This window comes from Hyphomonas sp. (assembly GCF_041398465.1).
Lineage (GTDB): Bacteria > Pseudomonadota > Alphaproteobacteria > Caulobacterales > Hyphomonadaceae > Hyphomonas.
Map to the genome: position 1 here is coordinate 225,691 of NZ_JAWKUS010000005.1, position 57,671 is coordinate 283,361.

At 58.0% G+C, this 57,671-nt stretch carries 45 protein-coding genes, 2 tRNA genes and 1 pseudogene (2 of these 48 only partly in view); 20 read left to right on the forward strand and 28 right to left on the reverse strand.

From position 1 onward, the window contains the following. The 4 genes from R3C98_RS16060 to R3C98_RS16075 all read right to left on the reverse strand — a co-directional run. Window positions 1-1,182 carry the 5' portion of an alkyl/aryl-sulfatase gene (locus R3C98_RS16060; protein WP_371315084.1) on the reverse strand. 822 nt of this gene lie to the left of the window's left edge, so only the first 1,182 of its 2,004 coding nucleotides appear in the window; the start codon lies at window positions 1,180-1,182; its stop codon lies off the left edge, out of view. 68 nt (window positions 1,183-1,250) lie between these two features. After that, on the reverse strand, window positions 1,251-2,045 hold the full coding sequence (locus tag R3C98_RS16065; protein WP_371315085.1) for an SDR family oxidoreductase: 795 nt from the start codon (window positions 2,043-2,045) through the stop codon (window positions 1,251-1,253). Between the two features lie 35 nt (window positions 2,046-2,080). After that, window positions 2,081-2,743 (reverse strand): 2-hydroxychromene-2-carboxylate isomerase, encoded by a 663-nt coding sequence (locus R3C98_RS16070; protein WP_371315086.1) that lies wholly within the window; start codon window positions 2,741-2,743, stop codon window positions 2,081-2,083. Between the two features lie 60 nt (window positions 2,744-2,803). Next, the gene (locus R3C98_RS16075) at window positions 2,804-4,285 is read right to left on the reverse strand and encodes a GMC family oxidoreductase (protein WP_371315087.1); all 1,482 of its coding nucleotides are present in this window, start codon (window positions 4,283-4,285) and stop codon (window positions 2,804-2,806) included. Between the two features lie 99 nt (window positions 4,286-4,384). Between R3C98_RS16075 and R3C98_RS16080 the strand changes: the two genes are divergently transcribed. Next, window positions 4,385-5,062: a TetR/AcrR family transcriptional regulator gene (locus R3C98_RS16080; protein WP_371315088.1), complete on the forward strand. Its 678-nt coding sequence runs from the start codon at window positions 4,385-4,387 to the stop codon at window positions 5,060-5,062. An 88-nt stretch (window positions 5,063-5,150) separates the two neighbouring features. Here R3C98_RS16080 and R3C98_RS16085 read toward each other — a convergent pair whose 3' ends face one another. From R3C98_RS16085 to R3C98_RS16130, 10 genes are all read right to left on the reverse strand, one after another. Beyond that, window positions 5,151-6,296, reverse strand: coding sequence for a serine hydrolase domain-containing protein (locus R3C98_RS16085; protein ID WP_371315089.1), 1,146 nt, complete (start codon window positions 6,294-6,296; stop codon window positions 5,151-5,153). Between the two features lie 5 nt (window positions 6,297-6,301). Then, window positions 6,302-6,943 carry a TetR/AcrR family transcriptional regulator gene (locus R3C98_RS16090; protein WP_371315090.1) on the reverse strand — a complete coding sequence of 214 codons (642 nt, stop codon included), beginning with the start codon at window positions 6,941-6,943 and terminating at the stop codon, window positions 6,302-6,304. 124 nt (window positions 6,944-7,067) lie between these two features. Further along, window positions 7,068-7,664, reverse strand: coding sequence for a hypothetical protein (locus R3C98_RS16095; protein ID WP_371315091.1), 597 nt, complete (start codon window positions 7,662-7,664; stop codon window positions 7,068-7,070). Between the two features lie 227 nt (window positions 7,665-7,891). After that, the gene (locus R3C98_RS16100; RefSeq protein ID WP_371315092.1) at window positions 7,892-9,028 is read right to left on the reverse strand and encodes a strictosidine synthase family protein; all 1,137 of its coding nucleotides are present in this window, start codon (window positions 9,026-9,028) and stop codon (window positions 7,892-7,894) included. Then, window positions 9,025-9,918, reverse strand: a complete 894-nt coding sequence (locus tag R3C98_RS16105) for a sterol desaturase family protein (protein WP_371315093.1) — start codon at window positions 9,916-9,918, stop codon at window positions 9,025-9,027. Before R3C98_RS16105 ends, R3C98_RS16100 begins: the two co-directional genes overlap by 4 nt. A 25-nt stretch (window positions 9,919-9,943) precedes the next feature. Beyond that, the gene (locus tag R3C98_RS16110; RefSeq protein WP_371315094.1) at window positions 9,944-12,322 is read right to left on the reverse strand and encodes a TonB-dependent receptor; all 2,379 of its coding nucleotides are present in this window, start codon (window positions 12,320-12,322) and stop codon (window positions 9,944-9,946) included. Between the two features lie 183 nt (window positions 12,323-12,505). Further along, window positions 12,506-13,546 (reverse strand): AraC family transcriptional regulator, encoded by a 1,041-nt coding sequence (locus R3C98_RS16115; RefSeq protein WP_371315095.1) that lies wholly within the window; start codon window positions 13,544-13,546, stop codon window positions 12,506-12,508. A gap of 313 nt (window positions 13,547-13,859) precedes the next feature. Then, on the reverse strand, window positions 13,860-14,198 hold the full coding sequence (locus R3C98_RS16120; protein ID WP_371315190.1) for a cytochrome P450: 339 nt from the start codon (window positions 14,196-14,198) through the stop codon (window positions 13,860-13,862). Window positions 14,199-15,280: 1,082 nt separating this feature from the next. Continuing rightward, entirely contained in the window at window positions 15,281-17,494 is a 2,214-nt protein-coding gene (locus R3C98_RS16125) for a TonB-dependent receptor (protein WP_371315096.1), read from the reverse strand. A gap of 584 nt (window positions 17,495-18,078) precedes the next feature. Further along, complete coding sequence (locus tag R3C98_RS16130; protein WP_371315097.1) at window positions 18,079-18,729, reverse strand: TetR/AcrR family transcriptional regulator; 651 nt, start codon at window positions 18,727-18,729, stop codon at window positions 18,079-18,081. A gap of 76 nt (window positions 18,730-18,805) precedes the next feature. Here R3C98_RS16130 and R3C98_RS16135 point away from each other — a divergent pair, with 76 nt between their 5' ends. From R3C98_RS16135 to R3C98_RS16145, 3 genes are read left to right on the forward strand one after another with little or no spacing between them, the layout of a single operon-like run. Further along, on the forward strand, window positions 18,806-19,741 hold the full coding sequence (locus R3C98_RS16135; RefSeq protein ID WP_371315098.1) for a VOC family protein: 936 nt from the start codon (window positions 18,806-18,808) through the stop codon (window positions 19,739-19,741). A 20-nt stretch (window positions 19,742-19,761) separates the two neighbouring features. Continuing rightward, window positions 19,762-20,607 carry a fumarylacetoacetate hydrolase family protein gene (locus R3C98_RS16140; protein ID WP_371315099.1) on the forward strand — a complete coding sequence of 282 codons (846 nt, stop codon included), beginning with the start codon at window positions 19,762-19,764 and terminating at the stop codon, window positions 20,605-20,607. A gap of 3 nt (window positions 20,608-20,610) precedes the next feature. Next, the gene (locus R3C98_RS16145; RefSeq protein WP_371315100.1) at window positions 20,611-22,131 is read left to right on the forward strand and encodes a bifunctional 3-(3-hydroxy-phenyl)propionate/3-hydroxycinnamic acid hydroxylase; all 1,521 of its coding nucleotides are present in this window, start codon (window positions 20,611-20,613) and stop codon (window positions 22,129-22,131) included. A gap of 41 nt (window positions 22,132-22,172) precedes the next feature. On the opposite strand, the gene R3C98_RS16150 is transcribed toward R3C98_RS16145, so the two are convergent. From R3C98_RS16150 to R3C98_RS16175, 6 genes and pseudogenes are all read right to left on the reverse strand, one after another. After that, window positions 22,173-23,747 (reverse strand): amidase, encoded by a 1,575-nt coding sequence (locus R3C98_RS16150; RefSeq protein WP_371315101.1) that lies wholly within the window; start codon window positions 23,745-23,747, stop codon window positions 22,173-22,175. Window positions 23,748-24,004: 257 nt separating this feature from the next. Next, complete coding sequence (locus R3C98_RS16155; RefSeq protein WP_371315102.1) at window positions 24,005-24,868, reverse strand: GGDEF domain-containing protein; 864 nt, start codon at window positions 24,866-24,868, stop codon at window positions 24,005-24,007. Window positions 24,869-24,950: 82 nt separating this feature from the next. After that, a protein-coding gene (locus R3C98_RS16160; RefSeq protein ID WP_371312552.1) for an IS3 family transposase occupies window positions 24,951-26,089 on the reverse strand; the annotation gives its coding sequence in 2 pieces (ribosomal slippage) (window positions 24,951-25,831 and window positions 25,831-26,089; 1,140 coding nt in all). 537 nt (window positions 26,090-26,626) lie between these two features. Then, window positions 26,627-26,965, reverse strand: a pseudogene (locus R3C98_RS16165) (hypothetical protein). 151 nt (window positions 26,966-27,116) lie between these two features. Beyond that, entirely contained in the window at window positions 27,117-32,198 is a 5,082-nt protein-coding gene (locus R3C98_RS16170; protein WP_371315191.1) for an ankyrin repeat domain-containing protein, read from the reverse strand. 484 nt (window positions 32,199-32,682) lie between these two features. Then, window positions 32,683-32,772: transfer RNA gene (locus tag R3C98_RS16175), tRNA-Ser, on the reverse strand. A gap of 182 nt (window positions 32,773-32,954) precedes the next feature. Here R3C98_RS16175 and R3C98_RS16180 point away from each other — a divergent pair. From R3C98_RS16180 to obgE, 4 genes are all read left to right on the forward strand, one after another. Continuing rightward, window positions 32,955-33,557, forward strand: a complete 603-nt coding sequence (locus tag R3C98_RS16180) for a 50S ribosomal protein L21 (RefSeq protein ID WP_371315103.1) — start codon at window positions 32,955-32,957, stop codon at window positions 33,555-33,557. A gap of 41 nt (window positions 33,558-33,598) precedes the next feature. Beyond that, on the forward strand, window positions 33,599-33,868 hold the full coding sequence (gene rpmA / locus R3C98_RS16185) for a 50S ribosomal protein L27 (RefSeq protein WP_034766490.1): 270 nt from the start codon (window positions 33,599-33,601) through the stop codon (window positions 33,866-33,868). 131 nt (window positions 33,869-33,999) lie between these two features. Next, window positions 34,000-34,515 carry a GNAT family N-acetyltransferase gene (locus tag R3C98_RS16190; RefSeq protein ID WP_371315104.1) on the forward strand — a complete coding sequence of 172 codons (516 nt, stop codon included), beginning with the start codon at window positions 34,000-34,002 and terminating at the stop codon, window positions 34,513-34,515. 18 nt (window positions 34,516-34,533) lie between these two features. Next, window positions 34,534-35,580 (forward strand): GTPase ObgE, encoded by a 1,047-nt coding sequence (obgE, locus tag R3C98_RS16195; RefSeq protein WP_371315105.1) that lies wholly within the window; start codon window positions 34,534-34,536, stop codon window positions 35,578-35,580. Between the two features lie 3 nt (window positions 35,581-35,583). Here obgE and R3C98_RS16200 read toward each other — a convergent pair whose 3' ends face one another. Beyond that, window positions 35,584-35,817 carry a hypothetical protein gene (locus R3C98_RS16200; protein ID WP_371315106.1) on the reverse strand — a complete coding sequence of 78 codons (234 nt, stop codon included), beginning with the start codon at window positions 35,815-35,817 and terminating at the stop codon, window positions 35,584-35,586. Window positions 35,818-35,909: 92 nt separating this feature from the next. On the opposite strand from R3C98_RS16200, the gene proB reads away from it, so the two are divergent. From proB to R3C98_RS16215, 3 genes are read left to right on the forward strand one after another with little or no spacing between them, the layout of a single operon-like run. Beyond that, window positions 35,910-37,034 carry a glutamate 5-kinase gene (proB, locus tag R3C98_RS16205; RefSeq protein WP_371315192.1) on the forward strand — a complete coding sequence of 375 codons (1,125 nt, stop codon included), beginning with the start codon at window positions 35,910-35,912 and terminating at the stop codon, window positions 37,032-37,034. After that, the gene (locus tag R3C98_RS16210; RefSeq protein WP_371315107.1) at window positions 37,031-37,483 is read left to right on the forward strand and encodes a GNAT family N-acetyltransferase; all 453 of its coding nucleotides are present in this window, start codon (window positions 37,031-37,033) and stop codon (window positions 37,481-37,483) included. Before proB ends, R3C98_RS16210 begins: the two co-directional genes overlap by 4 nt. A 14-nt stretch (window positions 37,484-37,497) precedes the next feature. Next, complete coding sequence (locus R3C98_RS16215) at window positions 37,498-38,970, forward strand: RimK family protein (RefSeq protein WP_371315108.1); 1,473 nt, start codon at window positions 37,498-37,500, stop codon at window positions 38,968-38,970. Here R3C98_RS16215 and R3C98_RS16220 read toward each other — a convergent pair. Next, a complete protein-coding gene (locus tag R3C98_RS16220; protein WP_371315109.1) occupies window positions 38,967-40,754 on the reverse strand; it encodes a long-chain-acyl-CoA synthetase in 1,788 nt (595 codons plus the stop codon). The genes R3C98_RS16215 and R3C98_RS16220 overlap by 4 nt on opposite strands. Window positions 40,755-40,942: 188 nt before the next feature. Here R3C98_RS16220 and R3C98_RS16225 point away from each other — a divergent pair, with 188 nt between their 5' ends. The 3 genes from R3C98_RS16225 to R3C98_RS16235 all read left to right on the forward strand — a co-directional run bounded on the left by R3C98_RS16225 (window position 40,943) and on the right by R3C98_RS16235 (window position 43,525). Further along, complete coding sequence (locus R3C98_RS16225) at window positions 40,943-41,815, forward strand: acyl-CoA thioesterase (RefSeq protein ID WP_371315110.1); 873 nt, start codon at window positions 40,943-40,945, stop codon at window positions 41,813-41,815. Between the two features lie 61 nt (window positions 41,816-41,876). Beyond that, window positions 41,877-41,953 (forward strand) — tRNA-Pro (locus tag R3C98_RS16230). A gap of 204 nt (window positions 41,954-42,157) precedes the next feature. After that, window positions 42,158-43,525, forward strand: a complete 1,368-nt coding sequence (locus R3C98_RS16235) for a tyrosine-type recombinase/integrase (RefSeq protein WP_371315111.1) — start codon at window positions 42,158-42,160, stop codon at window positions 43,523-43,525. 300 nt (window positions 43,526-43,825) lie between these two features. Here the strand turns inward: R3C98_RS16235 and R3C98_RS16240 are convergent, their stop codons facing one another. Beyond that, window positions 43,826-44,977 carry a nitrilase-related carbon-nitrogen hydrolase gene (locus tag R3C98_RS16240; protein WP_371315112.1) on the reverse strand — a complete coding sequence of 384 codons (1,152 nt, stop codon included), beginning with the start codon at window positions 44,975-44,977 and terminating at the stop codon, window positions 43,826-43,828. Window positions 44,978-45,267: 290 nt separating this feature from the next. Then, window positions 45,268-46,296, reverse strand: a complete 1,029-nt coding sequence (locus R3C98_RS16245) for a nitrilase-related carbon-nitrogen hydrolase (protein ID WP_371315113.1) — start codon at window positions 46,294-46,296, stop codon at window positions 45,268-45,270. Window positions 46,297-46,387: 91 nt separating this feature from the next. Here R3C98_RS16245 and R3C98_RS16250 point away from each other — a divergent pair, with 91 nt between their 5' ends. The 5 genes from R3C98_RS16250 to R3C98_RS16270 all read left to right on the forward strand — a co-directional run bounded on the left by R3C98_RS16250 (window position 46,388) and on the right by R3C98_RS16270 (window position 51,714). Beyond that, entirely contained in the window at window positions 46,388-47,179 is a 792-nt protein-coding gene (locus R3C98_RS16250; protein ID WP_371315114.1) for a GntR family transcriptional regulator, read from the forward strand. Between the two features lie 62 nt (window positions 47,180-47,241). Then, complete coding sequence (locus R3C98_RS16255) at window positions 47,242-47,904, forward strand: hypothetical protein (protein ID WP_371315115.1); 663 nt, start codon at window positions 47,242-47,244, stop codon at window positions 47,902-47,904. A 13-nt stretch (window positions 47,905-47,917) separates the two neighbouring features. Beyond that, window positions 47,918-49,510 carry an FAD-binding oxidoreductase gene (locus R3C98_RS16260; RefSeq protein ID WP_371315116.1) on the forward strand — a complete coding sequence of 531 codons (1,593 nt, stop codon included), beginning with the start codon at window positions 47,918-47,920 and terminating at the stop codon, window positions 49,508-49,510. Window positions 49,511-49,513: 3 nt separating this feature from the next. Then, a complete protein-coding gene (locus tag R3C98_RS16265) occupies window positions 49,514-50,938 on the forward strand; it encodes an aldehyde dehydrogenase family protein (RefSeq protein ID WP_371315117.1) in 1,425 nt (474 codons plus the stop codon). Then, window positions 50,935-51,714: an enoyl-CoA hydratase/isomerase family protein gene (locus tag R3C98_RS16270; protein ID WP_371315118.1), complete on the forward strand. Its 780-nt coding sequence runs from the start codon at window positions 50,935-50,937 to the stop codon at window positions 51,712-51,714. The genes R3C98_RS16265 and R3C98_RS16270 overlap by 4 nt, the downstream gene beginning before the upstream one ends. A gap of 33 nt (window positions 51,715-51,747) precedes the next feature. Here R3C98_RS16270 and R3C98_RS16275 read toward each other — a convergent pair whose 3' ends face one another. Genes R3C98_RS16275 through R3C98_RS16290 form a run of 4 tightly spaced genes read right to left on the reverse strand, consistent with a single transcriptional unit; the run spans window position 51,748 to window position 57,084 of the window. Continuing rightward, window positions 51,748-53,028 (reverse strand): amidase, encoded by a 1,281-nt coding sequence (locus tag R3C98_RS16275; protein WP_371315119.1) that lies wholly within the window; start codon window positions 53,026-53,028, stop codon window positions 51,748-51,750. Continuing rightward, window positions 53,025-54,419, reverse strand: coding sequence for a phenylacetate--CoA ligase family protein (locus R3C98_RS16280; protein ID WP_371315120.1), 1,395 nt, complete (start codon window positions 54,417-54,419; stop codon window positions 53,025-53,027). The genes R3C98_RS16275 and R3C98_RS16280 overlap by 4 nt, the downstream gene beginning before the upstream one ends. Beyond that, window positions 54,416-55,810 (reverse strand): MmgE/PrpD family protein, encoded by a 1,395-nt coding sequence (locus tag R3C98_RS16285; protein WP_371315121.1) that lies wholly within the window; start codon window positions 55,808-55,810, stop codon window positions 54,416-54,418. Before R3C98_RS16285 ends, R3C98_RS16280 begins: the two co-directional genes overlap by 4 nt. Beyond that, complete coding sequence (locus R3C98_RS16290; RefSeq protein ID WP_371315122.1) at window positions 55,807-57,084, reverse strand: MmgE/PrpD family protein; 1,278 nt, start codon at window positions 57,082-57,084, stop codon at window positions 55,807-55,809. The genes R3C98_RS16285 and R3C98_RS16290 overlap by 4 nt, the downstream gene beginning before the upstream one ends. Before the next feature lie 42 nt (window positions 57,085-57,126). Here R3C98_RS16290 and R3C98_RS16295 point away from each other — a divergent pair, with 42 nt between their 5' ends. Continuing rightward, window positions 57,127-57,671 carry the beginning of an acetyl-CoA hydrolase/transferase family protein gene (locus R3C98_RS16295; RefSeq protein ID WP_371315123.1) on the forward strand. The gene runs 745 nt beyond the window's last position, so the window shows 545 of its 1,290 coding nt (coding positions 1-545); the start codon lies at window positions 57,127-57,129; the stop codon falls past the right edge of the window.

Genomic DNA, 57,671 nt, shown 5'->3' on the forward strand with positions numbered 1-57,671 from the left:
TGAAATCTGGCGCATCGCTTGATCGTGAGTGTACCGGTATATATCGCGCTCGCCTCGGAGATACTCGCGCACTTCATCCCTCCCCCAAGTCGGCCAGTTGTGAGAGGCAAAGACCACATCAGCGCGATTGGCATATCGCACAAGCATGTCATCAATGACCTTGCTCCAATGTAGCGTGTCACGTGCCTTTGAGCCCCGAAGAGACAGGACATTATGAAATGTAGCCGTTGTAACTTCCGCTGAGCAAAGTGCGCTGAATTCCGGAAGAAAGAAAACAAACTCGGCCGGCGCTTCAGTTACCTGCGCATCCATGAACTCGAAGGTAACGCCATCGATGACACGACTCGCCCCGGGCGCAGCAATTTCTTCCGTCGGCAGGATCAGGCTAACCGTTCCCCTCGGGATCGCCTGACCGATACCGGTCCCGACCTGCCCCGTCGGCGAGCGCTCCAGATTGTTGCCGAACATGATCGCGGTTCGGCGCGCAGTGTAGTTTCCAGCAAGCAGGTTTTCCGAAATCGCAGCCTCAGAAAAGCCCTCTGGCGCGTAGATCGGAATGCCGTCGCCATCACCGATCACGCCCCGCACGCCGCCAAAATGATCGACATGGCTGTGGGTATAGATTACGGCGCTCACGGGCCGCTCGCCCAGCGTGTCATTGACGAGGGCAAGTGCCGCGGCAGCGGTTTCCGTCGTGAACAGCGGATCAACGATGATCCAGCCGGTTTCACCGCGGATGATACTCATGACTGAAACGTCGTATCCGCGAACCTGATATATTCCGTCCGTGACCTGAAACAATCCGTGCTGTGCATTCAGCCGAGATTGCCGCCAGAGAGACGGGTTGACTGTTTCCGGCACAGCTCCGTTCAGAAAATCGTACGCGTTTACACGCCAAACGATCTCTCCATCCTCGCTGAGGACGTCATGGTCCAGCTGAGCCAGCAAACCGCGCTGGCTATCCTGGAAATCACCCTCGTCATCCAGAGGAAGATGGTCAGAGACCGCGCCGTTGTAGGCGACGGTCGCAGGCGTTGCGCGCCCGGATGGAGGTGCTTCCTCCTCCCAATTCTGAACGGGAGGAGGAGTTGGCTCACCTTCGACGGTCTGGTCCGGTGTTCCCGCGGGTCCACAGGATACGACAAGGCTAATGCCAAGCGATACAAGCCAGGGTTTTCTCATCGTGCTTCCTCTCTTCGAGCATCATGCTGGTTGTGTTGGCCTTCTGTCAGGGCCAATCGCCAAGAGAGCTAGAAGATCGAGTAGTGCTGGCCGCCATCGATCACGATGTTCTGGCCCACGATGAAGCGTGCCAGCTCACTGCACAACAAGGCGGCCATCGGCGCCAGATCGTCCGAATCCCCCATAAAGCCGGCCGGAATCTTGTTGTGTGAAAGAAAGTGCGGGCGAACGACTTCCTGTTTGGGCTCAAGGCCAAAAGCATCAGCATAAGCCTGAAGACTTTCACTAAAGCCTTCCGTTGCAAAGATGCCTGGCAGAAGGTTGTTCATGATCACGCCATGAGGCGCAACTTCGCGCGAAACGCTGGCCGTGTAGTTGATGAGTGCGGACCGTGCGGGTCCGGACATGAGACGCCAGATCATCGGGTTCTTGGCCGAGAAAGTCGCAATGTTCAGGATTCGGCCCCAGCCCCGTTCTTTCATGCCGGGGATGTAGTGGCGCATGATTTCAATCGGGCCAATCAATGTGGTTTCGATCGATGACCGCCACATGTTCGGATCAACATTCAGGAAATTTCCATTGGGAGCCGGAGGCTTGATCGTGATCGCAAGAATGTCCGGATCGGGACAAGCGGCAAACAGTGCATTGCGGCCCTCATCGGTAGAGGAATCTGCGACAACCGGCGTGACACTGGTGCCGTATTTTTCAGATATTTCTGCAGCTGCCTTTCTCAAACGCTCTTCCCGGCGCGCGGTGATGTAGAGGTTCACGCCGGCCTCAGCCAGTCGCTCTGCCGTGGCACGGCCCATTCCCGCACTACCGCCTGCCATGATGGCTTTCTTGCCCTTGATTTTAAGATCCATGACGATCCTCCCTTCCCAATTTTGTGGCTTGTCTTCTATGCCTTGTAGGCAACTGATGTTTTCCTCAAACCGGTCCGATCGAGACGCCAGCGAAGCGTTTCGATCCTGTCCTGTCCAAAGAACGGCTCTCCCTCGAACACCATGGTCGGCACCCCCCAATGACCGGCGGCCTCCAACGCTTCATGGTTCCTCTCGACATCGTCCCTGACAGCGCCCGCGGAGATCGAAGCCTCAAGTTCAGCGAGATCCAGCCCGGCCTTCTCGGTTGCGATTGCCAGGTGTTCGCTCTTGTCCCAGTCTGTTATCCCGCTCCACAGCAACGCGGAGACTGAGCGGGCAAAATCGATTCCCTTACCGCGCCGCTCGGCCTCTATGCCAAGCCCCGTCAGGCGCCATATAAGAGGCTGCTCAGATGAAACTTCAAAGGTCTCCCGATCCTGGATCACCGGATCTGGGTTGGGCCATTTGAATGGCAAGCCCAGGAATTCAGCACGCCGGCGCGCATCCATGACGATGTAGCGCGGGCGCTTCTTGTCATTCGCATCGAAAACCGTTGCCCGAGCGCGCAGCGCAATAGGCAGAACCGGGCGTAACTTCACCGTTACGTCAAAGTCTTCACGAAGGCGTAGAAGGTCAGGCGTAATAAGATACGAGTACGGACTTCTGAAGGACCAGAATACATCGACATTCTTTGACATCTTTTGGGATCTCTCATCTCTGTGCGTCAATCAGGCTGTCCGACAACGTTTCCCCCGGGGTCAGCCCCGCACTTCCGCCATCATTTTCCGGGCGATCCGTTCGGCGACCATCACGCAGCCCAGGTACGTGTTGCCGGACGGTATGGTCGGCATCACGGACGCATCTGCGACACGCAATCCCTCGATACCGAGAACCCGGCAATCGGCGTCCAGGACTGTCCCCATCGGGCAGGTACCGGCCATGTGACCGTAACTGACCGTATATCGCTCGCGCGCATTGGCCGGCGCGTCGGGCGCATTGAGATCCAGAGGTTCTATTGGTGAGCAGCCGAGTTCATTCGCTGCTGCGGAGGTTTCCCAGGCTGCAATTCGCTTGAAAGCGTGGCGCAGTCGTTCGTTTGCGTCGTCGGGCAATGGCGGCGCGATGACAACCGGGCTTTCTCCGGGCTTTTCGGCGAGCCTTACGCTGCCCAGACCAGACGAACGAAGCAGGAAGACGGCCATAACAAACTCCGTCGGTCCTTCCCGGAGCGGCGGAGCGATCGGGAAAGCGTGATAGTCAATATCAACGCCGTTGGAAGCTCCAATCAGCAAGGATTGCGCGGGGCCCGCCCTTCCGCCCCGCGGTCCGTCATGGATGTATCTCAGCCCCGGACCGATATGATCGCTCATTGTCTCACCCACTGGCAGATCGACGTGCGCCGCAATGCCATGGTCAGCCAGATGGTCCGCCGGACCGATCCCAGAGCGCATCAGCAGGTTCGGTGTCCAGAGTGCCCCTGCGGACACAACTATTTCATCGCCTTCGATGACTTCACCGGTCGCTAGAACAACGCCTTTTACGCGTTTCTTGTCTACAAGAAGAGTAGCCACTTCCGACTGTGTCCGGATCGACAGATTGCCGCGCGCGCGGACTTCGGGCGTAAGGTAAGCGCGACTGGTGGTTACCCGCTTCGCATCATCATCAATCGTTACCGGGAAAATGCCAAGTCCCGGCAACTGGCTTGGATCGTTGATGTCCGTGACCGTCCGGGCACCGAGTTCCACCATGCCATCGTAGAAAGCAAGCTGAGCCCGCCCCATCTCTTCCCTGCGCCAGCGCCTGACAGGAAGAGGCCCGCTACCGCCGTGGATGGGTGACGATCCGAAATCCTTATCTGTTTCCGCAGCGATGAACGTGTCTTTGACATCGTCCCATCCCCAGCCCGAAAGCCCCATTGCGGCCCAGCCATCGTAATCTTCCGGCAGACCGCGAAGGGTCGCAAGGCCGTTCACGGCGGAGGTTCCGCCAAGCAGGCGGCCCTGGATCATCGGGATCACGCCGGCTCCATTCAACATCGGTGTCATGGCGACGGGCTGCATGCCGAGCCAGGCCTCGGGTGCGCGTGCGGGGTCCAGAATACCATCTCCATAGGAATCATCATCCGCGCCGATTTCAAGCAGTGTGATGTTCAGGCCCGGATCTTCGCTAAGGCGAGCGGCGAGAACAGACCCCGCTGTGCCTCCGCCAACGACAATTATGTGCTTCGAAGCCGAATTCATTTCACACCCTCCCGATGGCAACCAGATTCACTTTGATTAGGTTGTTTGACCTATTTTTAGGTTATATGACCTAAATGGTCAACATCGAAAACGGGTACAGTGAAACGGGTGATCAACATGGGCAGAGGAATATCGACTGCGGATCGCATCGCCGAAGCCGGACGACGGCTCTTTAACTCCAAGGGATATGCAGCGACATCCCTGAATGAAATCGCCGCCGAAGTCGGCATTTCCCAGGGCAACCTGACCTACCATTTCCCAGCGAAACGCGATCTTGCCCTGAGGATCGAGGCCGATGCGCGCCAGATTGCGCAGGCACGGCGAAAGAACCTCAAACCCAGCAGCAATATTGCGGAGGATTATGTTGAACACCTGCTGTTCGCCATGAGCCTGACCTGGGACCACCGCTTCTTGTTCCGGGACCGGACTCAGTTTGGCTCGGGCATTGATGTCCGCAATTCGGAGTCGGAACTCACTGCGGACTTTGACGAGTTGCACACCCTCCTGAAAAGGATCGCTGCCGCAGGTATGTTCAGACAGGACGCGGTGACGGATTTGCTCATCCTTACCCGGGCGATCTGGATCGTGAGCCGCTACTGGATGGACTATCTGAGTGAATTCGAAGGGCGCGAGGAAATTACCTGGAAGGACCAGGAACGCGGAATCGAGCATCACTATGCCGTACTGCTTCCCTGCCTCACAGCAGAAGCGAAGCGGGATTTCCGTGCGGCGCTCACCCGTGCGCCAAGACAACCTATTGGAAATGGAACATCGTGACAGACCCTGAAAGAGCGAAACGTCACAATAAAAGGGGCAACTCAGACCACTTTCCCAAACCTGTCACGCCTACCGTGTTATTGCTTTTTCAATTCATTGCCGCGCTTACGGCACGAAGAAATGCAATGTTCTCCATCTCCCGGTTCGTGCGTTCATCCATGCTGGTCCCATAGGCAGGATTAGCTGAAAGCTTCACAATCGTTACGTTCCGCGAGGGGTCGACATAAACCAGCTGATTATAGATGCCGATGGCGCTGAATTCCCCCCGATCGCCGTCCGGAAGCCACCATTGGTAGCCATAGCCGAGATCTAGCGTGTGATCGGCAAGAATCGGCTGACCGGCCCTGAGATGCGGCGCATCGGCCTGGACGGAAGCCCTGACCCATGCTTCTGGTACGACCGGCTCGCCGTTCCAGAGACCGTGACCACGATACAGCTCGCCAAACTTGGCGAAGTCGCGCGCCGTTACGTTGAGACCGGCAAACGCCATTTCCATCCCGGTTGAATCGATCAGCCAATAGCTGTCGAACTCAAACCCCAGAGGCTCAACAAGTTTTTCCTTCATATAGTCTGTCAGTGAACGTCCCGTCGCATGCACCAGCAACGCACCCAGTGCCTGCGTGTCGCCGGAATTATACCGGCAGACTGTTCCGGGCTCCGACTCAGGCACCATATTCGCGACGAAAGATTCAAGCGACGTCACACCTGCCATTGCAGCTGCGAGCCGGTGCACCTCAGAGTTTGGATCATTATAGTCCTCGTTCCAACGCGCGCCCGAGGACATCTGCAAAACATTCCGGATGCTGACGCCATCATAGGCCGACCCTGTCTCAACCGGTATATAGTCGCTGATCGGATCGGAAATATCCCGGATGAAGCCTTCGTCGACCGCAATACCGACCAGCGCGGAAACGAAACTCTTGGCAACAGACCACGAAATCCATTGCACATCGCGCCCACCGCTCCGCATGTAGCGCTCAAGCCGCACCTTGCCGTTCTGAAGAACCAGCAAGCCGCACGTGTGGGTCTCTTCCAGGAAACCCTCCGTGGAGCGTTCCGCGCCTTCGAAACTGTACCTCTCCGGCAGGGCGAGGGCCGCCCCTTCTGCGAACTGGCAAGGCACTGAAGATGCCGCCATGCGCGTCGTCGGCAGCAGCTCCTTGTAGCGGGCGAAATTCTCGAACTGCGGCTGGCCTGTAAACAGGTTCAGGTCAGGCGGGCTCTGGTCTGGCATTTCACTTACCCCTTTGAATTATTTGTATTTCTGCCGCCACCAGCAAGTATATTTGCCGCTACGCTGCGAACCGCTTCGATATTTGCGGGAAGGACGCCAAGGTGCTGGAAAAAGGCCGCGCCGAAAGCCATGGATACGACTGCGAAGGCATGCTCCCTACCCATCCCCGCTTTTTCATCAGCGCCGCCCAGGGCGGCAACCTCGAGAATCAGTCCCTCATAGAGTGCCGCAAGCCGCTTACGAAGCGGTTCGTCCCGCAGAGCGAGATACCAGAGCTCCATAATCAGAGCGTTGGTTGTAGGATTCGCAAAAGCAGCTTCGAGTATCAGATCGGCCGTATGCTGCGCATTGCTTCCGGCAGGTGACCGGCTCAGTTGAGCTTCAGCACGCTCAAGCAGGCGGTCAACGAGCGCACTCACCATATCCGCCCGGTTCCCGATGAAATGCCGCACCAGCGGCCGCGGCTGTCCGGCCTCCTCTGCGACATCCGCCAGTGTGGTCTTGGCAAATCCCTTCTTGACGATGCATCGTTCGAACGCGGCAAGAATTTCCTCGCGGCGCTCTTCGCCGACTGGTGGTCGCCCCAAACTAGCCTCCAAGAGTTTTTTGTCATTTGTGACAATATACTCTCGCGCCTCAGCAATCAACCCATTTCACAGGGTAACCACGCCTGCCATTCGAGCAGAGCGACGCCGTGCGTCATACTTGACCCAGCACGTCCGCCCGGAAACGCTGTCGCGCTCCGGCAAGTTTCCTGATTTTTGAGAAGGTTCAGCTCGTGTCGGGCTCGGGCCAGCGTTTCAGCGCTTCGAGCAGCTGAACGGTCAGCCCACCCGAAACGAGCGCCACGGCCGCCGGCATACGGTGCGTGTTCGGGATGGGCGGCACATGCGGCCTTGCTTCACCCGCGGCCTGCCAGCGCTGGATCGTGCGTGCCAGGCATTTCGCGCGGCGTTTGTGATGTTTCATCGTGTCCAGCATGGCCTGCCAGCGTGCGATCAGCGGCGCGGCGGGGACGGGTCCGGGTACGGGCAGCGTCACCGGCCCTTTCAGGAAATGCGGACACGGGCGTGACTGCGCAGGGACCATGGCGAAGATGTAGCGGTACTCGGCGTCGGGAGTCTTCGGCGCGTAATAATTGCTGCCCATGCGGGGCTTAAGCGGCGCCAGATCCATCTGCAGCGCCAGCAGGAAGATCAGACGGCGGAGCAGCACGGCCAGCCGCTTCAGCTCTGCGCGGACACGCCGGTTCACCGATTTCGCTATGGTCTCCGGCGTCTTGTAGAGATCCGCATACACGCCCGCCTTCGCGATGGCGTGGGCGAGCGTGATGAAGGCCTGGGGGAGGAAATCGGTGCGATCTGTCATGGCGTGGAGACTGCCATGCGGAACTATCCGGGTGGATAGAGGCGCCGGATTCTGCCGAAACCTGCGGGACAGGCAGGCACCGGGCCGGTAGACACAAGCAGATCTGTTCGCGGACACCCCGGGCAATCTGACGCTGGCGAAGCAGGTCTTCGATATTGCAAAAGGACATAGAGATTCAGACCTGGATCATCACCGCCAGCTGGATGATTTCAGGTGATGCTTTAACATTATTCTGCGAGCGCGCATCCCGACGGGTCTACAAGCAGAAATTCATGTCCACCGAGGCGGCCGAGCAGCAACTCTTCCCCAAGAACTGCACCATTTGCCGGAGGGAACCCCTGCGTGAGACGTCGTTCGCACTGCATGGTTCCCTGTTCGTCCAGCATAAGCAATGCCCCCCCGGATTCCGTTGGCGTCAGCATCGCATTCTGCCACCGCCAGGGCAGGATCGAAATCAGACGGGCAAGATACGGGTGCCTTCCGACGACATCTTCCATCATGCCGCTGCGGGGCGCGACAAGCGTCACCCAGACATGCCCCGAAGGCCCGACAAAGACATCATCCGGAATACCGGGCAAACCGTCGGCGAAGACGGACAGGCTCCCTTTCCCTGTACCTTCCAGTTCATACCGCACCACGCGGTTGCGGCTGACCTCGACGATCAACAAGGCGGTCCCATCGGGGCTCACCGTCACGCCGCTCGGAAATGCCAGCGCATCGATCGCCACGTCAGCGTGGTCGGTTGATGGATCGTAGGCGATCAACCGTCCGTTGGCGCGGCCTTCGATAAAGTCCCACAGGACATAAGGCGCATTCGGGGCCGTGGTGACCGGCGTGTACTTCGTGCTGGCTTCCGTCATGTAGATGATGCCGTCCGGTCCGATGGCGACATCGTCGGGAAATGTCACGGGTTCACTCAAGCCGAGATTTATGTCCTGAACGCTGCCATCCGACGAGATTCGCTGGAGTCCGACCGGGAAAGTTGCAGACCAGTACGCATCCGCGTCCGGATCATAGGCAATGCCGATACTCTGCCCACTGAGACGCGCAATCTCGCGAGGACGCTGCTCCTGGCTGGCCTCCGGTGACAGTGCGCCCACGGGTAGCTCGAAGATCAGGCCGGTCTCGGTGCCAAATACGACGCGTCCATCCGGCAGGACGTCGACCGCCTCGAGATAAGGGTGGTCCAATTCGAATTCCTGGAACGACGCGTCCGCCACATGCTTCTCCGGGGTGGCAGGCGTTTGCCGCACAGCGATGGGCGAAATGGGAGAGGCCCAATAGGGCGTCACGATGAGCGTTAGAAAAACGAGGACGGCGGCGGCAGTGGTTCGCCGCCGTCTCAATTTATTCCAGAGGCTCATTCAGCCATGCCCGGACTGGCTTTTGAAGACTGGCGCTCCCGGGTCGTCATGCCCTGCCCGTCCGGTGCCCAACCCGGCGGCATGAACATGTAGCCAATCTTGTTGCGCAGGCCCTTGGCGTGCCAGACATCGCGAAAGAGATCCTTCCATCCATGCAGGCTGGCTTCGACCGGATTGTGGGTGTCGAGCTGTTGCAGGATGCCGAACACCGGCTCTTCCTTTTCTTCCGCGAATGTGCCGAGCATCCGGTCCCAGATGATGAAGGTGCCGCCATAGTTCTTGTCGAGATACTGGACATTGTTGGCATGGTGCACGCGATGGTGGGACGGCGTGCTGAAGAAGTATTCGATGACCGGCGGCAGCTTTTTCACGCGGCGCATATGCACCCAGAACATGTAGATAAGGTTGGTCTCAAGCGCGAACAGCGTCATGATCGGATCGAACCCCATCAGTGCGGCCGGAACAAAAAACCACGGCTCGATGAACGGCTCGGCAAAGGACTGGCGGAACGCCGTAGCGCCCAGATTGAACTTCCGGCTCGAATGGTGGACCACATGCGCGGCCCAGCCGATCCGCACCTCATGGACGGAGCGATGGTACCAGTAGACAAGAAAGTCGACCACCACATAGCAGAGCACGAAGGTGAACCAGTTGGACTCTATCTTCAAAGGTGAGAAGTGATAAGCCAGCATCAGCAGGCCCAGCATGAACCCCCTCATCATTGTGCGGATCGTGACATACACCACACCTGTGCTCAGGCTGCACAGTGAATCGTTCAGGGCATATTCGTGCCGCTTTTCCGCGAACTCGAGCGTCAGTTCGATGGCGATGAGGACAACGTAAACCCCCAGCGACCAAAGCGGCACCTGCTCCAGAAGATTTTCCCACATTGTTGAAAGCTCCTCGTTGTTCCGGCTAGTACTTGACGTTCAGCTGCACACCCCAGGTCCGCCCCATGCCCGGGGTCCTGAACCAGTAGTCGTCTGCGATGTTGGAGCTGGTATAGTAGTATGTGTCAGACATGTTCCGTCCCCAGAGCAGGACTTCCCAGCTGTCGTTCTCTGCGCCGAAACCCATGTGAGCGTTCCAGACGAAATAATCGTCGACATAGAACAGGGGCGAAGTATCCACACTGGCCTGATAATCGCTGCTGTAGGCGAAGTCCGCACCGATCCGCCCGTAGAGCCCGTTCAGGATGGGCCGGCGGTATTCGGTCATGCCATTGAGCTGCCAGGTCGGCGTCTGCGGAAGGGAATGATCCTTGAAGTTCTGCAGCACGCCCACGCCGTCGAGCCCCATGAACTCTTTCACATTGGACTCCAGCCAGGATCCGCCAAACCGGAAATACAGCTCCGGCGTCGCCTGCCATTCGATGTCGGCTTCCGCACCTTTGATATTGGATTTGGGAACATTCAATATCTGGGTCAGTAGTCCGAACACGTCATCGGCTATGTTCCCGATGATCTGCTTGTCTTCATAGTCGTAGTAGAACAGGGCCCCGTTGATGCGGACCCGTCCGTCCGCAACCGTCGTCTTCACGCCAGTCTCGTAGGCGGTGAGCTGTTCTTCCTTGTATGGCGCCAGCTGAACCCAGCTTGATGCCGCCGCGCCGTTATAACCGCCGGACTTGAAGCCCCTGCTGACACTTCCGTAGACGAGGAGGTCATCGGACGGTTTCCAGTCGAGCCCGATTTTTCCGGACAAGTTGTCATAGCTCGAACTGTCCCGGAACACGCCGGAACTGCCACCATAGACCGTGACGGCTCCGGTGCCGGCGTCGACCTCATAGCTTGCATCGGCTGGGTTGATCGTCGCGCAATCACCCATCTGGAGCGGTGTCGATGACAGGAAGAAGCTGTCCGCAAAGCCGGGGATGGGACCGGAATCGAGCTGGTTGTAGAGATAGGAAAGGCCGCCATCGACATCATAGGAGCAGCCGGCCCAGTCACGGTCTTCCTGCGTGTAGCGCAGACCGAATGTCCAGCGCCAGTCAGGCGTCATCATCCATTCGGTGTGGGCGAACAGTGCCGCCGTTTCGGTGTCCTGCGTATAGCGGGTGTCCACCGCCCCAAACAGGCCGAGATAGATTGTCGACTCGCTGCCAAGCGCGAGCCAGCTCTCGTCCACTTCGTCTTTCGAGTAATACCCGCCGAGCACCCAGCTGAGACTGTCGGAAGCCTCGCCGGCAAGGCGCAGTTCCTGACTGTAGGCATCGATCGATGTATCGAAAATGACATCCAGGTTTTCTATGGACGTGCCATCCCAGTCATTGGACTCATGACGGTCGAAGGACTCATAGGCCGAAACCGATGTCAGGGTCATGTCGCCAATGTCCCATGACACATTGGCCGAGGCGCCCCAGCCCTCATTGTCCCGTTTCGGACGAAGCGTCGCGCTCCAGTCGGCGCTGCGGGGATCGGTCAGATCCGGCAAGTCGGCTTCGGCCGGCGGGGGGAAGTAGATCGCCAGATCCGGAACCAGCGGCACATAGGCGAAATATTGCGGCGCCGGATTGTCGGACTTGTCGCGGTATCCGTGTGCTTTCAGGAGGACGGAAACGGAGTCGCTCTCATCCCATTCGAGCATTGCGCGACCGGCCAGCTTGTCCTGTTTGCCAAGCGTATCGCCGGGGCGGGAAGAACTTTTCTGCCACCCTTTCTCTGACTGCGTCGTGGTACCCGCCAGGCGGAAACGGACACGATCAGACAACGGGCCGCTCACATAGCCTTCGGCGTCGAATGTCGAAAAGCGGCTGTAGCCGAGCTTTGCGCCAGCTTCCAGGTCGCGGGTCGGGCGCTTGCTGATCAGGTTGATCGCGCCGCCGGTCGTGTTGCGGCCATAGAGGGTACCCTGCGGTCCCTTCAGGATTTCGACACGCTGGATATCGAACTGCGGTTCCCGCGTCATGGTCGGATAAGGCAGGTTCACCTCATCCTGGTAGACCCCGACCGTCGACGTGCTGTTCGAGCTGTAATCGTCGAAGCCAACGCCACGGATTGTATAGACCGGCACACCGGTCACCCCCGTATCGGTCTGGCTGAAGCCCGGTGTAATCATGGCAAGGTCGCCGACGTCTTCGACACCCAGAGCTTCCAGCTGAGCGCCGTCAAACGCGCTGATGGCGACACCGATATCGTCGACGTTCTGCTCGCGGCGCTGGGCCGTGACGACAACTGTGTTCAGCCTGGCTTGCTCGTCGGCCGGGGCGGCCTCCTGTGCGATGGCTGGCATAGCGAAGCACAATGCCGACACGCCGACCGTTCCGGCCAGTAAAAGGCGGTTACCCGAATTCATCGTGATTTATCTCCCTGAGCGGCGGCGCTTTCTCTGACGAAGCACTCGCACGGCGTGCCCTACGTATTCATCGCAGGTCATCGCCCGGGAAGATCAGGAAAGGTCAAAAGTGGATCATTTCGCGCCAGTTGACGTTGCGCGATTCTTACCCCTCCGGGCGCCAAAACCGGACGCGCAACAGGGCTAGCGCCTGAGCGCCTGCCTGTATTCGGAGGGTGTCGCGCCAGTCCAGGCACGGAAGGCACGCCTGAAATTGCCGGGTTCGCTATACCCGACAGCGCTCGCGACTTCCTCAACGGTCAGCGCCGGATTGCTGAGGAGGTCTTGCGAGACCGAACTGCGGACATCCGCCAGCATCACCGAGAAAGACAGGCCGACCTTGGCAAGATGGCGCTGCAGCGTGCGCGGTGGAACGGCCAGCTTCGCCGCGAGCGCTGGCAGGCTGGAATAGCGCGCCGGTTCCCGCGTCAAGCATTGGCGCGCCTCCCGGACCAGCGGGGCTTCTTCCCGCATTCTCACGACCAATTGCATGCACAGTTCCCTGCACTGATCATATGCCAGTTCATTGGAGAGCACAGGCGGATCGTCCAGAATTTCCGCCGACAGCAACATCTCACTCTTCGGAGCGTCAAATTCCAGCGGGCACCGGAAGAAGTCGCGATATTCGTCGACATAGGCCGGTTCAGGATAAGCGAAGCGCACAAGGTTGGCATGCACCCGCGCGTTGGGTTTACCTGTGTCAGGCAGAGCTGTTCCCGTGAGGTCCGACAGGTAGGAGTAGATCGCCGCAAACATGTCCTCGGTCAGATAGGGACGCAGGAGCGGACCGGACGACGGCGGCATGAAGGCAATCGACGACGTGTTCCCGTCTTCCTGCATCACCAACCGACCGACCGCTCCGCCGATCGGCGCAAATTCTGCGCCGATCTCGATGGCCTTGCGGACGGTCGGGGCGCACAACATCATGAGGCCGAGCACGCCAATACCGGACAATCGTGACCGCCTGCCCGTCTGCAGGCCAAGCGCCTTGTCCGTCCGCAATGCAATCAGATTGTGAAGGAACCGGTTATTCTGGGCGCTGGTCAGGATGCAGTGCGGATCCCGCATATTCCGTTCCTGCAGGCCGGTTCCCTCAAGAACCTTCTCGATGTCGACACCGTTGTCTTCAATCCATTGCCAGGTAGGCAGATGAACGGCCGCGCTTATGAGATACTTGTCGATCATCCTGCCTCACGGAACCATCAAGGGGGATGAGACTTACTCGCTCCTTCCCGCTCCGTCACCCCAATTCAGCGCAAGCAGACGTGATACAACTGGCGCAGTCAGACGAATTCAAACCGATTTCCGCTTTCCGCAGACGAGCACAACGCAGGCCACGACCAATTCGCGCCAATCAAAAAGGGCTCCCTCGCGTGGCGACTTGGACCCGCCCGCCGCTCCAGACATTTCTTTGATGGATAGGCCGTGCACGAACGTATGTATTTACGCGAATTCCCGGAGCCGAAGCTCCAGTATACACTGTCTCAAAACCTCTTCGTTAGACCCGCAGTTCTATCGGCAGTCTCTTGATGGCACTCACGAAGTTCGACCTGATATATTCTGGCTCAGTGGAAACCTCATAATTCGGGAATCTGCGAAGAAGCGCCTCAAGCAGAACTTCGATTTGCATCGTGCCAAGCCGAAAGCCAAGGCAGTGATGAATGCCGTATCCGAAGGTGATATGTGCTTTTGAATTATCGCGTCGGATATTTAGGTCGTGGGGATCCACGAAGACTTCCGGATCACGATTGCCCGCGCCATAAAGCATGGCGACACGATCTCCTTTGGCGACCATCTTTCCGCCGATCTCAACATCTTGAGTAGCGGTCCGTGACATATGGTAGACGGGAGATACCCAGCGCAGGATTTCCTGCACAGCTCAGGAATGAGGGACGGGTCTTCAATGAGTGCTTCTCGCTGGTCGCGATAGAGCGACAAGGCCCAGACCGCACCGCTCAAAGAACTTCGGGTCGTCTCATTTCCAGCTGCGATCATGTTGGAAAAATAGCTGATCTGTTCGTCTCGTGTCAGCGGACTCCCGTCTTCCTTTTTGGCATGCGCAATCTGTGACAACAGGTCGTCTTGTGGCTCCTTACGTCGTGCCTCAAGCAGAGACCATCCGTAATCAAAGATCGCAAGGTAGCGTTCGTTCGCCTCTTCCAATGAAGGAGCATATTCCGGATCGTCGGTTCCGAAGACGGCGTTTGTAAATTCAAAGACCCGCCATTCGTCCTCGACTGGAACGCCCATTATTGAACAAACCGTTTGTATTGGGACTTTTGCCCCGACATCCGTAACGAAATCCAAATCACTATTTCCGCGAAGGCTCTCCATCAGGCCTTCTGCCCGTTCCTGCACGTTCGACTTCAATTTCGAGATATTGGCAGGCATGAAATTGCTACCAACCAGGTTTCGAAACACAAAGTGTTCCGGATCATCCATAGACAACATGAACCGGCGGAGCACCTGCCCGATCTCAGGCGCCATCGCGGCACGCGTAGCCGTGGGTATCCGGAATCCTAGCGTTGAAGTGAAATGAGCGCTGTCCCGTGACAAAGCCCGAATATCCTCATGGCGGGTCAGAAGCCAAACCGGCTCATTTTCAGGCGCACCTTCATCCAGCCAGATTGGATCGCGTCTGCGCATCTGATCATAAGTTGCGTGCGGATGCCCGTTTGCAAAGTGGTCAGGGTTAAGTAGCGAAAACAAATCCCTCTCCTCTTTTGTTCATTCCAATTACGGTTTCACGTGCCCTGCACCCAGACAGGTAAAGCGATATGCCCGCTTTGGTCTTGGCTGCCGGATCGGTCGCCAGCCTTCCCCTATCGCAGGACCCAGCCTGCCCCAACCTTGAGGTTGGGCTACAAGGCCTGAGGGGAAGCTCCTGATCAAGCCGAAGCTCAATCAGGAGCCTAACGTTTAATGGCGAAGCGATACCTGAATGGCGACTGTCCGTGGGCGGTCTGCCAGTTTCGTCACAGTGTAGTAGTCCGGTGTCGAACCTGGCGGAGCTGAAAACGGTGTCTCGAAGGCTTGGGATATCGTCTTTTCGTCAGTCAGATTCTTACCTACGAGCGCAACCTCCCAGTTCCCGGTACGGTTCCCTATCGCCAACCTCAGATCCACTTTCGCAAAGGCATCCTGACGAGAGTCCTCAAACAAGGTGGCATTGGTGAAGTAGTCGGATCTATAGGCGACCCCCAGGTTCCCTCTCCAGATGAGAGTCGAAGTCAGATCGCGTTCAATATCGAGGGTCAGATTGCCACTCCACTCAGGAGCATTCAGCAGGCGTGCCCCGGAAATATCGCCGACGCATCCTGGAATGATATTGTCAGGAGCAACGCATGGACCACTCGGATAGGAATCATACGAAGCATCGAGATAGGCTAGGGAGCCGGCCAGAGAAACGCCCTCTGCAATTTTAAACGCACCTTCCAGTTCCATCCCTTCCGTTTTGGCGCTGGCAGCATTTCCGAAATCGAAATTGACTCCGTTAAACTGGGAAACCTGCAGATCAGTATAGTCCGTTGAAAAGAAAGCCGCATTGAAGGTTGCCCTGCCATCAAACAGGGTGCTTTTTGCACCAAGCTCAATCGTCTCGGCTTCCTCGGGCTCGAACTCAAAGTTTGACGCAACCGCATTGGACGATGCGCCAGCAAACCCGCCACCTTTGGAGCCCTTTGCGTAAGTTGCATAGAGCATCACATTCTCGGTGGCGTCCCATTGCAAAGTAACTGCCGGATCCAGCTGGTCTTCACTTCGATCACCCGCAAGCGACGTCAGGAGCGACGATGGAGGCACGACACCAACCGAACTTCTGTCGAGGGTCGCAGACTTGTCTTCGGACGTGTAGCGAACGCTCCCGATCAACCGAACTGCATCGGACACATTCCATGTTCCCTGCCCGTACACAGAAAATACTTCCGACGACTGGGCGAACACACGCTCGTCATTTCCCGTAAATGGACCGAAGTTGAAGAATGTTTGTCTGCGTATGTCTACATCCTGATCAAGGTACATGGCACCGAGAATGTACTCGAATGTCTGGCCACTCGGAGACAACAATCTCAGTTCCTGCGAAAACTGGGAATATCCATCGTAAAACGTCGCAGCGAGCATTGGCACTCCGCTGAAATCGGCATCCACGAAGTTTTCGCTATCCAGATCGCCATAAGCAGTGGTCGACTGGAGCAAAAATTCTCCCAGGTGAATATCTGCGTTCACCTGCCCAACGAAGGATTCCGTATCGTCGTGTTCCGGTATGAGCACATCGTCCGACTCTTTTACGTAATCGGCTTCGGCGCCTATGGGGCCAGTTTCAAACGGAGTGCCTGAAATTTCAGCCTTGGCATAATCCAGTTTGGCACTGAGCGTCACATTGTCAGACGCATCATATACCGCCCAGAAGCGAGCTGCATTCATGTCATTTGAAGGCTCCATACGGCCTTTCGTCTGGTTGTAGGTATAACCATCATCCTGACTACTCTTGAGGGCCAGCCGCGCCTTGAGCCGATCACTGACAGGCCCGGAAAGAATTGCCGTCAAAGAGGTTGTATCAAACTCAAACTCATACTCACCAGTGACACTGGCTTCGAATTCATCCGTCGGCTGTTTTGACACAATCTTGATTGCGCCCGCGCTGGTGTTTTTGCCAACCAGAGCGCCTTGTGGACCGCGAAGGACCTCTATTCGTTCGACATCAAGAAACGGCACCTGGAACAGGCGCGCCCGACCGCCATATACACCATCCACAAACATACTGACGGACTGCTCAAACGCCAGATTCCCGGACTGGGTTCCGATTCCCCGAACGTAAATTTCATTGTTCCCGGGGGTGTCGTTAATCTCGAGGTTCGGGATCGAGGTATCCAGCTCTTCGAACGTCTGCACGTTAAACCGGTCAAGAGTTTCGCCATCCACCACTTGCACAGAAATTGGCACGTCCTGAAGTCCCTGCTCTCGCATGAGGGACGTCACCTCCACAGTGTCCAACCTGAGTCCCCGCTCGGCCGATGAGGCCTCATTCGGAGCGGCTGGATCTACCTCCTGGGCATGCCCAAGTCCTGCCCCAACGATGAATGCGGTGGATGCGCAAAGGAAGCTACGCAAATTACGACGATGTCTGATTGTCATTATTCTCTCCCTACCCGGCCTCTTTGAGCCGGCTCTATATTGTCAATAATCTTGACTTTTTCCATTGAGCCGTCAACAACTTCTCGTTGCGCAGTGAAGTTACGACTCAATACCCAATCGCACTTTTTTTGCGCAATCGCGGATCAACTCGCAATAAACCTCTCCGATATTCGAAAATGCACTGAAAGATGATTGCGTTTTCCCTTTGCTGCGCACGTTGCGTAGCAAGCGATCATCACGATAATTTTCGATACGAGATTTAATATGTCGGATTGTCCGTCTGTGGTGCACCGCAACAATCCGGAGCCGCCTGGACAATTCATAACGTGCTGAACGATATATTATTCAGCTTACTGAATTATTTCCCGCTCAGAACTTTTTACAAAGTTCAGATGGCTCAGCCGCCTTCATCAACCGGCTTGTTTGATACTCCAGAAAATGGAAAAAAACGTTCACGCGCTCGCCATTTTAATTTAATGGCTTCCGCATGCCTCGCCTGAGCCGATCGCATGGTCTGACACAATGGCTGCGTTCAAGACCAGACGCCCGGATTCGCGATCTCAAGCCGAACTGCTCCGACAATGTCAGACAGACGACGTCAGCATCTGCTCCATTGACTGTTTTGCCAATTGCCGGGACTTCGCCTGCTTTACGCCCAGACCGATCAGGGCCATGATCATTATGTCCTGCATGCGCTCGGCAGCTTTTGGGCGAGTCAGGCCGCGTTCAATGATATTGGCCATGACCGAATGACAGGCGCCGAGCCAAAGCAGCAGCCCCGCATCCTGAGCTTCCGGGCGAAGCAGTCCCTTTGCGCACGCGGCGTCCATGTCCTTTTTCAGCCCGGCGTTTAGTGGATCGTCCCGACCGGTCGCCATCCTGAAGCCCGCGGCCATCACGATCGCGCGATTCTTCTCGGTGAGGGCATATTCAGCGGCCGTCCGCATCCCGCCCGCCAAACGTTCCAGCGGATCGGAAAGGTCCTTGTTGGACTCGGTGACGCGGGCTTCAATGTCCAGCCGGATCTCGGTGGCAATGGCATTGGCGAAATGTTTCTTGTCTTCGAAGTGATTGAAGAAACTGCCTTTTGCAACTCCCGCGGCGGCAACGATGTCGTCGATCGGCACGGCATCCACAGGCCGCTCCGCAAACAGCTGCAATCCCGCATCCATCAGGGACTTGCGCGTTCGCGCACTCCGGAAATTTACGACCCGTGATGAAGCATCGGTTGGCATCAGAAACCTCACTTGACTAAATAGTCATGTAGCGTTAGTTGACCAAAAAGTCAATAAAACAAAATGGGAGGCAGGCATGATACCTATCATCAAAATAGAAGACATCGCGCATGTTCGGTTTGCAGCGCCAGATTTGGGCGAGATGCAGGCCTTCCTTGAAGATTTCGGCCTGTCTTGTTCCACACACAATGGGCGCCTTTATGGGCAGGGAAGCGGCGGCCATCCTTTCCTGCACGCCACAGAAACCGGTGAACCGGCCTTCAAGGCGCTGGGCCTGCGCGCGGAAAGCATGGAAGACCTCGAAGCTTTGGCAAAGGCTGAAGGCCTGGCCATTGAGGCTCTGGATGATCCGGGGGGTGGGCATGTCCTGCGTCTCACCGATCCGGACGGGTTCCGGGTAGAAGTTATCGCTGGACAGCAAATGGCGGCACCGGCAGACGCCCTCGCGGACGGTCCCCACAACAACGCCTCGGCCCGTCCGCGGATCCGCGAGGCTGTACGCCTGTCGCAAGGCCCCTCTCACGTCCTTCGCCTGGGTCATGCTGTACTGAATGTTTCGGACTTCCGGGTTTCCGAGAAGTGGTACAAGGAGCGTTTCGGCTTTCTGACCTCTGACGAAATAGAACTGGCTCCCGGAACGGCGATGGGGGCTTTCATGCGTTGCGACCGCGGGGACCAACCGACGGATCACCACACCCTGTTCCTCGCGCAATTGCCGCAACCCGTTGGCTTCCTCCACGCTGCCTTCGAAGTAGCGCACTTGGATGACCTCATGCTGGGCCACGCACATCTGAAATCGAAAGGGCGCGACCAGGCCTGGGGTGTCGGTCGCCACATCATGGGAAGCCAGGTCTTCGACTATTGGCGCGACCCCTGGGGGCACGAACTGGAACATTGGACCGATGGTGACCTTTTCACAGCCGCCGATCCACCGAACAAGATGCCTTTTACCAGCCTGCTTGCCGTCCAGTGGGGGACCCCACACCCCATGATGGCGGGCGAGTCCAAATAAGCGGCATCAGGAACAAGCTCATGAAACTCGCGACCTACTCAACAGCCAGTGACGGCAAACCCAGGCTCGGCATCGTGGTGAACGACACCATCATCGACACCGGCTTTGCTGGAACCATGACGGACTTGATTGCTCAATGGGACAATCAGAAAGACCGTCTGCAGAATTTGACGCAATCCGGAGAAAGCCAGCCACTCTCTTCGGTGATCCTCCACGCCCCCATTGAACGCCCCGGAAAGATCTGGGCGATCGGCCTGAACTATGCCGACCACATTGAAGAATCCAGAATGGAGACACCCACCCGTCAGATCTGGTTCACCAAAGCCCAGACTTCGATAAATGGCCCTTACGATCCAATCCTGATCGCAAAGGGTGGCGAATTTGTCGATTACGAAGTCGAACTGGTGGCTGTAATTGGAAAACGCGGGAAACATATCCCAGCCTGCGACGCGCATGAATATGTGTTCGGGTATTGCGTCGGAAATGATGTTACAGAGCGCATGTGGCAACATGCCGGACCGCAATGGTCACTGGGCAAGAGTTTCGATACGCATGCCCCCATCGGCCCATGGATCACGACGGCAGATGAAATAGCGGATCCACACGCCTTGAGCATATCCTGCTCCGTAAACGGAGTGATTCGGCAGAAATCCAGCACGCGGCATCTTGTTTTCGATATCTGGCAGCAGATCGAACACCTTTCAGGCGCGATGACCCTGGAACCGGGCGACCTGATCTTCACCGGCACGCCCGGCGGTGTCGGCGCAGCAATGGATCCGCGGCAGTTCCTCCAGGCGGGTGATACTGTCCGCTGCGACATCGAACAGCTTGGCTTCATCGAAGGCAAGATGGAAAAGGAGGTCTGAGTCATGTCCGGTCTTGATTGCGATGTCTTGATAGTCGGCGCAGGACCAACCGGAATAAGCCTTGCGCTCATCGCCGCGCAGTACGGTGCCTCCGTTATTATCTGCGAGAAGGAAGCTGACGTTTATCCACTGCCAAGGGCGGCACATATCGACCATGAGGTGATGCGTATCTTCCAATCCGTCGGGGCCGCAGAAGAGATTGCAGCCACGAGCCGCACAACAAGCCACTACGACTTTCTGACGGCTGACGGTGAGATCCTGTTACGATTTGACGGGTCCGACCAGATCGGTCCCGGTGGCTGGCCCGGCGCCAACATGATTCACCAGCCTTCACTGGAACGCGCCCTGCGCAAAAGACTTCCAGACACCGACCGCATCGAGTTGCGTACACTCTGGACATTTGTCGGCTATGAAGAGACAGGCGAAAGCGTATCAGCGAAGTTCGAAACGCCTGAAGGTTCTCGCACCGTCACCGCGCAGTTCCTCGCCGGCACGGACGGAACCCGCAGTCCAGTGCGCGCGGCGGCGGGCATCGAACTCGATGACCTCCAGTTCGATGAACCCTGGCTGGTGATCGATACGATCGTCCAAGACTTTGAACGCCTACCAAAGGTCAATCTGCAGATCTGTGATCCGGCGCGGCCAACCACGTGCGTCCTGATGGGTGAAGGGCGCCATCGCTGGGAGTTCATGATGCTGCCTGGTGAAACGCCGGAACAGGTTCTTGATGATGCGTTCATCGCAGGCTTGCTCGAACCATGGAAGGTCGATGGCGCTGTCATCCTGGAACGCAAGGCCGTCTATCGCTTCAATGCGCGCGTGGCGAAGTCGTGGAAGAAAGGGAGGGTCCTGCTCGCCGGCGATGCGGCGCACCAGACACCACCGTTTGCCGGACAGGGATTGTGCGCTGGCGCCAGGGACGCTGCGAATCTCGGGTGGAAGCTCGGAATGGTCGCTTCCGGAAAAGCCCCTGAGGAGACGCTTGATACCTATCAGATCGAACGCGAACCGCACGCGCGGGCGACAATCGAGATGGCCATGATGATGGGCCGGACCGTGTGCATTACCGATCCGGCGGCAGCGGCAGAGCGGGACCGTCAGATGCTCGCCGCGCGCGCTGCCGGGCAGTCGCCCGACGGTCGCACAAACTACCCCGAGATCATTTCAGGCCTGATCTTCGAGGGCGGCTCCGGCGCAGGCACTTACTTTCCGCAATTTGTTTCAGCAGACGGCAGGACGCGCCTGGACGACGTGTTAGGCGCGGGTGCCTGGCTCATCGGAAACTGCGGGTCTTCAGACTTTCCTGATCTAAAGACAGTAAACCTGAAGTCTGAAAAACTGGGTTCAGCAAAGAGCGATATTCAAAGGTGGCTCGCCCGCCATCATGTTGAGGCGGTCCTGATCCGTCCAGACAGATATGTGTTCGGAACCGGCTCACCAGTGGCGCTGGCGGAAGCATGGCAGAATTTACTGGCGTCAAAACCGGCGCCTAAACTCCAGAAAGCATCGTCTCGAGGTCCGTGAATCTGACAATGCCTCCACTGGCAATTCCTGTCGGGGAAAGCTCAATCACCGGCATCCGTCTGCGATTGGCAGCACGCGCTCGGCGGACGACGGTGTTGCGTCGTCTGCTCATATCCATATCCCAGTTCGTACAGGCCTGCTTCGCCGTTCGCGCGGCCGAGAAACTGAATCCCCGCGGGCAGGTTTTCATAGGTGAAGCCCATCGGCACAGTCAGCGCCGGCAGACCGCTCGGCGGTGCCAGGCGCTGGGAATTGTCGCCTTTGTAATCTTCTTCGACCCTATCGAGGCGCGCGGGCGGATAGCGCCATGACGGATAGACCAATGCATCCAACCGGCTGTCATCCAGGGCTGTCAGCAAATCGTTCTTGATCCTCTGGCGCACCTCATTCTGAGACGGGTCTCCGCATGGCGTTCCGTCTGCTCGCGTCGCAACATCCACTCCGGCTTGTCCAAACCATTCCCAGGCGCCTTGCGTATAGGGGGCGTAGGTGCCCGCTTCAAAGGCCTGCATGGGATCATCGATCTTTGCATTTATGCCAGGCTGGGTGAGGTACTCGTGTACATCCTTGCGAAAGGACCGGCACCCCCAGCTTGCTTCCAGGTCTTCCTTTATATTCGGGATTGGTGCTGGATCGACAATGATCGCTCCAGCATTCTTCATGTCTTCCAGCGCGGCGTTGAACAGCGCCATCACTTGCGGATCGGTATCTTCAACTGTGGCCAACTCCCGGACGACACCGATGCGTGCGCCTTTCAAACCTTCACTCTCCAACGCTGCCGAATAGTCGGCTCCGTCGCCAACGAGCACGGACAGCATTCGCGCATTGTCCTCCACAGTGCGCGTGATGGGCCCGACCACATCGGAGCTGAGGACCAGCGGGACAATGCCGTCGAGACTGACCAGGCCGTGCGTCGATCGCATCCCGACCAGCGACAGGTGCGAGGACGGACCGCGGATCGAGTTTCCCGTGTCGGTTCCCAGCCCGGCGAGCGCAAAGCTGGACGCCACGCCGGACGCCGTTCCGCCTGAAGACCCGGCAGGCGTGTAGTCCAGATTGTAGGCGTTGGCGGTGATGCCGGCGCTGGTGCTTTCCGTCCGTTTGGCGCTGAAGGCCCATTCGGCCATGTTGGTCTTGGCGAGCAAAATCGCCCCGGCCGCCTCAAGCCGATCGATGATCAAGGCGTTGTCCGGCGGAACATTGTCGCTCAGCATTTCCGAACCCGCCGTCGTCGGAATTCCTGCGACATCTATATTGTCTTTCACGAGTATCGGCGTGCAGAAAAGCGGCGGCCGTTCGTCAGAGGCATCGACGCGCCTGGCCTGTTCCCGCGCCCGGTCGTACAGCTTGAACGTGATCGCGTTCATATGGCTGGCCTGATCGAATGTCTCGATGCGTTCGATATAAGCTTCGACCACAGCTGCGCAGCTTGTCTTGCCCGCGTTGATCGCCGCCTGCACATCCGCGATGCGGCCTTCAACGATCAAGTCATCAGGGGCCACGCCGGCAATCATCGGCGTCTCGGCCTCCTGATTCTGTTCTTGCCCCTGCGGACCGAAGCAACCAGTTGCTGTGCAGCATGCCAGGGCCAAACCTGTGATTTTTTTTACGATCATGGCTTTCTCCTGGTCCACCTAATTCGATTGGCCGAGAAAAATGTCCGACCCTTGCGTCATGCGTAGCGGCGTTCACCACCCCGCACCAAACTTATGGCTGATGGGAACCGTCGACAACACTGGTGATGAACTCAGAATCCGGCGCCCCAAATTGGGGCTCTGTCAGACAAACGGCGGATCGAAATCTCATACTATCTTGACGCAAACACGCAGGTCGCCATCACGAGTTCAATGGCGGACACTCAATTCCACCAAGATCATGCGGCAAGAATTCGGTTGTGAGCATCAAACCCGACGACCCTGTTCCTGCCGGTATTTTTTGCTTCATAGAGAGCCCGGTCGGCTTCCCGGATCGCTTCGTCGATGCTTCCGTTTGACGAGATCAGACTGACGCCAAAACTTGCCGAAACAATCAGGTCGGCTGCCTCACCTTCAAACGTCAGCTCGCAAATGGCCAGACGCAACCGGTCAGCTACGCCGAGGGCCTGATCGTGAGATACATCGCCAAGAAAGATCGCAAACTCTTCGCCGCCCCATCGCGCCATATGGTCTGATGGCTTGCGCAATTCTCGGCGCGCCGAATTAGCAACTCGCTTCAACACCTGATCGCCGACAGCGTGACCCAAGCCGTCATTTATCTGCTTGAATCGATCCATATCGAATACGATCAGAGCCGACATGCTGCCAGATCTGTTCATGCGAGCCTGTTCAATCCTGACGGCTGAATAGAAAGCTCGGCGGTTCAGAGCGCCAGTCAACGAGTCCACGGAGGCGAGTTTTTTCAATCGTTCGTTTTGTACTTCGATGTAGCGTTCACGACGATAGTGAACATAACCAGCTGGGATGGTGATAAAGGCCGCAGCAAGCCCCGCAATGACAATGAACAGAATTCCATTCTCATTGAGCTTGAACAGCACCATCAAAGTAGAGAAGAGAAGCGCAGCGATCACGCCCAAACTGCTGACCAAAAAGGGCAGATGGGTCGGGTGGCGCCTGATATGGCCAACAATGATACTTTGTTTCAAATCCATCCAAACGAAATGCCAGAAAAAGACTATCATTCCGTTTCTGACCGCTGGTGATTTATTTTGAACCGGCGCGAATTCGGCCGTTTCCAACATTCAGACTATTGGGCCATCCTGCTCTGCCCCACAGGGGTGGTCCACCGGTTTTGTTAGTCCGGCGGTTTTCACGTAGCGGCGTTCATGCCGCTACCTCCTCACAGTAAGGCGGTATGAACGCCGCGGGCAAGATGGTTTGTGGAGCGGGTGGCCGGTAGCCCAGAGAAGAGTGCGGGCGCGCGGTGTTGTAGTGCCGCCGCCAGGTTTCGATCAGGATCTGGGCCTCCCTGAGATCGAAGAAGATTTCCCTCGCCAGCAACTCGTCCCGGAGCTTGGAGTTGAAACTTTCGCAGTATCCGTTTTCCCATGGGCTTCCCGGTTCGATATAGAGCGTCTTCACGCCGATACGTGCCAGCCAGTCACGGAGGGCTGTTGCAATGAACTCAGGGCCATTGTCAGAGCGTATGTGTTCCGGCGGCCCATGCCGAACGAACAGCTCACCCAGCGTGTCGAGGACATCCCGTGAGTTCAGCTTTCGCTCGACTCGGATGGCGAGGCACTCCCGTGTAAACTCGTCGACCACACACAGCATGCGGAACACACGTCCATCATGGGTGCGGTCCTGCACGAAGTCATAGGACCAGACATGGCCTTTGTGCGCCGGCCTCAGCCGCACACACGAGCCATCATTCAGCCAGAGACGACCGCGTTTTGGTTGTTTCATCGGCACTTTCAGCCCCTCCCGTCGCCAGATGCGGTAAACCCGCTTCTCGTTCACATGCCAGCCATCATTTCTGAGGAGCGCCGTGATCCGGCGATAGCCATACCGGCCGAACCGTTCGGCCAGGCGGATAATCGCCGATGTCAGGGCGTCCTCATCATCTCGCCGTATGGGCTGCTTGCGCTGGGTCGAACGGTGCTGGCCGATCACACGGCAAGCCCGGCGTTCGGAGACGCCAAGCTCTTCCACCACGTGATCGACTGCAGCACGACGACGCGAAGGGCTTAGAACTTTCCCCGCACGACTTCCTGAAGGATCTGGTTGTCCAGCGTGAGATCAGAGACTGCGCGCCGAAGCCGGGCGTTTTCCTTCTCCATATCTTTCATGCGCTTGGCTTGGTCGACCTGCAGGCCGCCATACTCTTTGCGCCAGCGGTAGTAGGTCTGTTCGGTCACACCGACGGCGCGCGCCGCCGAAGCTGCAGTTTCACCGCGAGCGAGGCGAACCTCCACCTCCCGCAGTTTCGCAATAATCTCTTCAGGCTTGGCTCTCTTGCCCATGTCTCAGCTCCATATCTGAAGCCGGAACTAACTCAAATAACGGACCACTTTTCGGGAGGCAGACCACAGGCTGGCTCAATTCACCTGAGCGTGTATTCCGACACGCGTCAAATACCCGAAAATAGTAAGTTGTACGGAACCTTACATCTGTGTCGGAATTCGCCGGCGTATTCCCCCGATCAACACTCAGCTCCGCTGGTACGCCAGCACACGCAGACAGCATGCACGATAGGGCGACCATCGCAATCCGCAGCCACCCCCCCACCATTTCGTGTGACGTCTCGGTCAAAGCGCAACCTCCCACACTTGCAGAAAAGCAGATTGCACGAAAAGGCGTGTAACTTGAAGTAGAATCTCTCAAAAGGAGAAATTCAATGGCGCAGAGTCGAAACTCCAAATGCGACTTGTTCGATTGCAACAACTGCAGCCCACCAACATCCCTGTATTGCGGTCAAGCTTGCTGAACTGTGGGTGTATTTAAAATCGTGCTGTCAGACGAATTTGAACCTGTCTCCGTTTTTAACGGACGGGCAGGTCTCAGGCTACTAGAAGCTCCTGCCGTTCGAGAAGTGCGGCGTCGCGTAGCGATTTGAACCTGGCCCTGCTCTCGATATTCCTTTGGTGATTGAAGTGGTTGTACACTGACGAATGGATTGAAGCGAAATTCTGAAGACTTCGCATGCGCCGAAAGCGGGACAGCGCCCCTCGCGTCAGAGGAATGGCCGGTGAAAGTTTTTGGCACGATTGCGCGGGTGCCGAAACGGTCTACCCAATGCTGGACCGGCTCATGGCATTCTCATGGCAGACATCGATCCCGTGCTCGTGGAGCAGGTCTTCGACATTGTCCAGCGACAGCGGAAAGCGAACGTTCATCATGACCGCGAGTTGGATACTCTCGGGAAGTATCTTGAAATAGCGGAAGGCGAATTCGTCATTCTCCGAGGCTAGACGCCAAATTTGGCTGCCTCCAGGCCCGGTTCCTCTGACAATACCCCTCAAGCCCGGTTCCGCTGAAAAAGCCCAGCCGTCAGGTTGATCCTACTAAGTACAATACGGCCATCCCCATCAGAAGTAAGAATAAATCGACCATTGAGAACAGCAGAGTCTTGGCGAACCGCGCGAGCCATCCGATACGCTCTCTGAACAAAAGCTCAGAGACGTCCAAGTCTGATGTGCGAAGCAACAGGTCCAACGCTGTATCTCCGTTCAAGTCCGGGCTGTCGAGGCGATAGCCGAACTTCAGCAGATAGCGGAGTATTCGACGCTTCCTTCGAGCAAGGTCAGGTTTGCCTGATGTGTGGACCCGCGAAACAGTGTGTAGCGGGGTCTGGCTAAGGGCATTGATTTGAGACTGACGATCGGAAGTAATTCTTATTAATAGTTGAACACAATCCTCATCTAACATCTGGGCAGCTAGCCCCAATGGTGCCCGCCCAAGTAGATCGACCCCATCAGGGGAGGCGCCGAGCTTGTGAAAATAGGAAATTGCCAGCGCTGATCTGTGCCGAACAGCAACATGATACACCGAACCACCATAGCCCAGATCTATCCGGTCAAGAATGTCCGGGAAATACAAACACAGCACATCCAAAATATCTGGGCGACAATCAGCAATTGCCATTTCGAGAATGGACGGACCGAATTCATTATCAAATACATCACCGCCTGCTTGTAATAGTTCGATGGCGCCTGACCAATCCCCTTGCCTCAGCCGATTCTCCAAAATCTGATGCGCCCTCAATCTGTTGTTGCGCGCAAGAGACCTGGCGGCATCAAGCTTTTCCTGTTCCTTTCGTGCTTCCTTTGCATCTTTCCATCTTGACAGCAGCCAATCCACCTCACGCTCAATATCTTCGAGCGTCTGCTCCGATGCGCTGGTGTGCTCGTACAGATAGGCGAATACATCTTCTTGCTTCTCCCTCAAAGCCAAGTGAATAGGCTTCCAGCCATGCATGTCCGAAATTTCCATATTCGCTCCGAGAGCATGAAGGCGTCTTATTCCTTCGAGCTGCCCTTTTCGGGCAACAATATGCACAGGAGCCCTTCCCAACACATCCCCCCGGTTTAAGTCCGCTCCGGCTCGTGCTGCCCAATGGAGAACATGGAACGCCTCCCCTGCGGCCGCTGACGCACACAGCGTTCCTTTTTCATCAGTTGACTGAAAGAGTTCTTGCCCAAACGCCTCGTGCATCAACTCCAGGACCGCGAGCTGGCCGTGATAGGCAGCCGCGTGGATTGGCGTTTCCGGCTGCCCGTCGGTTCTTTTTGCGAACGGATCGGAGTATGGCAGCAACGCCCCGACATTGTCTGTCTGCCCCTTTTCGGCGGCATAGTGCATCGCGGTCTGATGATACTCGTTCACCGGCTCTGAACAAAGCAATCGGCATTCCTCATCACTTAATCCCCTAAAAAGGGTCGAAACGGCTTTGGGGTGATTGCCGAACATCGCCGCGAACAATACCCGCAGCCAATCTGGGACCTCCAGTTCATGCCACGCAGGCCCCACAAGACGAAACGCTCGCGTCAGCCCCTTCGCAAGCATGTCTGCCAGTACGGGCCGGCCGGTGCGTGCCGAGTGCGAGAGCGCCCATTGACGCAAATCATCGCCGTAGCGCTGGAATAGACCAGCCTCATCCTGCATCTGGAGAAGGGTTTCAAATGGCGCGCCCCCCAGCACCGCGTCTCCATGTACCCCCTTCAACTCCAGTTCCGCAAACCCATTTCCACGATATGCCGCGTATTCGATGGGAAGCCGACCATACTCGTCGCCGAGATCCACTCGCGCACCGGCCTGCAACAACGTCCTGATGCACTCCAGCCGGCCAAAGAGGCACGCCAGATGCAGGGCCGTACGGCCTTGCATATCGGGCCTGTTGATTTCGTCCTCAATCGTTGGAGCTTTCACAAGTTCCGCCAGCGAAGCATTTCTTCCGTACTGCGCAGCGAGGTGGAGTGCGCTCCTGTCTTCGCTGTCCTTTGATGAGAAGGGGTTTTCGAGGCTGGGGAGCAATATCCTGACGCTACCGGAAAATCCTAGTCCAGCTGCAATTCGCAAGGCCTCGCTCATTTCTTCCGGATGCCCGGTCGAGTACTCAAGAAGAAGCTGTACCGCCTCAAGTCGGTTCGCCCGCACCGCTTTGATAAGTGCTGTGTCTGCAACAACTCCACGTTCAAGCGCAGCCCTCGCAGTTGCAACAACATTGGGGGCGATATCTGAATTGTTGAGGAGCCATCGCAGCGTCAGGTCGCATCCAACACTTGCGGCGCAATGAATGGGCAACTCGGACCTCTGGCTGAGATCCGTCAGCCGAGCCCCAGCCTTCTTCAGAAGAGACAGGCTCTGAACCCCAAGCTCACCGCCATGGCTGGCTGCGAAATGCACCGCCGTGCGCCCGGCAAAGTTCTCGCGAGTTGATGGTATCTCTATTGCTGGTTCCGCCTTGCTCTCCAGCAAGGCCTGCACGACATGCGGTTTGCCATTCCAGGCTGCCAGCATGAGCGGGGTCAGTCCGAGCTGGTTGGCACGGTCTATTGTTCGCACCTGGAAGTCCGACTTCCGGTCTATCCGGACGGCCTGCTTCAGTAGGCGAGGCAGATAGCGCACGTCTCCCCTCATCGAGACAGCATGGAGAAGACTGTTACCAGACGAGTCCGGCCGGAGGAGGAGCGTCGAGTACTTCTGGAAAAGGCCGAATGCACGGAAAAGCTTATTCTCGTATGCTAAGATGGCTAGCCCGGCACCTTCAGTCGACTTGGCATTGAAGACGGCAATAGGATCAGAAGCATCACGGAATCGATGCCTTGTATCCCTACGCCGTGGATTGTCCTTCAGTGCGTTAAACAGCAGGTCGGCAGCAAGGTCATCATCCTTTGCCTTGATGGCAGCCTCGACATATGCTGCGTAGGCTGCCGGATCTCCAGTTTCCAGTGCGTCTTCCAGCATCAGCTCACTAAGCCATTTCTGACGCTCACGGTAGGCATCGGTGTCAAGGACAGCGCCTTCGAGGCCACGCGCCCGATATAGCCGCGACCATTTCTGCACTGTCTCGCTGTCGGGGGACTCCGAATCTGTTTCGCGTCGCGCGAAATAATCCCGAAAGCGAAAATTGGCTTCTATATCGCTTGCGTGGCGTTCCAGTTCCTGACGCAAACGTGGCCATGAAGCGATCACGCTGCGATGAGTGAACTTGTGGGATCTGACGCCCGCCTTATGCATGAGCCGGTAGTCACAAAGGATTCTTACAGCTTCGATCTCATCTTCCTCCGCATGCGTACCCACGAGAGAAGCGGCCTTGAGAACAAATTCAGTTCGCTGAGTATCGCCGTCATTATACTCTACTGCCGTCACAAACCGCCTGATCAGGTGCCCAAGAACGGCGCGAGCACGCGACACGCTGTTAAGCTCAGCAGAGATTTCCTCGAATGCCTCTTCTCCCTTTATCTCGATTAGGTTCTGCGGATCCGCGATGTCATCCGGGTGCAGCTTTCGGTTAGTATTCTTTGCCGACTTGTTTCCGATACGCTCGGCATAGTTATTCAGCGTTTTCTCGACCAGCATTGAAACAAGCGGCATTGTCCCATTGGTGGACTGGTGGGTGTCGATCAGTACCGACAGGCTTGATCCGAACTGGTTTGCCGCTTCTGGAAGAACGCCGATTCCGATACTGTTTGCCGTGTTTAAAAGAATTCCGGAAAGAGCGTACTCGTCGGCGACCGATTCGAGCCGACGCTCCATTATGGCGACGCCGTTCAAGGAAAGCGCGGGAACAACCCGTGTGTCCCAGTATTCCTTGAGTGACTTGCTGGACGTCTCTTTATTGTCTGTCAGGCTGAACACGGCCCAGATACGTCGTTGCTGCGCCAACTGACACAAGAACGAAGCAAGATGAACGGCAAAAATAGACTGGCTCGGACTTCCGTCACCCAATAATTCTTCAAACTGGTCCAGAACAACGAGAGGTGTTTCCGTTCCTTTTTCGCAGCAGCTGTCCAGCCAGCGTGTAAAGTCCGGCAGGGCCTTTTCGGCATTCGTCCACGACAGTTGGGCCAGTTCATCCGGTAAGGGCCTAAGCACACCAAAGGCAATCGCCAGGGAAGCGAGAACAGATGCAAAGGAGGGTAGCCCCTCCTCATCCGGAACAATCAGGACTTCTGAAAACTTCAGGCCCAGTCGTGCGGCGGTGCGGTCCTCCACATCGAGGAGCCTGGCAGCGATCCCCGCATTCAGAACCGAGGACTTGCCAGAGCCCGAGCTGCCTGTGACGAGAAGGGCCGGTACCGGGCCATCCGGCTGGAGATGGGCTGCGGAAAGGGCGGACAAGGTGCTTTCGACAAAGTCATTCCGGCCGAAGAAGTAGGGCGCGTGCTTGCGGTCGAATCTCTCAAGACCACGACAGGCCAGATTGATATTATCGTGCATGAGTTGGGCATTTGACGACGCTTGCCCTAGTGAGTTCGATCTTCGTGTCCGGGCAGGCAACCGGACATCGAGAATGGACCGAACCTGCCCCTCGAAAGCGGCCAGGGAATCATACATTCGGACGGAGTGACCATGCAGCAGGGTCGAGAAGACACCGTCCACCGCCCGCACGTGTTTTTCCTTTTCAGTCTCCTTTCCATCCGCAACATCGGTCTCCCAAGACTCTTCCTGGGAATCGTTCGCCTGCGCGCGCCTCAGGACATAGAGATGCTGTGTTCGCAGACCCGACTGTTCTGCCTGAAGGACATCGATAAGTTCGAACAGCGTCCCGGTAAGGGGAATGCCCCCTATATCCGTTCCGTCCGTTATTATGGGCATTTCAGGGTGCTTTGAATTATGTGCCGCAATAAAGGATCGAATCTCTTCGGGTACCGGATAGTCTTTGGGGAGGGGCGTCCCGATACGCTCACCAAAAATGCAGAACACAATTGTAAAATTTTCCGCCGCGTCGCTCGGTCTGGCAATGTATTCCTGGATCTTCCGGGCGGAGCCAATATCGAATTCTATTTGCTCCCAGAGGAAAGAATTGACCTGCGCGAGAAGGCTGACGTCGTGAACTAGCCGCTCAACAATTTGCCGTTCGCGTTGCACATCCCCTGGCGAAGCGACAAATACCTGCTGCATCACCACGGCACTCAATGTCCCTCCACTCCACTATTGCTACGCGCACATTGTGCTACCGTATTGGTTTTCTATTTGAAGTCGACACGACATAGTGAAGAAATCTGGTCGCCTCTTTCCGCCTTCTCAATGCAATTTGAGGCGAATAGGGCCTATGCAATTACAGCGCAGTCACGGGCGACAAGAAAAAACCAATTCAAGTATCTTACAAAATCGATTTCCTCTGACAATACCTGGGAGATGCCTGGAAGTAGCGGAATTGGTTCTGGCTCATTTCCTGAGACTCGCCCCCGAAATCATCGCCTCACCCCCGGTTCCTTTGACAACGCCCGCCTGAGGGTCCTGTTGCATTTGGTGATCGGAGACGACGGCAGATTTCGGGCGCAAAAACTACCCTGTTCCGGAAACGGAGACGCAGCCCTGGCGCCAAAGCCCGCTGTGTGTGGGACTTTGCTCGCAAGCGAAGGTACTTTTCTCTGTTTGGGGGTGCGGCTGGCGGAGAGAGAGGGATTCGAACCCTCGGAACCCTTGCGAGTTCACTAGTTTTCGAGACTAGCCTATTCAACCACTCTAGCACCTCTCCGCGCCGGTGTTGAAGCGCCGTCACCTATAATGACTGCGCCCGGATTTCAACCACCTGAAAACGCCTGAAGATGATATTTGACAGCGGTGCCGCTTTAGTGTTTACCCCCCGCTTCAGGCGCGGGGCCGGTGACGGCTCCCGTGCGTATCCCGTTTATTTCCATGCCGGAAGGATGAGACCACATGTTCGCGGTCATCAAGACAGGTGGCAAACAATACAAAGTCGCTGAAGGCGATACGATTGTTGTCGAAAAGCTTAATGCCGAAGCTGGCAAGGATGTGGTCTTCGATACCGTCCTGATGCTGGGCGAAGGCGCAAATGTTACGGTTGGCGCGCCCGTCGTGGCCGGCGCAGCCGTAACCGGCGAAGTCGCTGAGCAGACCCGCGGTGATAAAGTCATCACCCGCAAGAAGCGCCAGCGCCAGACCTACCGCCGCACGATTGGCCACAAACAGCACCTGACCGTGGTGAAAATCACCGGTATCAGCGCTGATGGCGCCAAGAAGCCGGCGAAAAAAGCCGCCGCCAAGACGGAAGAGGCCCCGAAGGCTGAAGCCGCCGCCCCGGCAGCTGACGCAGGCGCAGCCGACAACCTCAAGAAGCTGACCGGCATTGGCCCGGCCCTCGAGAAAAAGCTGAACGGCGCTGGCATCACCACCTTTGCTCAGATCGCTGCCCTGACTGACGCCCAGATCGCGGAGCTGGAAGAGCAGCTCAGCCTCGCTGGCCGCTTCGCCAAGGACGGCTGGGTCGAGCAGGCAAAAGAACTCGCAAAAGACGCATAAGGCCTGTATAAGGCCCTCCGCTAAAGGATCAGGAGCAACTCATGGCTCATAAGAAATCAGGTGGTTCGTCCCGTAACGGCCGCGATTCAAATCCGAAGTACCTCGGTGTGAAGAAGTTCGGTGGCGAGCACGTCATCCCGGGCAACATCCTCGTGCGTCAGCGCGGCACCCAGAAGTGGCCGGGCAAAGGCGTCGGCATGGGCCGCGACCACACCCTCTTCGCGCTTACCGAGGGCAAGGTCGAGTTTGCGAAGAAGGCCAAAGGCCGCGTCTACGTAAACATTGTACCGGTGGCGGAAGCAGCAGAATAGCGGCTGACAGCGCGGCCGCGGGAACGTGGCCGGATCGCACCAGACGATCAGTTTCCGGGGGGAGGCAGGCCACTGTCTCCCCCTTTTCAATGCCTCCCCTGCCCGCTTACGACTCAGGAAGGAGTCACAGCATGAGTGCAGTCATTACGACAGACAGGCTCACTTTGCGCCGCATCTGGCTGGAGGACGCCCCCACCATCACGGATCTGGTAAACCAGCCCCAGATCTACAGAATGGTTGTCAGCATTCCGGCCCACCAGACCGTGTCACAAACGGAAGACTGGATTGCGAAGCAGCCGGCGGGGCGGGCAACCAACACCAAGCACGTATTGGGAATCGAGAAGGACAAGCGCCTGATCGGAATCGTGAGCGGAGAGCGCAAGCAAGCAAACATGCCATTCAATCTAGGGTACTGGCTGGCTCCCTCGGCCTGGGGTAACGGTGTCATGACCGAAGCTGCAGGCGCACTGATCGACTGGCTGCGTGAGCGGGGCGAACAGGGCTTTGTCTCCGGCTATCTCGTCGATAATCCGGCGTCGGGCCGCGTGCTGGAAAAGTTGAAATTCATGAAGGCCGATCGGCGCCCCATCTTCTGCATGGGCCGCGGCGAGCGCGTCGATCATTTCAACATGGCGCGTGTCGGCTGATACACTTAAGAGAGCATCATGAAGTTCCTCGATCAGGCCAAGGTGTATATTCAATCCGGAACGGGCGGCTCAGGCTGTGTGTCGTTCCGGCGTGAGAAGTATATCGAATATGGCGGCCCGGATGGCGGCGATGGCGGCCGTGGCGGCGACGTCTGGGCCGAAGCGGTCGAGGGCCTCAACACGCTGATCGATTACCGCTACCAGCAGCACTTCAAGGCAAAGCGCGGCGGCCACGGCATGGGCAAGCAGCGCACCGGCGCGAAGGGCGACGACGTCGTTCTCAAACTGCCCGTAGGCACGCAGATTTTCGAGGAAGACCAGGAAACCCTCATTGCGGACCTGACCGAAGTCGGCCAACGCGTCCTGCTCGCGCAGGGGGGCAATGGCGGCTGGGGCAATATGCGCTTCAAGTCTTCGACCAACCAGGCCCCGCGCCGCGCCAATCCGGGCGAGGAAGGCGAAGAGGCGTGGATATGGCTGCGCCTGAAGCTGATCGCCGATGCCGGCCTGATCGGCCTGCCGAATGCCGGCAAGTCGACCTTCCTGTCGGCGGTAACGGCCGCCCATCCCAAGATCGCGGACTATCCGTTCACGACGCTTCACCCTGGCCTCGGCGTGGTCGACCTCGGCCCCGGCACGCGCTTTGTGTTGGCCGACATTCCGGGCCTGATCGAAGGCGCGGCTGACGGCGCAGGCCTCGGTCACCGCTTCCTCGGCCATGTGGAGCGCTGCAAGGTGCTGCTGCACCTGATCGACTGCACACAGGACGATGTTGCGGGCGCCTACCGCACGATCCGCGGCGAACTCGAGGCCTATGACGAAGAACTCGCCCAGCGGCCGGAGATCGTCTGCCTGAACAAGATCGATGCGCTGACGCCGGAACTCGTCGAGGAGCAGGCGAAACAGCTGGCCACCGAATACAAAGGCAAGCCCTTGCTCATCTCGGGCGTCACCGGCCAGGGCGTGAAGCAGGCACTCTACGAGATCGCCCGGCACCTCGGCATCCAGGCTGAACTGGAAGCCGAAGAGAATCCGGACACGGACGACAGCTGGACGCCGCTTTAAAGCTTAGTGATGATGGTGGTGCGGTTCAGTATTCAAAGCGCCGCACTTACCGCACTTAACGATCACACCATGCGCATCATGATGAGCCACATCCACCAGCAGTGTCGTCTTGCAGCGTCCACAGCGATAGGTCTCGTCGCCGCCGCCTTCGCGCAGCGGCGTGCCCGCCGTATGCTCCAGCACGTCGTGGCCGGCGGCCTGTTCGGGCGAAATCAGGATCATGTTGAACTGCGGCATGGGCACCTCTCTTTTCGTCCCACTGAGGGGCAACGACCCGCCTTGTCAACGCTCGACTTTTTTCTTCCGGGAAGGCCCGCACTCATGTATCGCTGCGCGCCATGACCGCTGACGCCCTCGCACACGCCAAACGCATCGTCGTAAAGACCGGATCGGCCCTGATCGCCGAGGATGGACACCCCCGGCATGCCTGGCTGGAGAAGCTGGCTGCCGACATCGCCGCCTGCCGGGCACGGGGCCAGGACGTGATCCTTGTGTCCTCCGGCGCGGTAGCGCTCGGCCGGGCAGAAGTCGGCTCTGCGGGCACCGCCCGGCTTGACCAGAAGCAGGCCGCTGCCGCAATCGGCCAGCCGCGCCTGATGGCCGCCCTCGCCTCGGCCTTCGCCCCTTACGGCCTGACTGTCGGCCAGGCGCTGCTGACGCCGACAGACACGGAAATCCGCCGCCGCTGGCTGAACGCCCGCGCGACGCTGGAAACCCTGTTGGAGGCAGGCGTCGTCCCCGTGATCAACGAAAACGACACGGTCGCCACCGAAGAGATCCGCTATGGCGACAATGACCGGCTCGCCGCCCGCGTCGCCCAGATGATGGGAGCGGACCTCCTGGTTCTCCTGTCCGACATTGACGGCCTCTACACAGCCGACCCGCGCAGCAACCCGGACGCCACCCATATCGACGTGCTGGACGCGTTGACGCCTGAGCATGACGCCATGGCGACCGGGGCCAACGCCTCGGCCGGCGTCGGCTCCGGCGGGATGGTCACCAAGCTCGCCGCAGCGCGCATTGCGCATGCGGCCGGCTGTTCCACCGTCATCACCATCGGCAATCGCGAACACCCGCTGCTGGCCCTCTCCGAAGGTGCCCGCGCGACGCTGATCCGCGCCAACACGACCCCGGCCCGCGCCCGCGAGGCCTGGCTCGCCGGACACCTGCAGCCGGAAGGCTTCATCAAGGTGGACAAGGGCGCCGCCCGCGCCCTGAAAGATGGCGCCAGCCTGCTGGCCGTCGGCGTCACCGGCGTGGATGGTAATTTCGACAAGGGCGCCGCCGTTGCCGTCAAGGGACCTGACGGGAAGATCATCGCTCGGGGCGTCACAGCCTACTCCGCCGCTGATATCCAGCGCATCGCCGGACGCCAGAGCGAGGAAACCGAGACGATTCTCGGCTATCGTGGCCGCCCTGCCATCGTCCACCGTGACGACATGGTCCGTACGTGACCGCCGCCCGGATACGGCCCGCCACCGAAACCGACATTCCCGCCCTTGTGGCGCTTGAGCAAAGCTTTCCCGAGGAAGACCGGTTCCCTGTCCGCACGTGGCGGCGCCTGCTGCGCGGCCAGTCCATGGCTTATGTCGCTGTTTCAGAAGACGAAATCTGCGGCGCGGCGGTGTACCTCTACCGCACAGGGACAAAAGTGGCCCGGCTCTACTCCCTGACCGTCGCGCCGAGCCATCGCGGACAAGGCATCGCTTCGGCGCTGATGGCCGCCGGGGAGGCGGATGCCGCCGCGCGGGGCTGCGACCGGGTAAGGCTCGAAGTGCGCGTGTCCAACGCCACTGCAATCCGGCTTTACGAACGCCACGGATTCCGCGTAATGGCGCAAATACCGTCCTATTATCCGGACGGGGAAACAGCAGCCCGGATGGAACACCCCATCCAACTCTGAGGCAAAGCAGATTCATGACCGACTGGGTCATTCTCGTTGAAAACGCGAACGATATTTCCCAAGCCGAGACGCCGCACAAAGTGCTCCGCGTCGCCGACTACATCACCCGGCCAGCCCTGTTTGCCGGACGGCGCCCTTATATCCTGAACCTCTGCCGGTCCTATGGCTATCAGTCCGAAGGGTATTACGCCTCTCTGCTGGCCGAGGCGCGCGGCCACCGGGTCAGCCCAAGCGTTCAGACCATGGTCGAGCTGTCGGCCAAGGGCCTCTACAATCACGCCCTGCCAGACCTTGGTGAGCGCCTGCGTGAAGCCCGCGCCAAAGGCGCGCCGGAGATCGAAAGCCTCTTCGTCGCCTTCTCCAAGCCGGAAACAGCTGGCTATGAACGGCTCGCCCGTGAAGTCTCCGACTGGTTCCGTGTGCCGGCCCTGGAAGTCGAGTTCGATGCCGACGCTCCGCATGGCATTGGCCGGGTGCGGATGGTCCCGCCACAAAAGCTGAAAGGCGACCGGCGCGACTTTTTCCTTCGCGCCATGGAGACTTACACCAGCGGCCGCATCAGCGAACCGAAGACCAAGGCACCGGCCAAATGGGCCCTCGCCGTTCTCGTAGACCCGAACGAGAAACACACCGCCCCATCCAAGCCTGCCTCGATCAAACGCCTCGCCGACGTCGCTGCCAAGATGGGCGTCGAGGTCGAGATCATTGAGCCGTCGGATCTGACCAGCCTTGCCGAGTTCGACGCACTGTTCATCCGCGCAACAACGCAGATCAACAACTACACCTACAAGTTTGCCCGCCGGGCCGAGCAGGAAGGCATGCCTGTCATCGACGACACGCATTCCATGATCCGCTGCACGAACAAGGTGTATCTCAAGGAAATCCTGGAGAAGGCCGGCCTTCCCATTCCGCAAACGGAGATCCTTGACGAGAAGTCAGACCTGGAAGCCGTGTTCAACAAGCTCGGCTCCCCCGTCGTCCTGAAGACGCCGGACGGCTCTTTCGGTTCGAACATGGTGAAGGCGAAGACGCTGGAAGAGCTGAAGGATGGCGTGAAGGCCATGTTCGAGACGACGGCGCTCGTCATCGCGCAGGAATTCGTGCCCACCAAGTTCGACTGGCGCATCGGCGTGCTGAACGATGAGCCGCTTTATGCCTGTCAGTACAAGATGGCGCGGGGCCACTGGCAGATCGTGAAGCATGGCCCGGACGGCAAGACGACCGAAGGCGGCTTCAAGACCGTCGCGGTCGAGGATGCCCCGCCGGACATCGTGGATGCCGCCGTACGCTCCGCCCGTCTCATCGGCGAAGGCCTCTATGGCGTGGACCTGAAAGAGACCGACCGCGGCGTGATGATCATCGAGATCAACGACAACCCGTCGATCGACCATGATGTCGAAGGAGCCATCCTGAAGGACGAGCTCTGGCGCCGCCTGATTTCCTGGTTCTCCACACGCCTGGAGCAGCGCATGGGCCGGATCGCCTAGAACCGGCGGCCGCCGTTCACGACTTTCCTGTAGACCTCTTCGGTCATCGGCTCGTAGCGGTCTTCTTCGGCATTGTAGACATAGAGCGGGTCTCGCACCTGCGCCGGGTCGAACCCGTCCTTGACCAGTTCGATCTTGCGGTACTTGAACGTGCCGGTGGTTTCCGGCTCCTTCTGTACGCGAAGGAAGACGGGAATGGCATATCCCGGCAGGCGTTCTGCCAGAAGCTGGTGAAGACCAGCTATATCGAGTTCATCCGACGCCGTGATTGCCGCCATGCCCGCCTTGCCATCGGCACCGGGCACAGCAATTCCATAAACATTGGCCGTCTCCACACCCCGGATGTGTGAGAACGCTTCACCAACCTCATTGGTCGCCACGTTCTCGCCCTTCCAGCGGAACGTGTCGCCGATCCGGTCAACGAAATAGACGTAACCGTCCTTGTCCTTCCGCATCAGGTCACCCGTGCGAAACCACATGTCACCTTTCTCGAAGACATCGTGCAGCACTTTGCCTTCGGTATCGCGCTTATCGGTATAGCCTTCGAAACGGGTGCGGTTATCGTCGCCGATACGGCCGAGCACTTCGCCAACTTCATCGACGCCCGCGCGCACACAATACCCGTCTTCGCCGCGCAGCGGCTGTTCCGTTTCCATGTCAGGCTTCACGAAAGCCACATGGGCAAAAGGCTTTTTCATCCAAGGCGGGATGCGGCCACAGGCCCCAACTCTGCCGTCAATATTCAGGAGACTGACATTGCCTTCGGTCGAACCGTAGAATTCCTTGAAGTCAGACACGCCGAAACGGTCCGCAAAGCGTGCCCAGACGTCCTCGCGCAGACCATTGCCGAATCCGCCGCGGATCTGGTGCGCCTTGTCGGCCGGCCGCACGGGCTGGTTCAGCAGGTAGCGGCAGATTTCGCCGATATAGACGAACAGAGTCGCGCCATTCAGTGCGGCTTCATCCCAGAAACGGCTGGCGGAGAATTTGCGCTCCAGGATCAGGCTCGCGCCGCTCATCAGCGCGGCGCCCACAGCGCAAACGCCGCCTGTCGCGTGATAGAGCGGCAGCGCTTCGAAGATCCGGTCTTTTGGGGTGATCTCGCACGGGCCGATAAAGTTCCGCATGAGCGTGCGCACGCGCGCGTGGGTCAGCTTCGCCGCCTTCGGCATGCCGGTCGTGCCGGATGTGTAAACGAAAAGGCAGGTGTCCTTGCCCTTCAGGCCCGCCCGGCGCAGGCGCGTCGGCCGGTAGGTCGGCATGTCTTTCAGGTCGGCCCGGATATCGCGGAAGACCGGGCTGTTGAACGACCAGATGTCCAGCGGCTGTTCCAGGAATGGCTGGGCGCTTCTGACAGCGGCCTCAAACCCTGTTCCCGTGATCAGCTTCTGCGCGCCCACAATGTTAAGGCTGTAAGCCAGCGCCTCACCATCGAGGTTGGTGTTGATCAGCGCCGTCACCACGCCGACCTTCGACAGGCCAACCCACGCGGCAACATAGTCCGGCCGGTTCTCCATCAGAAGTGCGACGACATCGCCTTTCTTCAGGCCCCGCTGCAGCGCCCAGTGGGCATAGCGGTTCGCGCGGGCGTCAAACTCGGCATAGGTGGTCAGCTTGCCTTCAAAGCGGAAGGCAATGCGGATCTCGTGCTCGTCCACGGCTCGCTCGAAATCATCCGGTGCCAGAAAATCGCTGTCAGGCGATATGCCCTTCGTCCATTTCAGGAGGCTGAGCGCCCCCGTCAGGAATTTCGCATCACGCTGCAGATTTGACAGGGCCTTCATCGACAACCGCCTCACACACCACCAGAATGTCGTCTGCACGCACTCTAGCGAAACAGGGTGAATGTCCCGGTTCGGGAATCGTTGAAATTTCATCGATTTGCCCGCAAACAGGCCCAACAAACTGGCAGGGATTGCATCTGCGGCGGGGTCCTGTATCTGCTGCAGTGCACAATGGGAGGCAAACACGAATGACTGATCCGGTAGGCGATCTGCTGGCCCTGCTCGATATCGAGCGGCTCGAAACTGACCTTTTCCGCGGCCAGAGCCCGGATGAAGAGGAAAGTCAGCGCGTTTTTGGCGGTCAGGTCATCGCTCAAAGCCTCGTTGCAGCCTACCGCACCGTGCCGGAAGACCGGCCATGCCACTCGCTGCACTGCTATTTCATCCGCCCGGGCGACCCGAATGTGCCGATCATCTACCAGGTCGACCATTCCCGCGATGGCGGCAGTTTCACCACCCGGCGGGTGGTAGCGATCCAGCACGGCAAACAGATCTTCAACTTCGCTGCCAGCTTCCAGGTCGTTGAGGAAGGCTGGCACCACCAGCATGACATGCCAGAGGTGGAAGGCCCGGATGCGCTGGGCGACCGCGTCGAATGGCGCCGCAAGTTCGCTGAGAAAGTGCCGGAACGTCATCGCGGCCATTTCCTGCGTCCACGCCCGATCGAGATGCGCGAAATCGATCCGCTGGACCCGCTGAAGCCGGAAAAGGCCAGCGACCAGCAGAATCTCTGGTTCCGCGTCGCTCGCGAGATCGACGAAGCGCCGTGGCTGCACCACTGCCTGATGGCCTATGCCAGCGACATGGCACTGCTCGGCACCGGGAATCGTCCCCACGGCGTCTCCTGGATGACCGGGGAGCTGATGTCCGCAAGCCTCGACCACGCCATGTGGTTCCATGCGCCGACCAAATTCGACGAATGGCACCTTTATTCCATGGACAGCCCCTATGCCGGCGGTGCGCGCAGCTTCAACCGCGGCTCGATCTACTCACAGGACGGCCGGCTCGTCGCCAGCGTCGCCCAGGAAGGCCTGATGCGTCCGGTCCGAAAAAAGCGCTGATCACTGTTTGCAACCGCGAAAAGGGCTTGCACCAGCGGGCGCGATCATTACACCGGGAGTCCGGAGCGTAGCGCAGTCTGGTAGCGCATCTGGTTTGGGACCAGAGGGTCGTAGGTTCGAATCCTATCGCTCCGACCATTTTCTCAGCGGGCAAAACGCCCGTACTTGTTGAGATTTCCCTGTAAATACCAGCCCCTCCACGCGCAAGTCGCACCTTTCTGCTTTGCGGCCAAATAAGACAAAGTCGGACAAATTCCGACTTCTTGAGGTGGCTCAGAGGTGGCTTGGGTGGCACATGGCTTGAAAGCCACCGTCTTCAGACTCGAAAGAGAGCAGGAAGACATGGCCAATAACAGACTCAAACTCACCCAAACCAATGTTCAGCGCCTTATCAGGGCGCATGGCGGGGCGAAAAAGGTGCGCCACTGGGACACTGAGGTCCCGAAACTGTTCCTGGCCATCACGCCGAATGGCAGCGCAGCCTACAAGCTCCAAATCGTGAAACCCGACGGCAGCAAGACAGACGCGAAACTGATCGCGGCAAATGACGGCTCGCCCGAAATCGCCCGCGCCATGGCCATGAAAGAACTGGGTCGGATGGCGCTCGGAGAAGCGGACCTGATCACCCGCAAACGAAACACAAAAGAAAAGGCCGAGAAAGAAAAGGCCTCCACGTTTGCCGCCCTTTCCTCCCGTTTCATGGCGACACCCGAGAAATTCCCACCCCGGATCAAGCAACGCACCTTTGATGAACGCGAACGGCTCCTCCGGGTCCACATCCTGCCGATACTGGGCGAGAAACAATTCCGACAGATTACCAGGGCGCAGGTCCGTGAATTGGTGAGGTCGATCCAGGCTGAAGCTGCAAAACACCCGCGTGCCAAGGAAGGCAGCAATCCCGGCGCAAAACTCGCCAATGAGTGCCAGGGCGTTATTCGCACAGTGTTCAACTGGGCCATCGAAGAAGAACTGGTAGAGATGAACCCGGCCACCTTCCGGAAACTGTTCAAGGACACACCCGACAAACGCTCACAGATGCCAGACGGAGCGCTGAAGCTCATGTGGGATGCATTGAGCGAAGAACTGCGACGCGACGAGGGACGCCACGGCTGGGGCTCTGCGCTGGCCATCATGCTGCATGCCCTAACCTTGCAAAGGCCAGCCGAGATCGTCGCTGCAAGACGGGAGCAATTCGACTGGACGCAAGGAATGGAAATGTGGCGCATCCCGGCCGGGCAGACAAAAACAAACGAGGTTTACGAGGTGCCGCTGTCACCTCAGGCCGGCGCGCTGTTCCGCGATGCCCTTTCGAAGCACAATCTGCCATGGGTGTTTCCGAACAAAGCGGGCGATGGTCACATTCGTCACGATGGCCCAAAGCAGCGCTGGATGCGGATCCGGAAAAAATTGGTGAGGGAGGCCAGGAAAATCGACCAGACTTGTCCGCTCGACGGTGTCCAACTCTACGACTGCCGGCGCCTCGGTCGGACACTTTTGGTACGAGAGCTCGGCGTGTCACCCGTGATTGCCGAGGCGTGTATCAACCACGCGCCCGACCGCTCGATGCGCACGCGCTACGATGTGGGAGAGAATATAGGCGATGTCCGTCAGGCGATGGAGTTGTGGGGTGACGAAGTGGAACGGCTTGTGGGTAATCTTTCGCCGTATGTCGCTATCGAGCATTCCGAGGAACGCCTGACGGCAGGCTAAAAGGGACATTGGTACGGCCGGAGCAAAATCGACAAGCTGGCGACCAAAGTTCGATTCTCCTCACCCAATCCATATTATTTCTTTGTATATCCATGTAGTGCCTCCACGCCCGGCAGTTGGCACGGCGGACGAGCTAGAAAAACATCGTCAAGTATCGCGCTCGATCAGAACGCCCGCAGGTTCCATTGGGAATGATTAGACGTCCATAATTCGGCGACTGGTCTGCCCACCGAATCGTCGATAGCGTCAAAGCTGCGAACCAGACCCGCAAGAAATGGGCTGTGTCTCTGCGCGTTCCCTCTACTTCCAGCGCCGCTTACCGCGTACAAAAGCTGCGGCGTCCTTCAAGTCGGTAGGCTGGTAGTCCTGAAACAGGTTCGGCGCGTACGGCGGAACGTACTGCTCGTATTCGGTCATATAGAGCTCCTTATGGAGCGTTGGCTGTTGATGGCGCTGACGGAACTGCGCAATCGGAATCCGGGTCATGACAAGGGTCTCGTTCTGACCTTTCGCTTCGCCCAGCGTTTCACCTTGCGGGCCGTAAATGGCAGAACCGCCTGCCCCGGTATCTTCGAAGAATGGACTGCCCGGAGAGACAGCATTGTTACAGACGGCCGTATAGACACCATTATAGAGCGCGGTCGCCTGCATATCGACAGGCGCAAACCCGCCGGACGCTGTCCGAAGAATAACTTCCGCCCCTTTGAGAGAGGCTGCCCGAAACAACTCAGGTTCGCGCTGGGTTGAGCTTGTGAAAATGTTGCCGATCGGCGTACGAACGACCGGAACAACTGCATCCATTCCATACATCTCAATATACCGGTCAAGCACGTCGTAGATCGTCGTCGTGAACAGCTCAACGCCACCACCGAATAGGCCTTTGACATTGCGCGCCTTCCAATCGCGCGCGAGTATTTTTCCATCTGGACCAATCATGGTCGTGATTGACAGGGCGTGGCCCGGCCAATCCGGATCACGCGCATAGGAGCCAAACACGACATACATGCCGTACTCCTTTGCCTTGCGACCGATGGCCTCTGTCTCATCGCCAGGAATGTCGATTGCCAGTCGCAGCACCTCTGACCGGTTCCACATATCCCAGCCGGTAATTGGAAATTCGTGGAAAAATAAGAGGTCGGGCTGACCAAATGCGCGCGCCGATGCATCGATCAAACCGAGCATATGATCGAGGTTGGCCTTGCGTGATTGTTTCAGATTTTTCAGGTCGACGGGCAGCACGCGACTCTGCGCGACACCGAGCATGAAGGCGTCCTTAGCCAGAGGGACAGTGTCATAAGTACCGTCACCACGAACGGTCATGGGCGATTTTTCCTGTTCGGATGCTGCGGCTGTCTGCTGCGCCAGAGTCGCTGCCAAGCCTACGCCTGCCGCTGCCCCCAGCACGCCGCGTCTCGAGAAACCGACTAGTGATTCCGCTGATTTCTTGCTCATGATCTGGCCTTCTATTTTGTCCGGACATTTGGCGACTGAAGCGATCCCCTGCTGATCTGTCAAGACTCAGATGAACGCGTCGCCTGGTCGCCGACTGAAAAATTTGGACTTCTTGCGTCATGATGGCTCGTACTTGCCCGGTTACGCGCGGTTCAGATTTTGCTGGCTACGCAAACCAGAACCGAATCGGGGCTGACAATACTCATTTTTTGAGTTTGCTTACCGCAGCCGCATCGAACCTGCGCCCCACCGGCGAAAGCGGTGCCCGATCCTTCGGATGCAGATCCTCGTCAGATCAGTCCAGCCTTGTCCAGCTTCGCAATGACGCGGGCCTGGCGGTCGACATAGTGCGAACGTGATGGTGCCGTGGTGCCATCACCAAGTCCGCTTTGTTCAGCCGCTGAGCAATCGGCATACGCGCTGGCCCACAGCTCCATCGGATGACGCGACAGTAGATTGCCCATGCCAGGGCGACGACGATAGGCCCGCACCGAGCCGAGATTGATTTCCGCAATCGCGTTGATGCTGTCACCCTGGCCCGCTTTGGCGAGAATATTGCCCTTGTAGTCAATGATCTCCGAGCCGCCATCAGTCGAGTTCTGCGGGATGTCGATTCCGGTCAAGCCGCCGGAGTTAGCCGAGACGATGTAGGCCATGTTCTCGACGGCGCGGGCGCGCCGCGTGATCGCCTTTGGCGTCGGGTTGGGACTGGTTACCTCACTGGACGAATGAACCAGAACTTCAGCGCCGCGGCTTGTTACCGCGCGCGCTATTTCTGGATAAAGGATTTCCTCAGATGCAATCGCTCCTATACGGCCAATTGCAGTGTCGGCGACAGGAAACACCGCCGCCGCTCCGTACGCGTCGAGATACGCCTCCCAAACGTCAAAAGGGGATGGTGCGAACATTGAGATCAGGCGACGATAGCGCAGCACAGTCTCGCCTGAAGGCGATATCAGCGTCGAGGCCTGAAAATAGAGCGCAGGAAAGTGCGGGTCTTGTTCGTAATGGTTGCCAGCAATGAAGACGTCTGCTTCCGCAGCGATCCTTGCAAACGCCTCGTATTCGGGTCCATCAAACGCAAAGGCAGCTTTGGCCCGCCAGGTCTCGGCGTCCTCGCCCCACGGAAACCCCGTCACGCTGTATTCCGGCAGGACAACCAGGCTCAGATCCTGGCCAAGAAAACGCTTACCATTGACAATCTGGCGACCAATCTGAGCAATGTTATCAAGCGTCGCGGAGCGCGCTGCCTCCGGTCCGAGACGGTTGATCGCGTGGCATGCGGTTTGCAGCGCGAGCGCCGTGTAATGGTTAGCCATGGTTGGTCCTTTCAAGTTGGCGGTTGCCTCTCGCAGATACCGCGCGTCCCTGATATAGCAAAGATATACTCAATAAAGGCCACTACTCAAAATGCACCCAGACGCAAAAATAAAATTGACCGCAAAGCAACTAAACGAGTCCAGCGACACGCCGCTCTACCAGCAGGTTTACGACTTAATTCGCGAAAAGATTATCTCCGGTGCGGTCGGCCTCAACTCCCGGCTGCCAGCCGAGCAGGACATTGCCGCAGATTTGGGCGTTTCGCGAATAACCGTAAAACGAGCGCTGAACGAACTGGCCACTGCAGGTTTGGTACGCCGCCAACGCGGCCTTGGTACAGTCATCACCTATGATTCCAATGCGCCGACTGTGCGTGGCAGTTTTGAGAATCTTATAGATGGCCTGACACGGATGGGGCTCGAGACCGAGGTTCAATTGCTCGATTGTTCGACCAGCCCTGCAAGCCCTGCCATCGCCGAAACCCTGAAACTGCCAAAGGGCAGCCGCGTGCAACGCATTGTACGCTTGCGGAAGCTGGAGGACGCTCCGTTTTCCTACTTGGTCACCTATATTCCAGACGATATAGCGGAAGGTTATGACGAGTCCGAACTCGCCAGCGAAACATTAATCGCTTTGCTTGAAAAAGCCGGGCACCGCCCTTGTGGCGCAGAGCAGACGATCTCAGCCACCGCCGCCGAACCCGCCGTCGCGACCATGCTGGGCGTAGCGCCCGGTAGCCCCTTGATGCGAATACACCGAATCATGACCGACAAAACAGGGCGGCCAATACAGGACATCACGGTTCACTACCGCGCCGACCGATTTCAGTATCACATGTACCTGACCCGGCAGACTGATGCTGACTGGACGACTGAGAATTAGTCGCTTTCGCCTCTCGCTTTTCTCCTCACAAATGATATATCTTTTGTGAGGAGGAATGTTTCTTGAGCTTCGATATTACAATTTTTGCTTTGTTGCATGTGCTCGTCTTCGTCTACTGGTTAGGTGGAGACCTTGGCGCGTTCTATACGAGTCGCTTTCTCACTGAACCGGGCGTCAGCCCCGAACGGCGGTTACTCGCCGCGAAGATCGTTGGCGATGTCGACATGGCACCGCGCACAGCATTGATTCTGGCTCTGCCGACAGGACTTGTGCTGGCGCTGTCAAAAGGCTGGATCGATGGTCCATTGTGGTGGGGCTGGCTCGCGTTAGGAATCGGCCTCGTTTGGCTGACGATTGCATGGAAGCTGCATTTTGCGCACGGCTCCAACAGTCTCATCAACCGGGTTGATCTCGCTATCCGCTGGGTGCTGGCGCTCGCCCTGCTCGGCGCGGGGGTCGCCAGCTTGCAGGGTGCACTCATCCTGCCCGTTTTTATCTCGCTGAAGCTGATACTGCTAGCCGCAGCAATCCTGATGGGACTGTACATCCGGATCACTCTGAAGCCGCTCGGCCCTGCCCTTGCCGGTCTTTCAGGAACAAACGCCGCCGGCGCCGAGGCCAGCCTTGCTCACACCCTGAACCGCGCTCGTCCTCTGGTAATCGCAATCTGGGTTTTTCTTCTCTCCGCAGCCCTTCTTGGGCTTTGGACCCCATCTACCCTTTAGGAGCCTGACCAACATGTCTGACCAGATTTCCCCTTCAGCGACTGCTGAACTCGCCGACTTGCTGATCAAAAAAATGGGCAAGCAGGCGGTCGCGCAAGACGATGCGACATGCGACCTGATGAGTCAGGACATCTGGGCAAAGGGAGACCGCCCCGATCTGGTTGTCCGCCCTGTAACGGTTGAACAATTGATCGACGCCGTGAAGGCAGCGCACGCGCATGGCGTTGCGCTGAACCCCCGCGGCGCAGGCATGTCTTACACAAAAGCATTTGCTCCTGATCGTCCGCATGTCGGCATACTCGACCTGTCCGGCCTTAACCGGATCATCGAACTCAATACCGAAGACATGTACGTGACCGTCGAGGCGGGATGCACCTGGATCGACTTACATACGGCGCTCAAGGCCAAAGGCGTGCGCACGCCATTTTGGGGCCCCCTGTCCGGTCTGACATCGACAATCGGCGGCGGCTTGTCACAAAATAATGCTTTTTTTGGCGCAGGCAAATACGGCTCAACCGGCGACAGTGTGTTGTCCGTTGCGGTCGTCCTCGCGGACGGCACGCTCGTGCGCACAGGTTCGGCGGGTACCAGGGGCGGAAAACCGTTCTGGCGTCATTACGGACCGGACCTGACAGGCTTGTTCGTCGGCGATGGCGGCACACTTGGATACAAGGCTGAAATCACACTGCGCCTTATTCCATCTCCCGAGCATGAAGCCTGGTCGTCGTTTGAGTTCGAGACGCGCGACGCCTGCGCGCGGGCAATGGCGGCGATGGCAAAAGAAGACCTTGCCTGCGAGATCTTCGGTTTCGACCCCAACCTGACCAAGGTCCGCATGGCGCGCGCCTCCTTCCTTTCCGATGCGAAGTCGCTGACCAATGTGATGAAACAGCAGGGCTCATTTCTCAAAGCCCTGAAGGAAGGCGCCAAGGTTGCAATGGCGGGGCGAGGTTTCATGGATGATGCGTCCTATACGCTGCACGCAACCGTCGAAGGTCGCTCTGCAGCGGGCGTGAAAGAGGAAATGGCGATGCTCGTCCGCATCGCCGAAGCCGCCGGCGGCAAGGTCATCGAGAACTCGATCCCGAAAATTATCCGCGCCAATCCGTTTGGTCCATTGAACAGTATGCTCGGCCCGCGCGGCGAAAGGTGGGTGCCAATCCACGGCATCGTGCCAGTGTCGCAAGGACCCGCCTGCTGGAAGGATCTTGAAGATGGTTTTGAGGCGATGCGTGCTGATCTTGATCGACACGAGATTTTGACCGGCGCGCTGGTGACGACCCTTGGCACCACCGGTTATCTTATCGAACCGGTGTTCATCTGGCCCGAAGAAATCTTTGCTATCCATGAACAGGCTGTCGAGGCCAGCGTATTGTCAAAATATCCGCGCTATGCCCCCAATCCTGCCGCCACGGCGATGGTCGCAAAAGCGCGCCAGTTCGTGCTGGACACGTTCAGCAAGCATGGCGCGGCGCATTTCCAAATCGGCCGCACATATCCCTATCGCGCGGGACGAGACCCCGCGAGCTGGGCACTTCTAGAAACGATCAAGACCGCCCTTGACCCAGCCACAAACGTTAATCCCGGCGCGTTGGGGCTTGGTTGAACCATGACGAGAACACTTGAGACACGCAATCCGCGCACCGGTCAGTTAGATTACGCGATCAAAGCTGTAAACGCCGCAGATCTTGAACCAATTGCCGCCGCAATGCGCCGTGCCCAGCCCGGTTGGCTGGCACTTGGCTTGGGCGGCCGGAGTCAGAAGCTCAAAACGCTCGCTGACGCGATCCTGAAACACCAAGACGCAATTTCTACGGCGCTCGAGATTGACACCGGCCGACGACGGATTGCGCGCATGGAAACACTTGGAGCGACCGGGGCGATCGCTGGCTGGGTCCAACAGGCCCCAAATCTCCTCCCCGAAGGCTGGACCCAGGGACGAAGTAATCCTGCGATCCGACACGCGCCACAATTTGTCCCTTATTCTCTCGTCGGCGTGATTTCGCCGTGGAATTTCCCCCTGACCTTGTCGATGATCGACACAATCCCTGCGCTGCTGGCGGGTTGTGCGGTTATTATCAAACCGTCTGAAGTCACGCCGCGCTTCGTGGAGCCGCTGCTGGACGCCATTGCTGAGGCCGGACTGTCATCAATTCTGACATTCATTCAGGGTGATGGAGAAACAGGTGCGGCATTGATCGATGCCAGTGACGCGATCTGCTTTACCGGCTCAGTTGCGACCGGGCGAAAGGTTGCTGCACGCGCGGCAGCAAATATGATCCCGGCTTTTCTCGAGCTCGGCGGCAAAGACCCTTTGATCATTACCGCCAGCGCTGACCTCGAACTGGCAAGTGATGCTGCGCTGCGCGGTTCGGTTCTCTCGACCGGGCAAGCCTGCCAGTCAATCGAGCGGATTTATGTGCAGGCTTCCGTGCACGACGCATTTCTCGAAAAGCTGACGGCAAAAGCAAAGGCGGCGCGACTGAACTGGCCGGACATTTCCGTAGGCGAGATTGGCCCGGTTATTTTTGATAAACAAGCTGACATTTTGCGCGATCATATTGCCGATGCCGTCGATCATGGCGGCGAAGTCCTGACGGGCGGCAAGATCGAAGCACATGGCGGAGGAACCTGGCTACGTCCGACCGTGATTGCGGGCGCGACACATGACATGAAAGTGATGAACGACGAAACATTTGGCCCGGTCATGCCCGTGATGTCCTATGAAACCGAAGAGCAAGCGATCGCCCTTGCCAATGACACAGTATTTGGTCTGTCGGCGGCAGTATTTGCGGGCTCTCTCGAAGAAGCCGAAACTATTGCCCGGCAGATCGACGCTGGCGCCGTCAGTCTAAACGATGCGTCGCTGACCGGTCTGTTCCACGAAGCCGAGAAGCATAGCTTCAAATTGTCCGGCATGGGCGGTTCGCGTATGGGGCCTGCTGGGTTCCAGCGCTTCTTGCGGCGCAAAGCCCTGATCGCCAATACTGGTGCACCCGCTCCGTTGAGTGCTTTCTCCGAGGATGCATCTTGACCTCTTCCATACGTCTGGATGAGGTCGGCGCGATCGCGGAACTGGTTCTTAACCAGCCCGTCAAACGCAACGCACTCTCGATCGAAATGTGGTCTGCCATACCCGGGCTCATCGACAAGGCCGAGGCGAACAAGGAATGCAAAGTCATACTGGTGCACGGCGGAGGGGCTGGTGCGTTTGCGGCGGGTGCTGACATTTCCGAGTTCGAGGAAATCTATGCAACCCCAGAAAGGGCCGAGCAATCCGGGCAGACGATTGCAGCAGCGCTGACAGCAGTCGAAACCTGCACGAAGCCCGTGATCGCAGCGATTGACGGAGCTTGCGTCGGCGGCGGCGTCAGCCTTGCGATGGCGGCGGATCTGAGAATTGCATCGCAAGGGTCGAAATTTGGTGTCACGCCGGGAAAGCTTGGTCTCGTATATTCCGCAAGCGACACGCGGCGTCTGCTTGCAGCCATCGGAGCGGGAGCGACAAAGGATATCTTGTTCACGGGCCGGATTATTCTGGCAGATGAAGCAAAGCAAATGGGCCTGATCGATCGGCTGGTCGACAAGGGTCAGGCCCTGACGCAAGCGCGTGAACTGGCCAAGGAAATCTCTACAGTCTCGCAATGGTCAGTGCGCGCTACCAAACAGATGATCCAAGGCCTGACAGGAGGATGGCGCGATGACAGCGCCCGAGCCCACGCGCTGTTTCAAGAAGGTTTTTCCAATGCGGATTTCATGGAAGGCTACAAAGCCTTTCTGGAAAAGCGCTCGCCGAAATTTACGTTATAAGTGGTGACCGCGCTGGATCCTTTGGGTCCAGGCCTAAAATCCCTCCGGCATAGGCGCGTGCCCGAACAAGGACTGAAGCGCCTGAGCAACCGCAAGCGTTTTCGCATCTTGACCTTCAGAGCCGATGACCTGCAGAGACAATGGTAAGCCCTCCTTACTGACGCCGGTGTAGACTGCGGTTGCAGGCAGCCGCGCGAAATTGGCCCAGGCGGTAAAATCGGCCTGATTGGCAGGCGCCGTCTCATCGAAGGAAAAAGCTGTCTGCGGCGCGGTTGGCGCGATGACAAAATCGACCTTCTTGAACAGGCCCGAAGCAGCATCGTGGATTTCGGCAATCAGATCATAGGCCGCCTTGCACTTATCTTGAGGTTGGCGCGCGCCCCATTCAAGCAGTCCGCGAAAAGCATCGCTGAACCCTGCGGGGTTGCTTGCTAGCCGCGCCGCGTGAATCTCGGCACCTTCAACCTCGGAAATCAGCAGGCCCGCGCGGCGGGCCTTGCCATAATCGTAGACGGGCGGTGACACGGGGACCAATGTCGCGCCGCTCAACTCGAGTTTCGCGATGGCCGCTTGAAACCCATTCGCGACGGCGGTTTCAAGCCCGACCGCACCATTTCCGTCCCAGACCCCTATGCGCAATGCTTTCAAATCAACCGGGTTGCTTGTCATCACCTTCCCACTCATCGCTTCGAGCAATGCAACCAGGTCGCCAACGTGTCTGGCATGCGGACCGACATGGTCGAGCGTGTGTGATAGCGCCAGAACGCCGCTATTTGAAACGACGCCGGTCGTCGGCTTATGACCGTAGACCCCGCAATAGGCCGACGGAATACGCACCGAACCCATCGTGTCGGACCCGAGCGCGGCATCACAGAGCCCTGCTGCAACCGCTGCGCCTGACCCACCTGACGAGCCACCCGGCGTAAAACCGTGTCGCCATGGATTTTGCGTGCGCCCGAAGGCCGGATTGTCCGTCGTCGCACCCAGCGCACCCTCATGCATATTAAGGCTGCCGAGGATGACCGCACCGGCACGTTTCAACCGCGCAACCACGTCGGAATCTTCAGCCGCAATCACATCGCGATACGCCGCGATCCCGGCATGATGTGGCAGGCCCGCCACGGCAATATTTGCCTTTACGCCTATACACCAGCCATCGATCGCCGACAGGCGCCCGCCGCGTGTGATCCGGACCTGACTTGCTCGCGCCTCGGCTTCGGCCTGCGTGAGACGCAGATTTAGAAACGCGCCAAGCTTCGCATCGTGACGCTCAATTCGTTCGGCATAGTGCGCGAACCGCTGCACAGGCATCATGCGAAGCGCTCGTCGATCAAGCGGATCGGCTTTTGACGTTGTTCGGTCTGTGTCAGATCCGCCAACGCGCCTGGCCCGCTCAATTCAATTCCGCAATCGATGCCTATCTTCTGCTTGAGCAGCGCCTTGTACTTGGCAACTTCGCCTGCGCCGGTATCGCCATTCACTTCCGCGCAGACGATAAAATCATCACGGCCGGACCCATCGCGCACCGCCTTGCAAATGAACTCTCCTGCGAACGAATCGATTTCTTCAAGCAATGGACCCATCGCTTGCGGGAAGATGTTGATGCCGCGGATCTTGACCATATTGTCTGACCGACCAAGGAAGCCTTCAATGCGCTTGAAATTAATGCCAATCGAAGAGGTGTCGGTTCGAAACCTTGTGACATCATGGGTGTTAAACCGGATGATCGGGTAGATATCGTCCTTGAACAGACAGGTACAAACCATGTCACCTTCCTGACCATCCGCAACCGGCTTGCCATCTTCGATGCCGCACACTTCAAGATACTGAGCATCATCCATCACGTAGAGACCATCCCGGTCTGGACCTTCGCCCGCAATACAGCCCGTATCCCCTACGCCATACCAATCGAAACAATCGACCCCGCCCCAACTGTCAGACAGGGCCTGCTTGTCTTCGCGGCCAAGATGGCCCGAAATCATGCGGATTTTCAGATCTTTGACCGGGTCAATTCCCTGCTCGATCGCGACACGCGCCAGTTTTTTGATATAGTCAGCGAAGCCGACAATGACGGTGGCGCCAAAATCACGCATCAGTTCGACCTGCCGCGCCGACCGTGTCTCGATACCTGTGCCCGCCGACATGAAGATCGCACTCGACCAGTGCGTCACGGCTTCGCGCACATAGTGGCCACCATTGATCATGCCGTGACCGTAGACAGAGTGCACAACGTCATCTGGCCGGAGTCCCTGAAAGCGATACAGCCGACCGAGCAGCAGGTTCTGCGCCTCGCGTGATTTTGCGCCAAACAGCAGGACCTGCGGCGTGCCGGTCGTGCCGGACGTGGTGTGCATGATAATCGGCGGACGACCACCTTTCATACTGTCGATTCCGCCGAAATCCCCGAACGGAGGCTTCAGCGCAATTGAGGCCATGATGTCTTGCTTGTCGAACATCGGCAAAGAAGGCAGCGTTTCGAGACCTTTGATGTCGCCAGGCTTCACGCCTGCGTCGCCCCACAGGCGCTGGTAGAAGGGAATCTGCCAGGCGCGTGCAACGCACCGTGCGAATAGCTTTTCCTGGTGAGCGCGGATCTCGTCTTTGCTCTTTTTTGCAAACGTCACGAATGCATCGCCGATGGGGTGGTCTTTCTGAAGCTGAGCCCAGTCAACCGTGTTGAAATATGTGTTGTGATCTTGGGTCATGTAGGGTTCGTCTCCATTCCGGCAGCGAGGCGCGCGAGGATTGCCGCATCGTCCAATGTTTCGAGAGTTTCAGTCAGGGTAATAAGTTTGTTTTCGAGTGATGTGCGGGGTGCGCCAAAACCGAACGCCGCGCAGTCACGAAACTTGGAAACATTCTGCGCGGGACTCAGCGGCTCTGCAGGTGACCCAAACAATCGATCAATCCGCGCCTCGACCTTCGTACCGTCAACCAGCGTGGCAATCGCGATCTGTGGCACAAATGCGGCCGGATCTTTCGTTCCGTCATCGATCACACGGATCTTCCGGCCAAGCGCCAGTGTGCTGTCATCACGCAGCGCCCCTTCGCCAAAACTGCCAAGTCCGACGCTTTCCTGTCGCAATGCGACCGCTCCGGCATACTGGAAACAGAGCCTGGCATAATTAGCTGTCATGTCTGTGGTGATCGAGCGACCGACGAGGCGGTGAATTAACGGCGGCGCGGTCAACGTGATGGTCTTCACATTGGCGGCGGTGACACCGAGCGCTGACAGTTTCTGCATCAGGACGATGCCGCCCTGACACGCGCGGCCTGTTGGAAACGGCTTGTGGCTGACTTCTGCGATGCGCCAGACCGAACCGAGGCTGGCAATAACTGGCGCAAGATCATAATCCGTTTCAAACAACGCAAAATATCCGTACGGGCCTTCAAGGCTGTCATGGGGTCCAGTCATTCCAGCCTCGGCAAGGTCACAGGCTAGAATCGCGCCGCGTGCAGCCGCGGCGATCTGTACCGGCAGTGCAGGTTTGCCTTCGACATGCGCCTGCATGGTTCCCGAGCAGAAAGAGAGCGCATACCCCAACGCGTCCTTGGTCTGTTCTTCGGTAAATCTGCGGAGGCGCGCGATACCCAGTGTTGCACCGAACAAGCCGGCATTGGCTGGGCGAAAGAACCGTATCGGGCTGGAGACTGCAACGCCCATCCCTGCAGCCAGATCGACGGCCACGACGAGCGCCATGGCGAGGTCTTGCCCGCTGACTTTGCCCTCATATCCTTCGATGTCTGCCATCAGGGCGGCGAGTATCGTCGCGAGCGGATGGACCACTGCTTTTTCGTGAACGCAGTCAAACTCCTGACAGTGGATTTGAAACCCATTGATAAAGGCGGCACTCGCCGGTGTGGTCGCAAAACTCCCCTCGCCCCAAACATGCGCAGCCCGGCCCGGCACGCCGGATCCAGTCCATTTTTGCGTGACCTGCCGGATCGGCTGTGTCAGCGGCGCGGCGGCGCCCGCAATTCCCACACCAAGGGAGTCCAGAAGGAAAGTGCGCACGGCGGCGCGCGCAGACTGCGGCAGATCCGCGTAGTGTGCGCCGAGCCCGTGGGCAACAAAGGCCGATACAGCATCGCTCACAGGGCGATCTCCCTCAAGTATCCGATAAGCGTGCCCGTATCGGACCCGGCGGCCTTCAACACAGAGGAAATCTGCTCGGAGCTTGCGCCGCCAACTTCCATGAGCGCTTCGGCCTTGGCGACAAGATCATCTTCACTGATCGGATGCTCCGGATCGCCCCAGGCATCCTCGACCAGGACCGGATCATCCGCATCGATCTGAACAGAAGAGCCGAAATGTGCCGGATAGGCTGCAGTATATCTGGCACCTTCAGATACCTCGATCTTGCTCCGCAAATTCGCGAGTACCGGATCATCAATTGCTTCGCTCGAAAAATCACTCAGCCCCGGCGCCCCGCGCGCGATCACCACGGCCACGGCATGCTGCAATGAAAACTTCGCTTCAATCACGGTTTTAGGATTGGGTTTGTCGCAGAACTTGATCGCATCGGCATAGGTCTGAACGCGGACTTTTTGAATCGACGAAAGATCGACACCGCCAGCCGCCTCGAGCGCGGCGTCAATGGCAGCATGCGCATGGCGGCAAGCTGGCCAAAATTTGAAACTCACCTGATGGATGAGCCAGTTTGGTCCATAATCTGCGAGCACGTTTTCAGGATCAGCGCCGGGACACATAGCGGCGAAGAATCCCTGCTGGCCTTCGAGAAGGGACAAGGGTCCGGCAAACCCGTTCGCGGCGAGGCGCGCTGATTCAACGCCGGCGCGCGCGGCGTTAGCGGTGTGTAATTGCTTACCCATGCTGCCCGGTTCGTGCCGGGTCTGCCAGAGACCGGCTGACTGACTGAGCGCCAATGCGAGCGCGTGGGCGACCTGTTTTTCCGGCAGCTTCAACAACGATGCGCACGCCGCTGCCGCGCCAATCGCGCCGCAGGTTCCAGTTGAGTGCCAAATCGCGTAGTGACCTGCACCTGTCGCCCGACCGAGTCGGATCGTCGCCTCATATCCGCGTACGACGGCATCCAGAATATCAGCATCTTCCGCCCCTCCCGACAGAGCGAGTACGGCTGGAATGATGCTTGGCCCAGGATGAAGGATGGCGCGTTTGTCGACATCGTCCATTTCCAGAATATTGCCCAGCCCGCCCCAGAGAAACGCTGTAGCAGCAGAACCAGCTTCGCTGGTGTCGTGCAGGATGCGACCGGCCGGCTCGCGCGCGCCGGCGATGGCGCAACCGGCCCAATCAAGCACGTGCAGGCGGGCGCGTTTACGATCAGCGTTACGCACTGGAAGCGCAAGGCGCGCCGCCAATGCCTGAATCAAAGTTTGCGTCTTCATTTGTCCGGACATATGGTGGGTTTAACACGCAAGCAACGGTGATTGAAAGCCGCAATCAGTCATAAAGGGAGCGTTTTTTTGCCGCCACTTTCTCCAATCCAAGCCCTGACGCAATTGCGGCAGCGCCATCCCGGACCGGCGCGCCTATATGTCGCTGGTTGCAGCGGCGAGCCAATCGCGATCGCTGATGCCTTTCGCACCGTTCCAGATCTCGCAAAAGATGTGACGTTTTTGGGCATATGGATACCCGGAGTGAATCGCACGGACTGGGCGAGCCTTCATGAGACCGCACGCGCTGAAAGCATCTTCCTCTCACCTGACCTGCGCCCCAGCTTCGAATCCCGCAAGACCGCGTTCATACCCTTGACCTACACGCAGGCTTGGCCATGGCTGGAGACGACGCCGCTTGATGCTGCAATTGTAATGGTTTCACCGCCGGGTCCAGACGGAAAGGTCAGCCTCGGTGTTTCGGCTGATTTTTCGGGCGCGCCGCTTTCGAGATCGGATGTCACGGCCGTTGCATTGATCAATCCGGCCATGCCAAGCCCGCCAGACAGTCCGCGCATTGACCTGTCGAGATTCCAGAT

Coding starts and splice junctions, on each gene's coding strand:
- R3C98_RS16120 (WP_371315190.1), bottom strand. CDS start 14,198: ATGTCACGGACCGCTACTCAAGATGTTGAGATCGGCGGAAAGATGGTC.
- R3C98_RS16215 (WP_371315108.1), top strand. CDS start 37,498: ATGACCGACTGGGTCATTCTCGTTGAAAACGCGAACGATATTTCCCAA.
- rpmA (WP_034766490.1), top strand. CDS start 33,599: ATGGCTCATAAGAAATCAGGTGGTTCGTCCCGTAACGGCCGCGATTCA.
- R3C98_RS16250 (WP_371315114.1), top strand. CDS start 46,388: ATGCACCCAGACGCAAAAATAAAATTGACCGCAAAGCAACTAAACGAG.
- R3C98_RS16145 (WP_371315100.1), top strand. CDS start 20,611: ATGTCCGGTCTTGATTGCGATGTCTTGATAGTCGGCGCAGGACCAACC.
- R3C98_RS16095 (WP_371315091.1), bottom strand. CDS start 7,664: ATGACAGATCGCACCGATTTCCTCCCCCAGGCCTTCATCACGCTCGCC.
- R3C98_RS16200 (WP_371315106.1), bottom strand. CDS start 35,817: ATGCCGCAGTTCAACATGATCCTGATTTCGCCCGAACAGGCCGCCGGC.
- R3C98_RS16240 (WP_371315112.1), bottom strand. CDS start 44,977: ATGAGCAAGAAATCAGCGGAATCACTAGTCGGTTTCTCGAGACGCGGC.
- R3C98_RS16235 (WP_371315111.1), top strand. CDS start 42,158: ATGGCCAATAACAGACTCAAACTCACCCAAACCAATGTTCAGCGCCTT.
- R3C98_RS16065 (WP_371315085.1), bottom strand. CDS start 2,045: ATGGATCTTAAAATCAAGGGCAAGAAAGCCATCATGGCAGGCGGTAGT.
- R3C98_RS16110 (WP_371315094.1), bottom strand. CDS start 12,322: ATGAATTCGGGTAACCGCCTTTTACTGGCCGGAACGGTCGGCGTGTCG.
- R3C98_RS16220 (WP_371315109.1), bottom strand. CDS start 40,754: ATGAAGGCCCTGTCAAATCTGCAGCGTGATGCGAAATTCCTGACGGGG.
- R3C98_RS16085 (WP_371315089.1), bottom strand. CDS start 6,296: ATGCCAGACCAGAGCCCGCCTGACCTGAACCTGTTTACAGGCCAGCCG.
- R3C98_RS16150 (WP_371315101.1), bottom strand. CDS start 23,747: ATGATCGTAAAAAAAATCACAGGTTTGGCCCTGGCATGCTGCACAGCA.
- R3C98_RS16225 (WP_371315110.1), top strand. CDS start 40,943: ATGACTGATCCGGTAGGCGATCTGCTGGCCCTGCTCGATATCGAGCGG.
- R3C98_RS16260 (WP_371315116.1), top strand. CDS start 47,918: ATGTCTGACCAGATTTCCCCTTCAGCGACTGCTGAACTCGCCGACTTG.
- R3C98_RS16070 (WP_371315086.1), bottom strand. CDS start 2,743: ATGTCAAAGAATGTCGATGTATTCTGGTCCTTCAGAAGTCCGTACTCG.
- R3C98_RS16140 (WP_371315099.1), top strand. CDS start 19,762: ATGAAACTCGCGACCTACTCAACAGCCAGTGACGGCAAACCCAGGCTC.
- R3C98_RS16135 (WP_371315098.1), top strand. CDS start 18,806: ATGATACCTATCATCAAAATAGAAGACATCGCGCATGTTCGGTTTGCA.
- R3C98_RS16245 (WP_371315113.1), bottom strand. CDS start 46,296: ATGGCTAACCATTACACGGCGCTCGCGCTGCAAACCGCATGCCACGCG.
- R3C98_RS16115 (WP_371315095.1), bottom strand. CDS start 13,546: ATGATCGACAAGTATCTCATAAGCGCGGCCGTTCATCTGCCTACCTGG.
- R3C98_RS16125 (WP_371315096.1), bottom strand. CDS start 17,494: ATGACAATCAGACATCGTCGTAATTTGCGTAGCTTCCTTTGCGCATCC.
- R3C98_RS16275 (WP_371315119.1), bottom strand. CDS start 53,028: ATGATGCCTGTGCAGCGGTTCGCGCACTATGCCGAACGAATTGAGCGT.
- R3C98_RS16105 (WP_371315093.1), bottom strand. CDS start 9,918: ATGTGGGAAAATCTTCTGGAGCAGGTGCCGCTTTGGTCGCTGGGGGTT.
- R3C98_RS16190 (WP_371315104.1), top strand. CDS start 34,000: ATGAGTGCAGTCATTACGACAGACAGGCTCACTTTGCGCCGCATCTGG.
- R3C98_RS16130 (WP_371315097.1), bottom strand. CDS start 18,729: ATGCCAACCGATGCTTCATCACGGGTCGTAAATTTCCGGAGTGCGCGA.
- R3C98_RS16075 (WP_371315087.1), bottom strand. CDS start 4,285: ATGAATTCGGCTTCGAAGCACATAATTGTCGTTGGCGGAGGCACAGCG.
- R3C98_RS16155 (WP_371315102.1), bottom strand. CDS start 24,868: ATGTTGGAAACGGCCGAATTCGCGCCGGTTCAAAATAAATCACCAGCG.
- R3C98_RS16290 (WP_371315122.1), bottom strand. CDS start 57,084: ATGAAGACGCAAACTTTGATTCAGGCATTGGCGGCGCGCCTTGCGCTT.
- R3C98_RS16100 (WP_371315092.1), bottom strand. CDS start 9,028: ATGAGCCTCTGGAATAAATTGAGACGGCGGCGAACCACTGCCGCCGCC.
- R3C98_RS16265 (WP_371315117.1), top strand. CDS start 49,514: ATGACGAGAACACTTGAGACACGCAATCCGCGCACCGGTCAGTTAGAT.
- obgE (WP_371315105.1), top strand. CDS start 34,534: ATGAAGTTCCTCGATCAGGCCAAGGTGTATATTCAATCCGGAACGGGC.
- R3C98_RS16280 (WP_371315120.1), bottom strand. CDS start 54,419: ATGACCCAAGATCACAACACATATTTCAACACGGTTGACTGGGCTCAG.
- R3C98_RS16180 (WP_371315103.1), top strand. CDS start 32,955: ATGTTCGCGGTCATCAAGACAGGTGGCAAACAATACAAAGTCGCTGAA.